We start from the raw sequence: 57,671 nt of genomic DNA on the forward strand, positions 1-57,671 counted from the left end.
CCCTGGATGAACTCGGCTTCATTGCTGAAGATACGTATCCTGTCATCTCACTTGCGACGAGTGACCCGATGAAGACAGAGGCGGAGATTTTGGAAATCAACGAAGCGGGTATCGACATCTCGAATGTCTTCCAACGGCGCCAGCAAGAAGAACAACTCGTCTTGCTCATGCAAGTGTTTACGTATGGATTCATCACGTTGATCTCGCTCATTTCCATCGCGAACATTTTCAACACCATCTCGACCAGCATCCAATTACGCAAACGGGAATTCGCCATGCTGCGCTCAGTCGGCATGACCCCAAAAGGCTTCAATAAAATGATCCGCTACGAAAGCCTGTTCTACGGCGTCAAAGCCCTCGCATACGGCTTGCCGATCAGTTTCGCGGCGATGCTCGCGATGCATTTCGCACTCAACCAGACCTTCAGTTACGGGTTTTCGGTCCCTTGGGGCAGTGTCGCCTTTGTCATCGTCGTGATCTTCTTGATTGTCGGTGTGGCGATGTTGTACTCGATCGCCAAAATCAAGAATGACAATATCATTGAAAGCTTGAAACAGGAAAATGCATAAGAAAAACGCGCTCTGCCGGTTGGCGGAGCGCGTTTTTTGTATAGAACATCAAATTCTGCGAACGGCGTCTTTCTTGCGGAAAACCCCCATCAGCAACAACACCAAGCCGATGATAAACGTGCTGGGGTACAGAATGGCGAGCATCGCCACGGCAGCCCAACCACTTCGCTCGTAATGGGCATAGCCCATACTGACGAGCCAAGAGAACAACGGGCAAATAACAAACATCGTCGTAATGCCCCAAATGATGTATTTGCCTTTTCGCGAATAGCCTTTACTGAACTGAAAGGCGAGAAGCAGCGAGACGAGCAAGATGCCACTGGCTGCAATGTATTCCAAATCGAATAGCCTCCTTGTGGTGGATGCCAATCTAAGATGAGTTTCTGTTTTATTGTTCACAGTTTAACACAAATTCCCAATTGCTGAAGTTCTTCTTGAAAATCAGTCTACTATCTTATTGGAAAGGTTTCCAGGTATTCCCTGAGGGTAACAGGGAAGTAGAGCTAGGAGGAGAAAAAATGAATAACCGATTGAAAAATGCTTTATTGGTGATCCCCACTTATGGCGTAGTCGCCTTTATTATGGGTTACATTATAGAAGGAAAACCGGTTTGGAATCTGGTGCTCAGTTCCGTCATTGCTGGATTTCTTCTTGTTGTATTCATTTTACCGCGCATGGAGAAGAAGCGGCTAGCAAAAGAAAAGAAGGCACAAACCAGCTTGGAGGATAACTGAAATGACTAACTATGCAGTAAAGACCATTTCATGGGCAGTGGCATACGCGGCCATCGCGTTTTTGACGAGTTACATATTTGGAAGCGAGCCGGATTGGTTTTTCTTCATCGGCTCATTAATTGCCGGATTCATTCTATTCGGTGTGCTGCGGCCCATCGTCCAGAACAAGCGCCGCAAGAAACAACAGAGAGCAGGTGAACGCATTTGAGCTGGCCTGAAATCAAAGAACATCTAACAGAGCCGATTTTTTCGAAGAAGAAAGACCCGATACTCTTTTTCCCCTTAGTATTTCTCGTCACGTGGCTTGGGACAGTCGTTTATCAAAGAACCGGCATTTCTTATGTTGAATACATATTATGGCTGATTCCGATCGCCCTCGTTCTTTCTGCCTTGTACATTTTACTGATTGCCTGGTTGAAAAAGAAACGGGCGAAACGCACCAATGAATCATAAAGAAAGCGCGTGTCTTCTAAGAGACTCGCGCTTTCTTTATGGTTTTATTCTTCAATCACTTGGTTCTCATTGTCGTAAAAAGTAAATGCGGCTGGAGCTGACGATTGAATGGCGTCTGGTAGCTTCGCGTATTCAATGAGGTAGGGGTCACTAGCTGTCGAAAAACTGTATTCCAATTGAGCGGCACCTAGAGTCTTCAGGTTAACTTGAGCGATTCGCAAGGAATCATTTGTGCCAACCAACACACCGTAAGTTCCATCATTTGTCGGGATATCCAGATACGTGAAGCCAGGCACAGTCCCGATCGTATTTATACGAAAGCGGTTGAGCCAATCAAGTTCATAATGCGCATACATCGTCGTCTCGTCACTCGCTTCCAATAAGGCGATCCAGCTTTCGGAAGCATCTATTTTCTTGATTTCTCTCAATGAAAAGCGCTTGTCGTCTGAGTTGCTGCGGTAAAGTTCATCAAATGCTGCTTGCGCATGTTCCTCTAAATTGGCATGAAGATTATTGGCGTTGGCTGAAATGCTCAGCCCGTAGAATAAAACCGAAACGAGTATTAAAGATGCAAGAAACCACACAATTTTCCTGTTCAAGCCAATGCCTCCCTCACCAGTCAATTGCCTCTATTTATTCCATTCATTATACATCAAATTAGAAGAAATAGAAGATAGTCTTGAAACAATTCAGCAGACCAGCCGTCTTCTGAATAGCTGTTAATCAGTCGGCAACATCTCCGTATTGATCAGCGAAACCACTTGAATCATCATTTTTTAATCTTAACAAAAAAATTTACAAATCGCGTGAAAATTCTATTCTATAAATGAGCAGTAAGTGCTATTATATGTAAGATATTCCAAATCGAGAGGGAGAAAATGATGAGTAAGACGAACATTCAATCAGATAGAGAGAGCATTTATTTTATTCTTAGCGTAATTTTTAGTGTGTTAATTTATGTATTGGTAGCCATCTCCATTGTTGGTATCGGCATTGCCTTGGCGATTTTCGCATTTTTGCTGTTCACCAATGCGGTGATGCTTGGGTCGATCCGTGGAAACGGCGTGCGCATCCACGAGCGCCAATTTCCGGATGTCTACGAACGCGTGCAGACATTGTCTGCGCAAATGGAATTAAAGAAAGTCCCTGACGTCTTCGTCATCCAATCAGAAGGCGCGCTCAACGCTTTTGCGACACGCTTCTTCGGACGCGACATGGTCGTGTTATATTCCGAAGTATTTGAACTGGCGCGCGAGCAAGGCCAGGCGGAACTGGACTTTATCATCGCCCATGAACTGGCTCACGTGAAACGTCGCCACGTCTGGAAAAACCTGTTGATCATGCCGGCTGGGTTCATCCCGTTCTTGAGTTCGGCATATAGCCGCTCATGTGAATACACATGCGACCGCCACGCGGCCTACGAAATCCAAGATGCTGCTGCCGCGAAACGCGCATTGACGCTGCTTGGCATCGGAAAGAAAGCATATGCAGAAGTGAACGAAGATGCGTACCGCGAACAAATCACGACGGAATCGAATGCATTCGTTTGGCTGGCCGAAGTATTGTCGACGCATCCGCGTTTGCCGAAACGCATCCAATCGATCGACTGGTTCAGTAAGGCCGACGTCAAATTCTACCAGCCGAAACACGGCCGCATCGCTCTTGGGGCAGTCGCTATCGCTCTTGTCTTGAGCTTGGCGTACGCTGGAGTTGTTGGCGTGTTCGCCACCACCTCAGCTATTGCCAATTCGTTCTTACCCGAATTTGACGATGCGTTCTACGATGAAATGTATAGCATCGAAGGTGAGACTCCGCTCATGGCAGCCGCAGCAGCAGGTGATGTCGCTGGTGTCGAACAAGCACTCGCTGACGGTGAGGACATTCATGCGAAAGACTCGGAAGGCTCTGACGCCTTGATGTACGCCGTCCACTGGGGCGACCCTGAGGTGATCCAAACATTGGTAGACGCAGGGGCCAAGGTGAACACATCCGACTATTACACAACGGCCTTAGCAGTTGCCGTCATGTACGAAGATTACGAGAGCGCCAAACTGCTTATCGAAAATGGCGCCGACCCAACATTTGAAGGACCCGACGGCTTAAGCGCTATTGATGAAATGGGCGTAGATTCCGAGGAAGAGTTCATGGAAATGCTCGAACAAGGTTATTAATAAACTTCATCAAACAAGCGTCGATCGCTAACAGATCGACGCTTGTTTCATTTCTACGCTGCCATTATCACCATCGACATGATCGATGCCCCATTCGCAATTCCCTTCATTTTCCCATTCCACTTCATAACGGCCCCAATTGTATTCAATAGAGAAGACCTCTGCGTCTCCAAACGAATTCGTGTGAAAATCTTCGATGATCGCGATGGCCTCGGATTCACTAATCTGCGGTTCTTGCATGCAGCCGAATAATAGAGAGCTTAAGAACAATACGAGCAAACTCAAGCGTTTCATGGCTTCACCCCTTTGGCAGATAGACGGAATTGAACCAACAAAAGTTACTGGAATTTCGGCTGAATATGTTATGTGTCTGCAATAGGCGGGTAGGCAGGGAGTAACACCCATTTATTTGGCAACTAGCAACAGCTTGGTGAATGGCAGCAAATGTCCCGGATAGTTGGCACGGAGGAATAAACTTCAAAATCCTTACTAGAGAGGAATGGTTGAAATGAAAAAATTTGCAGCAATCATCTTCGCCAGCGGATTGGCATTGTCCGCATGCTCAGGCGACAGCGAACCGGAAACAGAACCGCTCGAAGAAAACGACGGCGCCGATGATACGATGACGGATACAGATGATGGTGAAGAGGAAGAAGAGGATTGATGGGACACCACTATTGGTGAAAGGATCTGCAGAAAATAAAATATGATTTGAAATGAGAGCCTGTGTAATCACAGGCTTTTTTTGGTGCGTTAAAACCTACCTTTTACTGAGATTGTTATCTCTTCGTGAGGAATAGGTAATATTTTTGAAATAATCCATTTAATTGGTAATCATATATTTCATCTAGTATAATTTGGCATTAACAACTTAACATTTATTAGTCATTCCGATGAACGATAGATGACACTATATGACATCTTGATTCACCGGACACCAAAGAAATGAGGAGGACGAGAAGAATGATTAAAAAATGGTTTGCAGCAGGAACGATCGGTGCAGCATTAACGCTCAGCGCCTGCGGTTCGGATACGACCGAGGTCAATGAGGAATCGGAAACGACAGCTTCTGAAGGCGTGGATGAAACAGAAGAAACGACTGAAACAGAACAAGCGGAAGAAGAGGAACCGCTCGAAGACGTTGAGGAGATTGAAGAAGACTCCGGAGACGGTGAGGATGTCCAAGAAGACGATAGCTTGAAGGCGACCAACACCTATACGAACAAAGAACTCGGGATAACAGGAGAAGCCGGACCAATCCAATATGAAATTCCAGGTATCCAATTAAAGATTTTAGAACCGAAAGATCAAGCGACAGCCGACCTCTTCGAAGTGGAAGTGGGCGATGAAGTCCATGCCTTTACTATTCAACTTGCAGGGGAGAATACTTCGGATGAAGATATGAATTTTTATCTCGGACAAGCAACAGCCATCACCAACACTAAAGAACAGCTAGAACCGGACATGCTTATGTCAGAGCACATTAACGGGGAATATCTGGGCCAAGTACGGCACGAAGGACATAACGTATACATCCTGGAAAATTCGACTGTCGATGAACTGGAAACAATTGAGTTGAGAATATCCGCTCCGACAGATGAGAATTTCGAAAGCCAAGGAGAAGATATTTCTCACACGATTGAAGTGAACCAATAAACGAGAAGCAAGTTCTGACACGACTACCGAGTGAATAAACTAACGATCATTGAGAAACAGAAAGGGATTTTTATGAAGAAATTTGCAGTAATACTAGCGGCTAGTGGACTTACACTGGCTGCTTGTTCGAGTGACAGCGAACCCGAAACCGAAGCAGTTGAAGAAGCGGGTAGCGCAGGAGAAGCAATGACCGATACACAAGATACAGAAGAAGCTGAATCAAATGAAGAAGGTGGAAGCGTCAGCGTCGATGAAGGAATCTTCAATGTCGAAGTGACCATCCCAGCATCGTTCTTTAACGAAGAAGAAGACTTGGAACAAGTCGCAGCAGACGCAGAAGCCGAAGATGTGAAAGAAGCAACCGTCAATGACGACGGATCGATCACGTATAAAATGTCTAAATCACAGCACGCAGACATGCTCCAGGAATTCTCAAACAATATCAATGAACTGACAAACGATATCCCTGAATCCGGGGACTATCCGTCGATCCAAGCGGTAGAAGCTTCAAACAATTACGATCACTTCACCGTTCAAGTGGACCAGGAAGCCTATGAAAATAGCTTCGACGGAATCGCTACCATGACTCTCGGTATTTCCGGCTCGTATTATCAAGTGTTGGATGGCGTCGACGTAGATGATTATGAAGTCACTATAGATATTGAAGATGCAGAAACCGGGGAAGTATTTGATACGATTGTTTATCCGGAAGCACTGGATGAGATGGGTGAAGAGTAGAATAATGGTATTCAAAAAAGCTCGCAGCGATGCGAGCTTTTTGCCGTTCACAACGATGAACTATTCAACATCGAACAACTCATTATCGGCTATCTCATCTGGATCCATAGCCAAAATCCGTGCATAAGCTTGTTCTCCAATTGCTTCTCTCAACGACACCAATTTTTCAGGAGTGGCATGTAGTTCCGAAATGCGATTGCTGATTTCAAACTTCCAAAACAGCTCCTTATAATACTCGAGCTCCTGATACAATCTCTCATATTCTCTGTAATCCAACATCACAGAATCGATTCGGCCATGAACGGAAATATATTGTGGTTTATCTTTAGCCGCTTTGCATAAATAGGAAAAATTCTTCGAAGCCTTAGAGACTGGGATGGTTTGGTCGGAAGTAATAGAAGGCTTTTGTCCCGATTCAGGAAGCACAAAAATCAACTCCTTATAATCTCTTTGTCTAAATATGCTCTCAAGCTAATAATCTGTCAATAATTGTAGTAATATTGCGAAAAGTATCCTCAGATTAGTTAAATAATGCTAAACTGAGATTAAGTAACAGACAGGATTTTACAACTAGAGAAGATAGGGGACGGCCACATGATTATCTATAACGAAAGTTCTTCTAAATTCATTAGCCACGTACTGGAGCAGCGCATCGAATCCGTTCTTTTGGAGCGGGTGCAGGAGAAAATGAACCATTCGGTCTCGCCAAGTGAGATCCGTTCGTGGACCAACTCATTACCTCAAATGGCGAAGATTTTGCGTGATGCGGATTTAAAAGACGGCACGCATGTCTTACTCGAATACAAACTGCCATCAACCGAAAAGCGCATTGATTTCCTCATTACCGGCGAAGACAAGAGCGGCAAACAAAACGCAGTCATCGTGGAGCTGAAGCAATGGCAGAAATCCCAACTGGCGGAAGGCGACGGCATCGTCAAAACTTATCTCGGCGGGCGCAACCGCGAAACGGTGCATCCGTCCTACCAGTCCTTATCCTATAAGCGCTTTCTCGAGAACTTCAACGAATCCTTATATGAAGGCACATCAATCAATTTAAGCTCTTGTGCGTATTTGCATAATTACATACCCAAACGTGAATCAGAGCCCTTGCTCGACGAACGCTACCAAAGCTATATCGAACAGTCTCCGGTCTATTTCCAATTTGATGACCTGTTGTTGCGAAAACGTATTAATGACGCGGTCTCGGAAGGAAAAGGCGACGAAATCGCACGGAGAATTGAAGAAGGACGTATCCGACCCTCAAAAAAACTGGTCGAAGCCGTTAATTCATTGTTCGAAGGCAACGAGGAATTCATCCTGCTCGACGAACAGAAAGTCGCCTACGAAAAAGTGCTATCCATTTACAATGGCTTAGATCTCGAAACCGACCAAAAGCACACAATCCTCATCAAGGGCGGACCAGGCACCGGTAAATCTGTCATCGGCTTGAACCTGATGAATTTCCTGTTGGGTGAGGAAGCAACAATTGAATACATCACGCCGAATCAATCGTTCCGTGAAATCCTGCGCAAGAAACTGATTGGTCGGAGCGGCTTCGTGGAAATACGGAGCCTGTTCAAAGGGTCCGCAGCATATGTGGAAACACCAAACAATTACTACGACGTCCTAGTCTGTGACGAAGCGCACCGCCTGAAAAATCAGGGTCATATGAAGCCGAAAATCGAAGGCGAAAACCAGGCAACACAAATCATCCGCTCCAGCAGGTTGAGCGTTTTCTTTATCGATGACGAACAAGTCATCTCCAATAAAGACATCGGCCGCTTCGAGCTGTTAAAAGAAGAAGCCGAAAAACAAAACGCCAACGTCCATGTCGTCGAACTCGACTCACAGTTCCGCTGCGCAGGATCTGGCAATTATCTGGAATGGCTCGATAATTTGTTATACGACAAGAAACAAGACATCCAGCTTGATGGAGACTTTGATTTCCAAGTCGTCGACTCTCCGCAAGAACTGTACGAAAAAGTCGTCAAAGAAAAAGGTGGACGGCTGCTTGCTGGCTACGCCTGGGATTGGAATAAGAATCCGGTGAACGGGGAGTTGCCAAAAGACGTTGTAATAGAAGCACACGACTTCGCGATGCCATGGAACGACCCGAACCGCATCGACTGGGCGATCCATCCGGAAGGCTCCGAACAGATTGGCTGCATCCATACAGTACAAGGGCTCGAGATGGAATACGTTGGCGTCATTATCGGTAATGACTTGACCTATAATCCAGAAACACAGTCGTTGGAAGTAAAGCGAGAGAATTTTAAAGACAAAGGGGCAAGACCTGCGAAGCCTAAAGGGAAATATGCAGTAGATCCATTAGATCAGTTGGTGAGGAATACGTATAAGACATTGATGACTCGTGGGATGAAGGGTTGTTATGTTTATTGTGTAGATAAAGAAACTGAGGACTATATTGATTATTTATAGTTTCAATGAAAAGAGGAGATTACTTGAACCTAAAAGACCAAATAACGAAAGAGTTATTAAAAAAAGATAATAAAGACGCAGAAAGGCAATACTTATTGAATTCAAAAATAATAAATAGAAGTAGTAAAGAAATTGCATCATTTTTAACAAGTGTAGGTCCAAGTGAAACTGGAGGAATAACAGCAATCTCGGGTTTTTATTATCAATTTTTAGTTACTATACAATACGTTTTAGAAATGTTAGAAGGAGAATGGGACTTTGTTATGATGGAACACCACGATGATATCGTGGTAGGGAAAGGAAATAAAATTCGGTATATTCAAGTTAAAACAAGTGAGAAAGTAGTCATGAAAACTACTGAGAGTCCAGCAAATGGATTATATACAAGAAAAAATAAAACAATAAATGAAAAGACTTATAAGAAAAATAATAGTTGGATAGATAAACTTTTAGCAAACTCAAAAATTACTCCGCAATCCCAGGGGTATTCTACCGAGTTTGAACTTTATACAAGTTACCACTTTGTGAAGACTCCCACTCTAGATGTCGATATTTATACAGGAAATCTGGAATTTAACGAGACAATTCTAGAAGATGATAAGTTTCTTAATAAAATCAAAGGTGAAGTAATAGATAATGAAGGAAATATATTTGAGTTTGAAGAGAGTTTCGATGAAAATCTGAAGGATCTTTTGAGTAGATTTTGTATTAAAAACGGTATCGCCTTAAAAGAGATTCAATTTATGAAAGATTACTTATGTAGAAGGTTAAATAATTGGATATTTGAGGATATAGGAAATAGTTTTACCATGACTGATGAAGATTTGCATATGTTAATAGGGTATTTATGTGAAAAGTGCATATATAAAAATAATGCAGAAATTTTATTAATTGAAAAAGATGTAATAAAAGATATTTTGAAAAAAATTAAAAACTCCAGATTAGTTGAAGCAGACGGAGAGATGAAAAAAAATAGTAGTTTAGGAATTACTGATGAAGTTGCAAAAGAGCTGGCAGAAGATTTAGATGAATCAAAGTATAATGAGTTTTTGATAAGAGAGTTATATAAGTATAAAGATTATATGGACAAATGGATAAAAGAAGAAGATGGGGATATTCAAGAATTAATGGAACGTTATATTGCTGGAACTACAAATACGAACCTATATTCTAAAATGACACATGGTAATCGAAATACAAGATTAAAGGAATTTTTTAATATAGTAATTTTGTTGAATTTGGGAAAAGGTGATATTTTTCGTTTCAAAAGTAAAAAAGGATTGCTTTCAAAAGAGTGTTTAAGCACCAACGAAGCTTTCTTTTTTCTAAGCTTAGATAAAAAGAAAAATTTAGATTATGCAAAAAATAAAATAAAAGATATTACAAATAACGAAGATATAGATTCTCAATTAAAGCACTTAGGGGAAAATATTAATATTGTCCTTCAAAATTATGTCGATAGAAAATTTACAGGACTAATTAATTGGACTTTAGGAGATGAGGAATCGAAAGTAATCGAAGGACTATATGATGGATTTACTTTAAAGGATGTTCCAGTTGTTATTAACTTATATCCAGGAAACGGATTAGTAGAAGATTTCATAGATGTAAGAAATACGGACGAAGAATTAGACTTGAGAAGTAAAATACAAGAAATATGGAATGAATGTGGAGGTATGGAATGAATTGGACATTTATAATTTAATATTAAATAGGTTAGAAGATAAAGAATTTGAAATTGTAGAAAATTTAGATGTCGAAAAAATTGGAGCTACATTATTAAAATCCTCTGTATACCATGTGGTAATAAAAAAATTACACTATAGAGTTCAAATGGATATACTCAATTCATTCTTATTCGATATTAAAAGTGTATTAATGGAAAATCAAATTAACATCAATAACTCTTATTTACTTCTTTGTTTTGATACCAAAATAGACTATGAAACGTTTTTCATAATAGAAAGAGATACAAAGGCGTTAAGAAAGTATGTAATAGTTAATGAAAACGATTTAAATAGAATACCATTTTTGGATAATTTGAATGAAGATAAAGTAAGTTTAAATATTGATTATATTGCTGAAGAGAATATTTATCTCACTGAACTAAGTAGTTTTATGAATGAAAAACAAGGGCAGCAGTACAAACTAAAACCCAGCGAAATTAGTGAAGGAGTAGAAAGAATTTTACATATTATGGAGGGCGAATATGGAGATTAAAAAATTAGAGATTTGTAATTTCAAAAACTATCAAGGCCGGGTAACTTTCGACTTAACAAAACCTATTACTATTCTCTACGGAGATAATGGTTATGGAAAGAGTTCTTTTTTTGATGCCATTGAATGGTGCTTAACTAACTCTATTAGTCGTTTTGATGGAAAGGAAACGGAAATAAAAAAAGATATTATAAATAAGCAGTGTATGGAAGAAGAATTTTCGGTTTCCGTAAAAATAGAGTTTGATAAAAAAGTTTTAGAAAGATCTTTTAACGTTTTTAGAGGGGAAGCAAAAAATACTCAAACTAAAATTATCTTAGATAACAAAACTGTGATTAGTGGTAAGGAAAATGTTGAAAATTATTTTAAAAAGAACTCCTTTAAGGGGGATAATGCAGACGTAAATAACTACAGTCACTTAATTAAAAGTACAAATATACTTTCTCAGGATCAAATTTCTGATTTTGTAACAAGTGAAAATGCCGCTAGTCGTTATCGAGCATTAGTTAATATTATGGGATTAAGAGCATTATTAAACGAAACAGATAATTATAAAAAAATACTATTAGGTTTGCAAAAAGAAAAAGAAGAAATTTCTAAAGAAATTAATGTATACGAAAACTCAATAAAAAGTAAGGAAGAAATTAAGAATAAAATAGTGGATATCGAGTTGATTGAGAAAGAAGCATTTCTAAATGTTTCGAGAGATGAACAAAAAACAATTAATTACAGGGAATTAATTAAAGAATATAGAGAACAAAAAAACAAAGAAGAAAGTTTTATTTCTTTTTATAATGATTTGAAAGAGTACAATAAAGAATCAGTAAAATCAGTTGAGCAAAAAATTCACTTGGGAGAAATAAAAGAAATCCAGTATAGAAGTAAAATAAGTAGAAGAGAAAAGTTGTTAAAAAATTTAAATAAACAAAATGAAATAATCACAAATGAGAATAATAATAATAAAAGACTTAGTATATTAAAAAAAGATATCATGTCTATTGAAGAAAATTTAAAGTTAAATAATATAAAAGAGAGTGTTGAAGAACTTGAAAAAAAAGTTTCTAAAAACGATCTACTTATAAGAAAGTATGAACACCATATTTTCAATTGCGATTCTATTGCATTAGGTCTAAGCGTAGTTAAGGAAAAAGAAAACGAAAATAAAAATACATCTTATAAAAATATTCGTCTTAACCAACAGTTCAATAAATACAATTTATTACTAAAAAAATTAAAAGAAATTAGTGATAAAAAAGAATCGAAAATTATGGTTCAGTTAATAAATAATGTTAAAGGTATAGAGAAATACGTCAATGAAAATAACCTAAAGAAATGCCCTGTATGTTCTTCAACTCCAGAAGGAAGTCTAAATCATAACATTCAAGAGAACATAATAATTTTAAATGAAAAAATAAAAGAAGATACTTACGAAATGGAAAAGTTATTAAAATTAATAAATAAATTAGAAGAAAAATTAGAATTTATAAATATATCGTTAAAAAAGAATTTCACGTTAATAGAGAAGAACGAAGCTTTAATCGAACGCCTTAATAAAGAAGAACAAGAGTACAAAGAAAATTTGTTGTATGACTCAAATATTGCAAGTTACTCTAAAGACAAGCTAAATCTTGAATTAAATTTGATAACAGAGTACACACAGAAAATAAAAAAAGGGATTATAGATAAAATAAATCTACATAAAAAATCAAATGAATTTAAAGAATTAACAGGTATAAGTCAGCATATTTCTTACAATATTGTAAAAGAAAAATCAGAAATCGATAAAAATAAGTTGAATAAAAAAATCTCAATACTAATAATTAATGTAGCCAAAAGTATTGATGTGAATAAAAAAAAGCTCGAGTTTTATATAAAAAGCTTGAAGAGTTTGTACCGCGTCAAATCGAAAAGTGAAGATATTGTAACTCCCATCAACTATAATAAAAGATTCAATGACATATACTTAATTTCTTTAAAAAAAGCTGAAAAATTAGAATCTAAAATACTGCTTGTAGAAGATATCTTGGAGATAAAGCGTAAAAAGGAAATGAATAAAAAAATTGAGAAACAGATAACAGATATATATATAAGTGTTAAAAAAGCTCAAAAGAGAATTGATAAATTAAATGAAGTGATTAAATTACTTAATGAATATATAATGCTGCGCTCCAGTTTCTTTGGTACTGAAACTAAGACGTTCTTTAATCAAGATAGATCACCTATACAAAAGTATTTTAGATATCTAAATCCAATTCCATCTGATAGTAAACTTGTTTTTGATGGAGAAGCCGAAGAAATTAATATTAAGATATCATTTAAGTCTTTAGAGTATACGAAAGACTCTATGAGAAATGCTAAAAATTTCCTAAGCTCGGGTCAACTTAATGTATTAGCGATTTCAATATTTTTAGCGATTAACGAAAAACAAAAAACAAACTTCATAGATTTTTTAGCCATTGATGATCCTATTCAAAACATGGATGATATAAATCAATATTCTATTTGCGACGTCTTAGGAAACATACAAAAACAATTGATTTTCTCAACTCATGACCTAGACTTTTTAAAATTATTTATTAATAAAAATGATTCTAAAAAACAAGATTTACAAGTTTATACTTTTACTAGTCCTTATATTGAGCAGAAAAAAGTAAAAAGATTGATTTTTGATTGAGTACGTATATATTAAAGTTATTTTTTTATTACACACATAGATATCGGCGTCTTAATTATTGATTAATACGTATTATCAGCAATGATAATTATAGTCCGAAAAAATATGAAACGTCGAAAAAATGAGGGGAAGTTCCGATAATAAAAGAATACAAACGACTCGTCAGAAAGTTCATTGCAAAGCAGAAGCTCTTACCATTCAAAGTGCAGTTAATTGAAGAATGTTACGGGCTGTATCTCCGGAAGATTTGAAACTACAAGGAAGCGGATGTGAAATCGCAAAATTTGACACAGGTCTTGGTGGAAACCACTCCTTGACTGAGGCCGTAGAAAAGAGAAAGAAAAGCATAGAAAAGAACTATCAAGTGGAGATGAAATTTGGCGCCAAGGGTGCGAAATATTGTAATCTAGAGAGTTCGAAAGAATTGGAACCATAGAAAATCACCCAGCAGAAAATTACAGATCATGTAGTTCAGAAGTATCGGTAGAAGTGACAGAAGATAATCTGGCGTATTTGTATGTCCATCGGGAAATGAATAGTGAAAACTACATCAAAATATCTTCTACAGAAACGCCAGTACTCAAATACTGGCCGCTCAGTAGAAGATATTTCGGATTTTGCTACATTAGGAATTCATTAAACTCGTCCAGCTCTGGCGAAAATATTTGAAAAGTTTTGATGAAGTATATGAAAAAGATGCTTCCTTATTTTATATAGTTACTATTAATCTTTTCTCATCATTATTAAGCCTTTTTTTGTGCACTTAAAAACATTTCGTAAACAGACTTTAATTCATCCGCATTTAGTTCGATATCATGTTCATGCATGTACTTAACTGCGTATCCAAGCGCTACAGTAGTTGCCGCAGCAACACTGCCACCAACAACAGAACCGGCACCAGGAACTACTTTTACAATTTGACGAAATACAGTTTTTCCGATGTTTCCAATGACAGTTGCGATGATTAATTCTTTAGCGTTTTCTTTCGAGACGGGCTTATTGTAGAGAGTGGACAACTTTATTAATAACCCTACTTGAATACTGACTAAGGGAACAAAATCAGCTCCTGGCATTGGAAGAGCCCCAACCGCGGCCGAAGAAGCGCCTGCGCCTAGTATCCAGCGATTTGCGATTGAGGCCTGGTCCTTTAAATTTGCGCCCAGTAAAACATCTTTAGATTTTCTTTCGAGAATATCCAACAATTTATTTTGAAGTAGTGAGATGTTCTCGCCAGTTCTGGACGAGATAGGAGTGACCGGATAACTATAGTCAGTATGATCTTGTATATATTTAATAAGTTCAGGTATTTCATCAGCTGCATCAATTTTATTTAAGACTATAATGATATCTTGATTCACTTTCTCAATTTCTTTCAAGTTTTTTAGCTCATTTCCAGAGAGAACAGTACCTGCCGCATTTAAGAAAAATAAAATTACATCAGAGTTTTTGTAATACTTCAAAGTGATGTCCGAATTAGTTGTAATAACATCATCTAGACCCGGAGTATCGACAAAAATAATATTTTCCTTGTAAGGTATCTCTTCAATTTTTTTCGTTTCCCCCGGCTTAGCACCAACACTTACTATGTCTTCCTTCATAAGTCTATTTATTGTGGAAGATTTACCACAGTTCACATCACCCACCATAGAAATTAGCAACTTATGATCCAATTGCGAACTAATCTCTTCGCTTTTTTGATCAAATAGATCATCAAAAATATTATCGAAATTCTCAAAACCTGAAACCATTCCAATCACTCCTTTTTAAGTATTATATCATTTGAATGTTATTTTTTTCCTAATATTTAAATAATGGCATTAAAGTGTTCTAAAGTGAGATTCTAGCCGGTTTCGAAACCGCATTACTGTTTATAATAGATACATCGTTACACCTAATTTATTAGTTTATGGAAGAAGCGCATTCAAAGAAGCAGAACAGAAAGAAGGTTCAATCGATGAAGTACTTCACGAAAGATTGGTACGAAGAAATGCAGGTTGCTGGTTTTCTTGTATTACATGAGTCGGAAGAGGACTGGGAAGAGGAGATGGACTATTACCGTGAGGAAGGAAAAGATTTGCGAGAGATAAACTTAAGCAATCTGGACGATATGAGGGAAAGTTTAATGCGCTACTTGCCAGAGACGTTTCATCCATATATTCACGATGGCACACTGGTGACAGAATATCCGACACAAGAGTTGCGTATGCTCGTCAATCGATGGGAACGGGATTACGAGCGGCGGATGGATGATCTGAATGAGCGATATCAGCAGCATTTCGAATCGATCAAATCGGAGCTTCCGCCAAATGCAGTGGAGGTGGTGGAGAATGGGCTGCATGATGCGGTGGTGCTTTCGGTTGAAAGACCGGCTGAAGATCAGCTTGTCCTGACGCTCGACTGCAGTGGAGGTTTCCATTATTTCACCGATGTCCGATTCACTTTTGAAGGAGTCACTTATTCAAATATCCCACTTAATTTCGAAGGTGCCTGGTGGCTGTATGACGAGATTTATAAAACAGAAGATGGCTTCGAGCTTCATACATTGTTTGATTCCCCAATGACCGAAACAGTGATCCGTGCACGCGATGTGAAAATCGAGACGCTGAAGTTGCCGCTGATGCACAGGTTGAAGAAGTGGTATAAAAGAAGGTAGCTAACTTTAATTTTTTAAACTGAGATTAGGGGTCATATCAATGGATAGTTATAAAGAATACTTGCTCTTATTATCCAAGAGTTATGAAGGAGCAATCGAAGTGTTGCTTCAAAAATACGGTCCTGCCCAAGACGATTATTTTAGGGAGTCTTCATACCTGAGGTTTATGAACGGAGAAATAAAGAACATTACAAAAGGTAAATTCTCGAGAACAAAGGAAGGTCTATATTGCCATCATATAGATGAAATCAAATGGTTAAAGATATCTGATCAAGATTTTGTAAAAGAATATAGTATCCCCTTTGAGTCTCAAAGAAAACACAGATTAGTATATTGTGACTTAGCCGAGCATACGATTTTGCACGTATTGATAACAAAGGAAACTTCTTTTGAATATGGCTATCCGGGATATGAAGTGTTTTTAAAAAGTCTAATGGAAGAATGGTACCTTGATGAAAGAAAACCCAATCCGGACTGGATGACACGATGTTATATGAAGTCGTTTCTGAAGCCTCAACAAGCATTTGAATTGATAAAAGAAATGCAAAGAGTATTGGGAGAAAGTTATTTTAATACCCTAGAGGATTATTTTGATGAAAAGAAGAAAAGGGAAGAACAAATACAACAGTGGAAAGAACAGCGAAAGCAAAGACGAATAGACGAGAGGGCACGTTGGATTGAAGTTGCAAAGCAATTACATCATAAGAGTCCTAGATATGACATTGTCACTGCCAGCTATTTTATTCGCGTAGAATATAGAGATGTAATGGATTTATCAAAACAAGCCACTACTTTTAAAGAGTATGATCGCGAGATGAAAAAATATAGAAAAGAGGAAATATTGGATGAGCTTTTGATGTATATAGAAAGTCTTCCTGAAAGCCACAATATTTTAGAGTGAGCCACATCCGTCTGCCGCCGTAAACTTTGCGGGCTTTGTCTTTACCCAAGAAACTGCTGCGGTAATTGATATGGATTTGAGATAACACTTTAAATGCATTTCTTGAAACGCAAAAACCCGATCCAGTGGGACGTTCCCACATAGGATCGGGCTTTTCATTTAAACAGTAATTCTCGATTTTTGGACGGTGAAATCGATGTCCGGGTAGTAGGCGTCTTTCACCAATAAATTTGGTCCGAGGCATTTGGCTGCTGGGCAGTGGCAGGCGATCGTTTTGGCTAATGGCCGCTCCAGCCAGCGGTCAAGCATTGCTGGCAGTGAATCGTGCTGGATGTTGCCCATCGCGGGTGTGTCGCCGAAATCCGTGACGATGACTTCGCCGGTGAAGATGTTCACATTGAGCCGTGAGCGTCCGTCCGGGTCGTTACGGACGGTGACGTTCTTGCTTGAATGGATGCGGTCCAGGAGTTGAATGTCTTCGTCGTTTTGGCTGCACGGGTAAAACGGCAATGTACCAAAGAGCATCCAGACATTTTCATCGCGGGCATCCAGTAATTCGTGGATCGCTGTTCTCGTTTCATCGAGCGACAGCACTTCCAATTGGCTGGCGAAATCGCTTGGGTACATCGGATGTACTTCGTGGCGCGCGCATTTCATTTCTTCGATGATTTGCTTATGTATGTTCTTCAGGTGAGGCAATGTCCGCTTGTTCAGCATCGTTTCCGCCGAGACCATAACGCCTGCTTCTGCGAGTGCGCGGCTGTTGTCGATCATGCGCTGGAACTGTTCAGCCCGCCGCTCACAAGACGGCTTGCGTTCCATATTGGCAAATCCGCCGTCGACAAAATCATCGATGGTACCCCAGTTATGGGAAATGTGCAGGACATCCAAATAAGGGGCGATTTCCATATAGCGGTCCAGCGGCATCGTCAGGTTTGAATTCATCTGGGTGCGGATGCCGCGTGCATGGGCGTATTTCAGGAGGGGCAAGACGTAATTGGCGACCGATTTTTTCGAAAACATCGGCTCTCCGCCCGTCAAACTGATGGTCCGCAAATGAGTGATTTCATCGAGTCGCGAAAACAGCAGCTCGATCGGCAGCGCGTCCGGATCTTTGTGCTCAAGCATATAGCCAACCGCACAATGTTCACAGCGCATATTGCATAAATAAGTCGTGGTGAATTCGATGCTGGAAAGCGTCAGTTTGCCGTGGTCTTCGATATCCATATACGCTTCCCATGGATCATATTGAGGGGTGATTTGTTTAAGTGTTGTTGCCTGGTTTTCCATATGTATCGTACTCCTAATCATTTTTTCGACTCTTAAGTATGCGCTTTTCATGTGGCTTGCGCAAGAGCTTGTTGTAACGTGCCGTGAAGGATGTGAACTATCTTCATTTGTTCTTTTATCATTTTTTTAACTAAATATTCTATTTTTTTGTTCTTTTTACTAGTAATCAAACGTTTGTTCTGGTATATTAAAAGCATATCACTATGGGATGAGGTGGATTTCGATGGTGCTAGCGATCAAAGAAGTGAACGGATTCGAAAAAGGAATGGAATATACGAGGGATCTTGAGTTTTTGTCATGTTTTACAAACGACGAACATCGGGTAGTCTCTTTAATAGATACAGATGGCAATGTTTTTTACTGGACGACTACGGAAGGTTCGCCTGAATATCGAAACTTCCGGTTAAAAGCTACTTATACATTTAAAGTTAGTTATATATCGACCATACTGGGCCCTTCAAGCCCGAAGGTCATTATTGCTGAATTGAAGGACCTATCAGCCAGAAAAAGCATGTATGGCAAGGCAAAGCGCTTCAAATTAAATGCTTGATTCAAATACATCATCGTTCTGTGTCGAAAATGATTCAGGATGTGAGTTGCAATTGCATGCAAAATAAGCCGTATCCGGAAACCTCTGTGGTGAATGGATGCGGCTTTTTGTGTGTGATTTGAATGAGTTGGATATCCGGGGCGATACTGAAAAAACACCTTCCGCTGAACGACTCGCACTTTTATGCGGGTAATTCAGGAAAGGTGATTTCATTGCTTTATCGATTTTACTTCGCTCCGAAAGCCACAATAAAAGAGTGGTATGGAACCACTCCAGTAGAGGATATTTATTCAGGTTCTTGCCAAAACAAGTCATCCAGCGTTCGGCTAAGTGTATGACAGATAGCTAAGCAAAGAGTCAGCGTCGGATTATACTTGCCTAATTCAATGAGGCCGATTGTTTGGCGGGACACACCGATTCGGTCTGCAAGTTCAGCCTGAGATAAATCATGTTCGATCCGGGCCATTTTGAGCTTAATGTTTTTCATCGTTATCACCAGATTCATCATGGAGCATTCTGTCTATGGATTTCTCACTGTTTCTCTTGAGGAGTTCATTTCCACCTACCATGAAAATAAGGAAAAAGGGCAAGTAAATCATTAATGAGACGAGGGCAGTCAGAAGGAAATAATAGATGCTTTGAAGCGGTCCATCTGCGTATTGAACGGCGCTGTTTGTGCCAAAGACAAGAGCGATAACGACACCAAGCGTGATACTTGCGACCAAGTTTTTCTTTCGTTGAGGCCATTTGCTTTCGCGATCATGCATTTCAATTTCAGCGGATAATACACCTAGTCTTGTTGATCGATAAACAAAGTAAACACCGCTTAAGAAGAGAATTAATAATTCTGTAGTGACGCTTTCGATGCCAAGGTTATTGATGAAATATTTGAAGAAAATTGAAACCACTGCGATCACCATAACCAAAATATAAATTTCTGCATAAATTTTATTTTTAGTATTTGTGATCCGTTCATCCTTAATACCTGATTTTTTAAAGAGCCCCATGATGTACGCCTCCTTTACTATTTATAGTAAGTGTAATCAACTATAAACTGAAAAGCAATGTATATATGTCTTTTTGTAATTTAAATTATTCTTTTAGTCATATATATTGTTGTAAAGGGATGATTAAAAGTCTCAAAGTTAAAGGTGAGTTTCTTTAATACAGTAGAAAGAGGCTAGAGAAATGATCCATTATGGATTCATTCCTCTAGCCTCTTTTACTATTTCTACCTCACTTCGCTCCAAATGCTACAATCCCAAAAGCCTCTAGATACATATTCAACACACGCAGCCATTGCTTTTCAGTCGCAAGCGCCACGTGGCCATCTGGCCGGATCAGGTAGAGCGCATCTTGCTTGAATCCGACGTCTTTCATTTTAGCTGCCCAAGGGAACTCGTGGAGTTCAATCGAGTGCGAGCGGGCAAAGTCGATGAGCTCAGGAGTCGCTTTGCCGTAGACATGGATTTGCCAATCGACGGAGCGCAGCGGGGCGAAATTATCGCCGTTTGTGGTTTCCACCCACGGTAAGCGCATGCCGGCGAACACTTTGCCGGCTTTGCCTTTACTCAACAGGCTGCTTCGGTAATTGATGTGGATTTGAGACAAGACCTTGAATGCATTTTTGGAAGGGAAAGCAAATTTGAATACGGACGGCAAGACGTAAGGGACGGCGTACTCTCTGAGCAAGGTCCCAGGCAGTTTTTGATTGACGATGGTCTGAAATGCTTTATCGGTCGTTGAAATCAGGCGGCGCGCAAAGGCGATGCGCTCTTGTTCGTAGGTACCGAGTATTTTGGCGTCGGCTTTTTCCAGAACGACCGCTGCGAGTTTCCAGCCGAGATTGATGGCGTCCCCGATGCCGGTATTCATGCCTTGTCCGCCGGTCGGGCTGTGCAAATGGCCTGCGTCGCCCAGGATGAAAATATGTCCTTTGGCGAAGCGCTCGCTGACGCGGTTATGGACGCGGTAGGTGGAAAACCAATTGACCTTGGCGGCTGTCACGCGGATTTTGTTTTCGATGTAGTTGTTGACTTCGCTGTACTCGACATCGGTGCGATCATTGAATTCTTCGGGCACGATGCCGAGGATGCGTTTCGTGTAGGCGTTGCGGACATTCATATAAAGCATAAAGCCGTCATTGTCCATGTACATGTCCATCTTTTCCATATCTTCTACGGGCTTTGCGGTTTCGATATCGGCGACAAAGAATAATTGCTTGTATGTGCCGCCAGGAAAGTCGAGTTCGAGTCCTTTTCGGACCATGCTGCCGGCACCATCGCATCCGCATAAATAGGTGAATTTCGTCGTTTCTTCTGGCTGCCCTTGTTGCCGCAAGACAGTCTTCACGCCGTCTCCTGAATCTTCAAATGACAGCAGGGACGTGTTCCATTCGACTTCAACGCCGATCTTGCTTAATTCGTCGACGAGAATTTTTTCGTGCTCGTCTTGCGGCAAGCTGAGGATAAACGGAAACGGGCTTAATCCTTTTCCGAGCTCATGGAATTTCAATTGGGCCCGTACTTTTTTGCCGTCGCTGACATCGAGCGACAAAATCGGATGCCCACAGTTGATGTTGCGTTCGGCAAGTCCGAGTTGGTCGTATTGTTCCAATATGCGCGCATGCACGGCGAGTGCCCGGGATGCGGTGCCGGTTCCTGCGTTTCTGTCGATGATACGAAACGGCACGCCTTGACGCGCCAGGCTATAGGCCAAAGCCAAGCCAGTGGGGCCTGCTCCGACGATTAAAATTTGTGGGTTCATAAGATAGACCTCCTAATGAGTATCACGCCTGTGGATGGATTTTGTTTCAAGTATCGGGTGTAGCTGAATAATCGAATATAAGAAAAAATGAAAGCACGTGATACCGAACAAAAAAACCTTGTACAGCTACTATATCCTTAATTGAAGGGTTTCAAGCATCAGCGTGCGCAATTAACGAAATGCCAGAAAAGCGTATGCGGATTTCCTCGGAAGGAGACCGCATACGCTTCTTTTCATTGGCTGGAATAGGTTTCAGTTCAAACTTTTTATTTATCGAAATCAAACGTGACGCCAGTCAGCTTTTCAGACACGTCCCACAGTTTCTCGCGGGTTGCTTCGTCATTCACTGCCGGGTCGGGTTTCTCTAAGGTCGGATAGCCTTTTCGTTGGCCTTTGCCATCCGGCCCGATGTACTCGCCGCCTGTGATGCTAGGATCGGTTGCGGCATAGACAGTCGGCAGTGCTCCCATCGTGGCAGGCTGCAAATAACGGTTCATGAGCCCTTTGAAAATGCGCGGCATTTCCCGGCCGCCGATTTTAAATAGATTGGTCGACGAAATCCCAGGGTGGCAGGCGACGCTCACTGTCGATAAGCCGTGTTGCTTGAGGCGCTTATCGAGCTCTGTCGCGAACATTAAATTCGCCAGCTTGCTTTGGCCGTAAAACTTCATCGCTTTATAGCCTTTTGAGCCGCCGAGGTTATCAAAGTGAATTGCCGAGTTCCGGTGGGCTAAGCTGCTCAGTGTGACCACACGCGAATTCTCGGTGCGGAGCAGCAAAGGCAGGAGCAGGCCGGTCAAGGCAAAATGCCCAAGATGGTTACTGCCGAACTGCAGCTCAAAGCCGTCTTTCGTCTTCGCATAAGGCGGCGTCATCACGCCGGCATTGTTGATCAGCAAATCGAGCGAATCGAAGCGGCTGATGAACGTTTCGGCAAAAGTCCGTACGCTCTCCAAATCAGACAAATCGAGTTGCATGACCTCAATTGTTGCCTCGGGAGATTCTTCTCTAATTTCTTGTTCAGCGGCTTGTCCTTTTTCAAGATCGCGGACAGCCAAGATGACGCGTTCGCCTAAACGGGCAAAATGTTTCGCGGTTTCCAGTCCGAGACCGCTATTGGCCCCCGTAATAACGACCCTCTTTTTTGTTAGTGTAGTGGATTCCACAAGCTCAGCTCCTAATGTGATCGATTCTAGTTACCTGTACCCTAATGTAGCTTTTGATATGTCCCTGTGCACGAAACAATTCTAAACGATTCTGACAATACGCTACAATTCATGCTTCATGCACGAAAAGTACAGTGTGTAGTTTTTTGTGTTTTTGATTGGCGAAGCTACAGGAAAAAGAGCAGCACCTAGTTTTTAGGCGCTGCTCTTTTTGGATTTGGTTAATTCCTTACAATGATAAAGACCAAATAAACAATATAGATGGCGGTCAACAGCCCGCCTTCGATTCTCGAAACCGTGTACTTGGTTCTGGAGAGAACCATCAGCAAAATGGTCACCGCGATCATCAAAAAGATGTCCGTAAAGATTTTCGAGTCGACGGTTAACGGGTGGATCACGGCTGAAGTGCCGAGCACGAAGAAGATGTTGAAGATATTGCTGCCGATGATGTTCCCTAACGCGATGTCGACTTGCCTTTTCAGTGCGGCCGTTATCGAAGTGACGAGTTCGGGTAGCGAGGTGCCAACCGCGACAATCGTCAAGCCGACCAAGGTTTCGCTCATCCCGAGGGATAGGGCGATCTGGACACTGTTCTCGACAACGAGGCTGCCGCCGAAGATAATGCCGGCAAGCCCGCCAACCGTTAATAGCGAATTTCTGACCCAATGTTTTTTCGCGGCGTCAGCGTGCGTATCTTCATTACTCCGGCGGTCTTTGCGTGCCACTTCAAAGATGTAATACAGGAAGATGGCGAAGAACAGCAATAGCACAATGCCTTCGGTTCTAGTAATGAGGTTGCTGTCTAAAGACTGAAGCTGCTGGTCGCTAATCAACACGAGCAATGCCACAGCACTGAGCAAAGCGAACGGGATTTCTTTGCGGATCGTATCGCTCTGGACCATCAACGGGAAAACGAGCGCAGTGGCCCCTAAAATAAGCGTGATATTGAAGATATTGCTCCCGACGACGTTCCCGATCGCGACTTCACTGCTTCCTTCCAAGGCGGCAATAAAACTGACGGACGCTTCCGGCGCGCTGGTACCGAACGCAACAACCGTCAAGCCGATCAATAACGGCGACACCCTCAAACTTTGCGCTATTTTTGATGCTCCTTCTACAAAATAATCGGCGCCTTTGATCAACAGCGCGAAACCGACCAATAATAAAACATAAGTCATCTGGCCATCATGTCCTTTCTGTGTAAATGTATTTCAAGAAACAGTGTGTGTTCTTTTCTATGAACATACCCTGTAACTGATTTTAAAATTCCTAAAAGCGGGCACTTTCAAGGAGAGCTTAGAAATAAACTTTACATATAAGACTAGCAAAGCGCGTGATAGAATAACAGATAGTGAAATAGAAAATAAACGGCGCTGCCTTATAGTGTAGGTTGTGCAGCAGTCATAAACAATAGATGACTTGAAAGGATGGGTAGCGAAATGAACAAAATGGTTGAACAAAAAATGAACGAAATGACAGACGTCTTTAACAGCCTGCCAAATTGCCGGGTTGAAACGAGTGAGGACGGCAGGATATTGATCTTGAGCGAGACCCCGGTTCCGTGGAGCGATACGATTGAGAAGAGAGACGCACACTCCGCGTATAAAATCGGCTCCATCACGCCTCACAAATCCGCGCTCGGCCTCTACATCGATTTCCCACATAATTTGCTGGACATCGACCGTGTAGAAGACATCGTCGACCCGGAAATCACCTTGACGTATTTTGAGCCAGGCACGAAAACGTCCACAGCAAAAAGCTGGTGGCGCTTCCGCTCGGACGAGAAATTCGACAGCGTCCATATGGTTTTGAGAAAAACGGAGTTGGAGTTGTATGATTTCAAACGGGACGACTGGGTCGGCTTGATGGAAGAGATCACCGCTGTTCATAAATAAATCGTCAGATGCAAAAGTCGTATCCAAAATATCGGATACGGCTTTTGTGTTTTCATTAAAAAGAGCCCCCATTGATATGGGGACTTTTTCTATGGCGATTGGCCTGTTCCACATCGATTTCTCTCAAGCAGCAACTGGAAATTTACGAAGCAGAGACGTTTTTCTTATGTTTGACAGGATTGCCTTTTTGCATGGCTTTCATATCTTTTTGCAAAGAGTAAATCTTGGCAAGCGCCACCGATCCACTTAACAGGAATCCCATCAATGCAGAAACTAAGATGACAAGGATGAGCGGCCAATCCGCAGTGCCGAAAACAAAATTGACAGACACCGTGTCCACATTAATAACTGCGAAAATAGTGATCAAGACAGCGAACGCAAACGCGATCAACACGAGCGACTGGAGTTTCATATGCGTACCCTCCTTTTAAACGAATGTGATAAAAGGGAACAGGCTTTCAACGATTATGTAATTTGTCGGCTCGCGATGACAGCGTCTAGCTGCGATAACCCAGGTTCGCTAAAATATAGCTATATTGTACACCTTGCCAACGTGTAAACATATCAAAAAGATCTCGTATTATCCAATTAATGATAAAAGTGTTTTCGATCGGAACTCACTTGTGTTTGCATACAAATTCACACCAACTGATTCACCCGTTATCTCTTGTTCCCGCTTGTCCAGCAAACGACGCAGCATAAAGAAATACTGTATAAGGAATGGAGTATATTTGCCCCTAATTGCTTCAATATTTATGGAATTAATTGGCATCCTTCGTTTTATTAAAGAAAATGATCAGGCGTCTGCGTATATAGTAGCATCATCTGTGGTATAGAATAGGAAGAAATTAATCTGCTAAACGCATCGGAGGATGAAAAATGAACGAGTTTATTGAGTTTAGAAATCGTGTGTACGATCAAGACAGCAAATATGGCTATCCTCTCCAGTTTTTAGACGAGTACATACATAACAGCAAGGCCATAAACTCCGATGAAGCCAAAGTGATCGAGCAAATTCGGACGATCAAGCAGCTGGAGCTGAAAAAACAGCTAAGCGAAACAGAAATAGAGCAGTGGATCACCTTTTTGGGAGAGCATCCCACTACAGACCGATTTATCGTAGATGCTCTGTTGAACGCATTGGATGATGACACCAAGCCAATACTTGAGCGGAAAATAAAAGACCTACTGGCAAGCCAAGGCTACGGTAGCCAAAAGCTCTATCATGTTGTGGATATATGTATTGAATGCGGCATCGATAGTGTAAGCGATGACGACCTGTCATTTATGCTCGAGACATATAAAGAGGATTTGGAGATCACTTCTCTTTTGCTCGACTATCTAGAGCGTTTCAGCAGAACAGGATTTCAAGATGCTATCTATAATGTATTGGCCTCGGATTACCCGAATAGCATCAAAATCCAAGGAATCAATGTATTAAGGAATGTGTACCCAACGGAAGTTTTGGATCCATCCGTTATGCAGAATAATGTAATGAATGATCACAACAAAGTGTTTATGGAAAGTTACCTGGACTTTCTTGAGAGCGATTTTGCATTCGACAAGCAGGGCATTTCCATTTTGCAGTCAATGTTTTACGGTGATTTTGAAGACAGCGGAAAAGGGAATAATGGCGGCTTAGCCGTCTTATTAAAGAGTTTGGGCGAAGAGGTATCGAAAGACAGCCGGATCTCCCACGTGTTTACGATTACGATCACGCAAGAATCCAATAAGCCGTTTATCAGCTTCCACGGGGATAAACACATCTTCATCCGGTTACCGATCTATTTGGACCAGTCCAGGTCGGACAAATTCATCAAACGAGAGCTATTTATCAAACGGCAGATCGCCAATTTTTTAAAGAGCTCCAACATCAAGCCCGATGTGTTTCATATCCGGTTTTTGGACAACGCCTCAAAAGCGGTGGCTCATCTAAGCAAGGAGTTGAACAGCAAACTGGTCTTCACGCTCACGCCGGACCCGCACCGAACGATGTTTGACGGGTCGGGGCAGTTAAAAGAACTGGCATTTAACGAGCTCATCGAAAAGCTCAACAAGATCAAAATCGGCGACGAATTGATCCGCACAAGCGATGGAATCGTCGGAATCGGGAATGGAGACGTGAAAACCGAACTTGCGGTTTATTTCCCTCAATTTCAAGAAAGTGATGTAGACGGGAAAATCAAAATGATCGGTGAAGGCATCCACACAGGCCAACCCATTGATACAGAAAATGACGCCGCCTATTCAACGCAATTAATGGAATGGAGCGAAACGAATCAAGCGTTTTTCGAAAAACCGATTATCTTAAACGTCGGGAGATTGGCTGTGTTAAAAGGGCAGATGGAATTGCTGCAAGCGTGGGCAAACTCCAAGCTTTCGGAAACCCATAACCTGCTCATCATCGGTGGAGACTTAGAGAAGCCGAGTCCAGAAGAAGCAATGGTCATCGATTTTTTCAAGGATTACGTGCAGCAGAATCCTCAATTCAACGGCCGGTTCATGCATCAAGGGGCCATGTCGAATTCGGATATCAGAGCGCTTGAGAGAAAGATTATCCAGCAGGACTTTGACTATCCGCATATCTACCTGTGCTCGAGTGCAAAAGAAGAATTTGGCATCGCGATTTTAGAAGCGATGTCGATCGGGTTCCTCACGCTTGGCCCGGTAAAAGGCGGCGTGAAAAGTTATATGAAGAATGGCGAAAATGGATTTTTGATCGACACGAGCAATTGGGAAACGATTGCGAAAGACACAGAAACCCATCTGTACGATTCGGTGGTCGATCAAGAGGCAATTCGAAAAATCCAAGCGGCGGGGCAAAAAACGGTCGAAGAAAACTTTTCGATTCAAAACATTTCCAATGAATTTGCGTCATTTTACGCGTCTGTAAAAGGAGAAAAAGCAAATGAAGTATAAAAAAATCTTTGTGATCAGCCCGCCTTTTTATTCGCATTTCAACCCCTTGCTCGTATTGGCCAAGAGTTTTCAAGAACACGGCGCCGAAGTGACAGTTGGCTGCAGCATCGAGTTTAAGGACAAAATCCTGGAAGAAAACTTGAATTTTTACGAGATCGACATCAGTGCTAATAAAAATACGGGGACAAGTGAAGACACCGCCCAACCGGATACGGAGAGAATGAGACTCGAAGAATTCTTCGAGTCGACCAAAAAAGGTGCCGTGGAAACACTGATCACGCAGTCCCACCATAGAAAAGCGGATATGCTGTATAACCCGCAAAAGTTGATCGACAATATTAAAGTCATCGATGATTCCATGGATGTGGATCTTTACGTCGTCGATATCCTGTCTTATTCGGTTACGCTGAGCTTGTATTTCTTGGGGCTGCCTTTTGTGACGTTCTGCCCGCCCCATCCGAACACCATTCCACGGGACGGGCGGTATTTCAATGTGCCGAAAAACTGGCCACAGGCGATCACGGTCGAGGAAGACGATTTGGCGAAGCTCAAGCAAGTGTCCACCCAAACGCAGCAAGAGTTTACGGAAGTGTTCAATAGCATCATCACGAAAAATAAATCAATTGACACCATCAGCAATGCGTTTAGCTTAGTCTCTGACATCGCGGTTATCTACAATTATTTTGATTTCAACAATATTGAAGAAACTGACGATAACCCGAAGGAATTATTCATCGGAAATTCATTCCAGGCGGTTGAGCTAGACAAACAATGGCTGGAAAAAATAGAGACAGACGAAAAAATCATCATGATCAGTTTGGGGACGTTTTTATCGAACCGAAAAGACGTGCTGGAAAAACTGATCCTGTCGGCGAGAGAAAGCCATCCGGATGCACTGTTGATCGTATCGGCAGGCAGCCATGCAGAGGAACTTAAAAAATACAGCTCGCACAATACAATCATCGAAGGATTTATCCCTCAAGTTGCGCTGATGCAGTATGTCGACACCGTGGTCTTCCACGGGGGATGCAATACCTTGACGGAAGCGATGTACCACGGGAAAGAGATGGTCATCCTGCCGTTTTCCAGTGATCAGTTTAATATCGCATATGATATTGAGAAGCATAATTTAGGGAAAGTGCTGGATCCGAATAATTTCAGCAAGGAACAATTGGGCACGGCATTGAATGAGTTAGAAGCGGTTTCTAAAGAAAATTTACTGTATTGGCGAAATGTCTCAAGAGACAGAGGCGCGGATTATGCGGTGAAGAAGATATTGGAGATTGAATAATAGCTAAAGAAAATGGAAAAGAGGTGTTGTATGAAGGAAGTAGTTGGAGCTGACACGAAGGCAAGGAATACCAATAAATACGATGTGGATGGTGTGCCTCCATTAAGAGAAGCCATCCCGTTAGGATTGCAGCATATTTTCGCAATGTTTTTAGGGAATGTGGCTGTCCCGATTATCATCGCGGGGGCGGTTGGCATCACCGGAGCGGATTTGACGATTTTGATTCAAAGCGCCATGGTCATGGCTGGAATTGCAACGATCATCCAATGTTACCCAATATGGCTGGTCGGGGCGCGCCTCCCGGTCGTGATGGGAACGAGTTTTGGATTTTTGCCGACTAATCTCGTTATCGCCGGTTCCTACGGCATAGGCGGATTATTGGGTGCCAGCCTGATCGGTGGTTTATTCGGCGGAGCCTTAGGGTTTTTCATCAGGAAAATAAGAAGATTCTTTCCGAAAATCGTCACCGGTACAGTCGTGCTGACAATCGGGTTGTCGCTATTGCCTACAGGGATTGTCTCGATGGCTGGAGGCAGCGGGTCTGAGAATTTCGGGTCAGCTAAAAACTGGTTGGTGGCGTTACTGGTACTTGCCATTGTGCTGTTTCTCAATCGATATGCAAAGGGCATGGCGAAAACATCCTCCATTTTAATCGGTATTATTATTGGATATTTAGTGGCTCTGCCGCTGGGGATGGTCGAATTTACCGCTATGAGAGAAGCTAGCTGGTTTTCAGTTCCACAACCCTTCTATTTCCCGATGGAATTTTACTGGGGCGCGATCCTTCCTATGATGATCATGTTTATCGTGACATCGGTTGAGACCGTTGGCGATGTAACCGCCATGACAACCGGCGGAGCGGGCAGAGAACCTACAGAAAAGGAACTCTCCGGTTCAGTCATCGCCAATGGCTTCACCTCATCTCTTGGCGCGATTTTTAATTCCTTGCCGAATACCTCATTTAGCCAAAATGTAGGGATGATCGCATTTACAAAAGTCATGAGCAGATATGTCGTAGCTCTGGGCGCTGGATTTTTAATATTGGCAGGCCTTATCCCTAAGATTGGAGCTTTAATCTCCACAATGCCCCCAGCAGTTATTGGCGGCGCGACAGTCATCATCTTTTCCCAGATTACCTTAACCGGGATAGACATCCTGACATCAGAACCTTTGAATGAAAGAGCCAAGATCATCATTGGCTTGTCTTTAGTATTCGGTCTCGGATTAAGCCAAGTACCCGATGCGATGAACGAATTTCCGGAAGTTATCAAGTTATTGTTCGGCGGATCGGGCATCACCATCGCCTGCTTTATGGCGATCGCCTTGAACCAGATCATTCCGGAAGAGCCGAAGAAAGAAGAAGCTTAGAGAGAATCACGCGTTTTGTTGAACGTGATTCCGTGTATTCTTAAGCGTAAACTGAAAAAAGACTATCACCTCTATGCTAACCAAGTTCATATCCGATACATTCAACACCCGCTGCAGCAATGTAGCGGGTGTTGTTTTATTTTTTGCATAGATTACTATTTTTATCCGAAAAGAACTTCCTGTTCATCCCAAATCCCTTCAGGTTATAATCAGCTCAGGGGGAATTCTCGTGAATTTAAAAAACCTGGAAATATATGTTCCGGCGAAGCTTTATAACCGGGGCGTGGATTATTTTGAGCAAGGTTTCGTAGAACAATTGACGGAAGATGGGCCGAATCGCTGGCATGCGTTGGTAGCGGGCACACACGATTACGAGGTGTCTATCAACTTGAATAAAGACGGGACGATTGCCGGTTCTTATTGCACTTGCCCGTTTGAATCGGATTCACTGTGCAAGCATGAAGTGGCGGTGTGCTTGGCGATCCGTGAGCATAAAGAAGTGAACGGTACGACTGCGGTAGATGTGCTGGCACAATTAAAGACACTAAAAAAAGCGGAGCTGCTGGACATCCTGGAGGAACTGGTGGAGAAACAGCCAGTAGTTCATCGTTATTTGACGGAGAAATTCGCGGAGACGAGCGAGATGGATGAAGAAAAAGCACGCCGGATGATTCAGCTGTCAGCTTACCGAGCTGTCCGCAATGGTTTTATCGAATGGGACCGGACAGGCTTGGCACTTGAAGGTGTTGAGGAAGTGCTCGAGTTTTCGGATGGCTTGGATTCGAAGGACGATGGCGAAAAGATCATCCGACTCAGTTTGGTCGTTATCAAGGAATGCACCGGCATGCTGCAAATCGCGGACGATTCATCCGGAGAGATCAGTTCAGTGATTGACGAAAGCTTGGAAAAGATTGACGAAGCACTGAGAGAGTGGCCGGGAGAAGTGGATGCAGAGACTGTGGATAGGATGCTCGAATTGCTGTATCCGCATATCCTATTTGGATTGGCTCAGGACATGACAGACGCACCGAATGATTTGGTGGAATCTATCTTGCGATGGAGTAAGAGTGGTAATTATGCAGACAAGTTTTATGGTTTTATTGAAAAACTAATTGCTAGTAACGAGACGCAAAGCAAGACGTACAATTATATAGAAGAGCGGTTCCGGGTGTACCAACTATGGGTGTTGCAAAGAGACGGCGGGCAGGATGCTGTTGAAGCGTTTTACGCAAAGCATCATAGCTATCCGGCTATCCGTAAAGCCCAAGTTCTGCAGGCGCTGAGAACCAGAGAATTCGAGAAAGCCCTTAAGCTATGTGAAGAGTCGGAGAGACTGGATGCGAATTTAGCCGGTCTTGTGTATGAATGGAAACAGCTGCGTTTTAAAGCCTACGAAAAAATGGGCAACACAGCGGAGATGATCGACCTCAGCTTTCAGTTTGCACTGGAAGGGGAGGAAGAATATTACTTTAAGCTGAAGAGTTTAATGAATCCCGAGCAATGGCCGAATAAGTTGGAGGCGCTTCTGGCTGAGATGAAAAACCGTCCGCGGAGCCGACCTTTGTATCTCGGGATTCTAATTGAAGAAAAGAGGATGGAAGAGCTGCTAGATTATTGCCGGAGGGATATCTCTGTAATCGAGCAGCTGTATCCGCACCTGTTGGCGGATTATCCGCATGAAGTGAATGAAATCTATACGGCTTACATTTACCAGCAAATCGATCGGGCTTCCAACCGAAAAGCCTATTGGACTGCCTGTCAAAAGATCAAGTCTTTCAAAGTTGCGCTCGGCCCTCAAGCGGCGTCTCAGTTGGTCGAAGAAATCAAGTTCATGTATCCAAAACGGCCAGCGCTATTGGATGAGTTGGGGAAGCTGGACTTGGGATAATGGTTTTGCTCGCTGGGAAGAGGGAACGAAGTCTTAGGGTGCCATAGTTCGACTATAAAAGAAGGCTGGGTGCGCTATCGCTCAGCTGATGCAGTCCGAGTGGTATAATTATGGTCAAGTTGAAGATGTTTCAGCAAACGGTAACCACCTACAATCCTGGCAGGGAGAAGGTGGTTGCTTTTTTGTGGATTGCGACTCCAGCGGTTAATGCTCAAAAGCTTCTTCCTATCCTTTATGGCAATTTTTTTAGTAAACTATGAATTACCAAAGAAATGAGGCATACGTATGGAATATATTTATTTACTGATTGCGGCAATCATAGTGATAGTAGTAGGTGTCTTTGTTTACTTCAAAAAGAATAAAGGCGCATCTATTCAAATAGAAGAAACGCCTAGTGAAAGCGTGGAAGAAGCGGTTGAAATTGAGGAGCCTGAGCCTGAGCCGGAAGACGACGACAGCCATTTGAACCCGGTCGTGACCGAAGTGGAGGATGCGGAACTCGTCAAGAGCGGCTATAAGCGAATCGAAATCCCTGCGAATATGATTCCGGTGATCGCTGAGACCTTAAAAGACGGAGCGATAATTTTCCACCAAAGCCGGACGTTCCGCGTGCAGTTCAGCCCGGAAGTGGTGAAAGGCTTGAAGGATAAGAGCATGACGCTCATTGAGCGGGTCAATGGCAAAGGCTATATGCCGGCGGTGAAAAAAGATGGCGTGAAAGGAATTTATGAGCAAGTGGTCTTGGTGAAACGAGTGAATCCTGGGCTTGTGGCTCATGCGAGCATGAGCTTGTTGACGACCGTGGTCGGCCAGCAGCAACTCATGGAAATTCAAAGTTCATTGAAGAGCATGGAGAAAAAACTCGAGACACTCATTCAACACCGGGAACACGATTTCGCGGGGAAGATCGATGCGCGGTTCGGCTATTTCAAAGAAGTCATCGAACGCTTCCGGAGAAATGGCATCACACTAGGCGGCGTGGAAGACGCGGAAATCGAAGGCTTTTACACGGCGACGCTGCAGGACTTGAAAGTGCTGACGAAAGATTTGAAAGCGATCGTCGCAGACGTCGAGAACTTGAAAGAGCATGAAACGCTGCGGAAATGGGGAGAAGCCCCGGTGAAAAAAGAGTACGAGCAACTTATCGGGCGCTTCAACGCCAAACAGGAATTATTGCTGTTAAATGTGCAGTTTATTCAGGAATGCTACGAGCCGTATTTGCGGACCATCCGCAATTACGAAGAAGCCGACGTAAAATCGCAGACTTTGGCAGAGATCGTGGCGGAGAATCATGCGTTGATTCAAGGCATTGAAGAGAAAGTGAAAAGCATTGAAGAAAATTATAAAGTGAAGATCAACTTCGGTCTGAAGGCGTTGAAGTATCGGAACTTGGAGAGCTTGAAAGAACTGGCTCCTGTGAAGATTAATGAGCAACAAGCTGCCGAGCAGGAGGTTCCTTCTGAAGTGTTGGTTGAAGTGACGGAAGATGAGAAAGCTTATGCGTATGTGCCGCGGAGAAAGTGAATGTCCCTGTGCACCACACAATTCTGCAGACAAAACCCTTGATGTATAGGGGTTTGTGTAGCGTGACGCCCCTGTGCAAGACACAATTCATGACAAAAACACCCTCCACTGAAACGTCGGCAAAACGCCAGGCGCTCAGTGTAGGGTGTTTTTTCGTGTCTATAAAATCACTGCAATTCCAGATCCGGTGCAACCCGTTTCTGCGTCGCCTGTTCATAAGAATAAGCCAGTTCAATTAACCGTGCTTCGCTGAATGCCTGAGCGCTGAACGTCACGCCAACCGGATGACCATCTTTTGTGTAGCCGGCTGGAACGGTAATGGACGGATAGCCCGCTTTGGCCGGCATTGCTGCGCCGCGGTTGTTTTGGAAGAGGAGCGCATTGAGTTTATGTTGTTGCATGACATGGTCGATGCCTTCTGTCGTAGAAGTGCGCCAATCAATTTCGCGGTGCTCCAAGTAAGTTGCATCGTTCAAATCGTCGCTCAAGCCTTGTGCTTTCTCCAGTTCCGCTTGGCCGAACTTCATGCGGCGCTCAGGGTCTTGCTTGTTGAATGCGATGACATCCGCAAGTGATTTGACCGGCACTTCGTCAGGTGTAGTGGCGAGATAGTCGTTGACGCCGCGCTTGAATTCGTACCATAAGACGTCCGATTCAAACTCCTGCTGGGGAATCGTCAATTCAACCACGGTGGCACCGAGTGCTTTTATTTGCTCGATCGCCGCGTCCATGATGGCGCGTTCTTCCGGTGCTTCGTTGTTCAAGAATGATAAGTCGACGCCGATGCGCGCGCCTTTCAAGCCGTCTGTTTTGAGGTGCGGCGTGTAATCGCTGAGTGCGCATGCTGTGCTCCCCAGTGTCGCCGGATCCTGTTCATCGACACCGGTCATGGCGCCAAGCAGAATCGCGGCATCCGCCACGGTGCGTGCCATCGGTCCGGCAGTATCTTGGCTCTCGGCGATCGGGATGATGCGCGAGCGGCTGATGAGCCCAACAGTCGGCTTGATGCCGACAATGGAGTTGGCGCTGGATGGACTGAGGATCGACCCTGACGTTTCGGTGCCGACTCCGACTACCGCGAAGTTCGATGCGATCGCAGCGCCCGTTCCGGAACTCGAGCCGCCGACGTCTTCTGGTTTGAAAACATCGATGCCGTACGGATTTTTCACTTGTCCGGCAAGTGAGCTATAGCCACTCGGCCCGTCTTGCGACATGAAATACGCCCATTCGCTCAAATTTACTTTGCCGAGAATGATGGCGCCGGCATCGCGCAGTTGCTTCGCGACGAACGCATCTTCTTTCGCGAAATTGTGTTCGAGCGCGATGGCACCGGCAGTGGTTGGCATCTTGTCTTTCGTTTCGATATTGTCTTTCAATAAAACTGGAATTCCGTAGAGCGGGCCTTGCTCAGTTTGTCCGCGCTTTTCGTCCAGCTCGGCTGCGATTGCCAACGCGTCTGGATTGATCGCCCGGACGGAATTGATTTTCGGTCCGTTTTGATCGAGTGCTTCGATCCGGTCGAGATAGGCTTGGACCAATTCGACGGAGGTCAGTTTTTGATCACGGAACGCTTGTTGGATATCTTCAATGGTCGCTTCGATTAGTTTAAATGTACTTGTTTCCATAGGTAGGCTCCTCGCTAATTTGCTGTACTTTCTTTAATTGTACATGAATTCCTAATTTTGCATTGGTCGATGTCCCTGTGCACGACACAATTCTCTGGGTGAAAATCCTATTGTAGCAGGGTTTATATGTTGAGACGTCCCTGTGCATCACACAATTAACTGGAATAAAGTCCTATTTTTAAGAATTAATCCTTTTGCCTACTTCGGATTACGAAATATTCTGTTACATTAAGAGCTGGTAATAAAAATTTCAAGGTGAAGGGATGTTATGTGGATGAAGAAAGTTTTTGCAGGATGGCTCTCGGTAATGCTGGTATTGTCAGCATTTGTGCCGACAATGGCCGCAAATGAAACGGGGGCTAGCGCGACTGAACAAGCGACTGCGCTTGAAGTGAGCCGTTCGGTCTTTTCATTGACCGAAGCGCGCACCGTCGAAGTATCGGCTGATCTAGGCGAAGGAGTCGACTTGGAAGATGTCGAATTCCAGTTTGGCGGAAAGCCATTGTCTGAATGGCAGCAATGGACAGAAGGCCAAAACTACAATGGCGATCCGTTCATCACGGTCGTGGAAGAGCCTTCTTTTGTGGAAGGCACGAACAAAATCACGGCAGTACTGGAATTCGGTTTGCTGTACGGAACGGCTGATTTGTCCAACCGGACCATCCGCACGCAATACCAGCAATTTATCGGCGACTATGAACTGGCGCTGATTGATTCGGCAAGCGGCGACAAAGCGGCAGCGACTGTCGAATTGAATGTCTATGATGAGTTCAAGTTTTACGATGAATTAAAACCAGCGATTGATGATATTTTTGAAGCCGCTGAAGAAGATGCGGACAATGATCGTTACCTCGAGTATCAGACCGTCGGCAAAACGGTGGAAGGGCGCGATATTCATTTCGTCATCTTGGCACGAGATGAAGCAGCGGTCAATCAGTATTTGAATGAAACTTTGCCGACTGCACTCGAAGATCCGGAAAGTTTGATTGAAAAACTCGAGAACGATACGATGGGCGATTACCAAGTGCCGATCTGGTTCAATAATATCCACCCGGACGAAGTGGAAGGCGTGGATGTGCAAGTCGAGTTGTTGGAGAAATTCGCTTTGGAAGATGAAGTGAAATTCATGAATACAGACGGCGACACGGAATTCGAAGAAAACTTGAACGTGGACGAAGTGCTGGACGATGCGATTTTCCTCTATATGTTCACGAGCAACCCGGACGGCAGAGCAGCCAACACGCGCGCGAACGCTGAGGGCTTTGACTTGAACCGTGACAATGCGTACCAGACGCAAGTGGAAACGCAGCAAGTGAATGAAGTGCTGTCGAAATGGACGCCACTATCGTTCGTGGATTTCCACGGCTATGTGGATGGGTTCTTAATCGAACCGGCAACACCGCCGCATAACCCGAACTTTGAATACGATTTATTGATCGACAATATGATGGAACAAGCGAATGCGATGGGGCAGGCAGGAATCGCCAATTCAGAGCTGACATCGTATTTCATTGCCAAAGACGGCTATGGTTCCGGCTGGGATGATATGACGCCAGCGTACACGGCGATTTACGCGATGCTCCACGGCGCGCTCGGCCATACAATCGAAGTGCCGACATTGAGCCAGGACGGCTATAATGCGTTGGTCGGCAGTGGCCTTGGTGCGGCAAATTATGTGCATGACAATAAAGACCAATTGTATAAAGAGCAATTGGAGATTTTCAAGCGCGGCGTGGACGGCGAAGATAACCGTGCCGTCGATGAATATTACGTCAATGCGGCAGGTGAAGTGATCGGCCGTGACCGCGGAGACAATGAAAACTTTTTCCCGGATTATTACGTGATTCCGACAGATGACAAGAACCAGAAGAATGCATTGGAAGCGTATAAGATGGCGGATTATTTGATCCGCAACGGCGTGGAAGTCGAAAAGACCGTGAAACCTGTCGAAGTGGACGGTGTCACGTATCCGAAAGGCACATTCATCGTGCCGATGGACCAGGCGAAACGCGGCTTGGCGAATGCCATGCTCTATGAAGGCGATAACGTTTCTGACTGGGACGCGATGTATGACCCAATCGTCGTCAACTTCTCTGATTTGAGAGGCTTTGATTTGGAAGAAGTTCGTGTTGAAAATGCATTTGACGGGAAAACGCAAGAGCTTGAAGAAGCGGTCATTCCGACAAGCACGGTAAAAGGCAACCCGCCGAAACAGATTCTCGAAAATTCTACGAACGATGCGATCCGTGTTGTCAACGCATTGCTTGCTGACGGCAAGACGGTGGAAGTGTTGACGGAAAGCAAAGGCAAAGCGGAAGCAGGCGATTTCGTCGTTGCGACGAACGACCTTCGCGCGTATGCCGATGACTATTATTTTGAAACGCAAGTATTCGGCAACGGCAAAAATGTCGAAACCGAAGTGCTGGAGCAGCCGAGTGTTGCGGCAACCGGTTCTGCGCAGCTGAACTTCTCGTTGCGCCAGCTTGGCTTTGAACTGACGGACGCTGCAGGAGCGGATGTCATCGTCAGCGATGGCGGTTCATTTAATGCAGCACAAGTGACCGGCAAAACCTTTGTCGGGATCGGTGCACCTGCTTTGAATGCTGTGAGTAAGAGCGGCTTGCTTCCAGGCTTTGCGTATACAAGCACCGGAAGCAGACACGAAGGACTCGTGAAAGCAGACGTCGCGGAGCATCCGCTGACTGCTGGGTACGAGCAGGAAGAAAATCTCTACGTCACAACCGGTTCATGGATTTCTGGCGTTCCTGAAGGCGCAGACGTACTCGCGAGCTTCCAGGACAGCGACGATTTCTACCTCGCCGGCTGGTGGCCTGGGTATGAACAAGCACAAGGCCAAACGATGGCGATCACGGCCGAGCAGGGAGAGACGACATTCAATTTGTTTGCCAACTCTCTCGCATTCCGTGCCCATACCGAGCACAGCTACCGTTTCATTGCGAATTCGATTTATGATGCGGTGAGTGTTGAGGCTGAGGTGGTTGAGAAGGGGAAAGGAAAAGGGAAGAAGCAGTAGGTGTCCCTGTGCACCACACAATTCTCTAGGTGAAAACCTTGAGATAGCGGTGTTTGCATGACGCGACGCCCCTGTGCACGACACAATTCGAGATCCGCTCCATTCGAAAATGGAGCGGATCTCTTTTTATTCGCCAGAGAAACTTCGGAAGCCGAATGATTTGAATTCATAGAGCTGTAAGAGTAATCTGAAAATAGATTTGAGAGGAGTGGAAGTAGATGGTAAAAGCAATTCCAGAAGTGACATTAAATGACGGCACTACTTTACCGGTAACAGGGCTCGGTACATATGGACTGTGGGGAAATGCCGGAGCAAACGCCGTCAGCAGCGGCATCAACGCAGGATACCGCTTGATCGACACGGCGTATAACTACGAAAATGAAGGCGCGGTCGGCGAAGGCATTCGGCGCAGCGGCATTCCCCGTGACGAGCTGTGGGTGACTTCCAAGCTTCCGGGGCGCTACCACACATACGAAAAAGCCTTGGTGACAATCCAGGAATCGCTATTCCGCGCGCAATTGGATTATTTCGACCTCTATCTGATTCACTGGCCTTTGCCAAATCAAGATACGTACGTGGAAGCTTGGCAAGCTTTGATCGACGCGCAGAAATGGGGGCTCGTCCGCTCGATCGGCGTCAGCAATTTCCTGCCCGAGCACTTGGAGCGCATAATCAAAGAAACGGGCGTGAAGCCGAGCGTGAACCAAGTGGAATTGCATCCATTCTTCAACCAGGCGCATCAGCGAAAAGTGCACACGGACCTCAATATCCAAACGCAGTCGTGGAGCCCAATCGCCAGAGCGAAGGATATCCTGACGAATGACACCATCAGCCAAATTGCCAAAGCCCATCATAAAACCATCGCGCAAGTCGTGTTGCGCTGGCAATATCAAATCGGCTCGGTGTCGATTCCGCGTTCCACCTCGCCTGAGCGCCAACGCGAAAACCTGGCCATTTTCGACTTTGAATTAAGCGACAGCGAAATGGCGGCGATTTCGGAATTGTCCCGTCCGGATGGAAGGTTGTTTGATATGGACCCGGCGACGCATGAGGAGTTTTAATGAAAAGCTAAGTAGCTTAAGCCATTTGAAAATGATTTGTGCTGAACTTCATTCTAAAAAATCAAGTTCTGCAACAAACTAGAAGACCCGCCAATCCGTTTAGGGATCGGCGGGTCTTTAGGCTTTTTTTGAAAATCAATATTCCCCGTACAACGCCGTCCACGTTTTGACCCCAACAATGCCATCGACGTGCAATCCCTTATCGGCCTGATATTGCCGAACGTTCCGATTGGTCTCGGGTCCGAAGATGCGATCGACTTCCGTTTTCAATCCGTAGTCGTTCAACGTCCATTGCAGAAATTCCACTTCGATGCGCTGACTGCCTTGGCGCAAGGTGTATTGGTGTTCCGGTGCGATCGCCATTACATTCTTCAGCCTGGCGGGCAATTTGGTGTCATCCGAAGGCTGTTGATGTTCGGCGTAAATGGCGACCCACGTATACATGCCGACGATGCCGTCGACTACGAGGCCTTTATCCTGCTGGTATTGCCGGACGTTCCGGTCGGTCTTTGGCCCGAAGATGCCATCGACTTCCGTTTTCAAACCGTAATCGTTCAAGGTCCACTGCAGCAGCTCGACTTCAATCCGTTTGCTTCCTTGGCGCAGTGTGAATTGATGCTCCGGGGCGATGTCCATCAGGTTCTCGAGGTTTTCGGGCAGCTGGTCTTCTGTTGCCGATCCGTGGCTTGCGGCAGCGGCTGAATCAAAAGACAAGGGAAGTGCAGCGAATAATCCGAATGCAAGAAGCAGTGGAAGCCAAATTTTCTTCATGGCGGATTCCTCCCGAATGATTAGTTGCTTCATGTATACCCGCTTCATTATCAAAAACAACGGAATGTCTGTGGTCTAAGGATTCTCGAGCGGTTCCGCAAGACCAACGAGAATCCCTTCAGGCCCTCGGATATAACAGAGCCGGTATGCGTTTTCGTATTGCACCACTTCGCCAACAAGCTTGGCGCCGTGTGTCGTGAGTCTAGCGACCATGTCGTCGATATTTTTGACCGCGAACATGACGCGTAAATACCCGAGTGAATTGACCGGGGCTGTCCGGTGATCGCTGGTAACAGACGGTGTGAGAAAGCGTGACAATTCTATCCGGCTGTGTCCGTCCGGCGTCACCATCATGGCGATTTCGACTTGCTGGTTGCCGAGCCCCGTGACGCGTCCTGTCCATTCGCCTTCAATCATGCCGCGGCCTTCGAGCTCCAAGCCGATTTCTTCGAAGAATGCGATGGCGTCGTCGAGTGACTCCACGACGATGCCGACGTTGTCCATACGGAGCAATTGGTTGTTCTCCATGGGATTGCCTCCTTCCTTTTGAATAGTGATGGTTCATATCCATTCTCTTTAAAGCGACGGATTCCTTCCGAATAAAAAACGGGAACGATGCCAGTAAAGCATCGTTCCCGTTTTCGTTTCCTAAACAGATGAACTCGGCTACGTAGCGTTTTCCTGTGTCGAATCGGGCTGGGCATTTGTTTTAATGAAGATAAACAGCAGGCCGATCGCTGCGAATGATAAAAAGGCAATCGGATAGGACATGCTGTCGATCAAGATGCCCGCTGCGATCGATCCAATCGATTGGCCGATGCCGAGCGAGAAGAATGACAAGCTTACGCCGACAGAAGGCGTATCCGGGAAATGGCGCGTGCCCCAGACGATGAATAAGCCGGTCATGAAAATGAATGAGATGCCGAACAGGATTGCCGACAGGAAAATCGAAGCAGGGTGCGGAATGGTCAGGGTGACAAGAGATGCGGTCGCGACCAACACGCCGAGACGGTAAGACCAGCCGAGCCCGATGCGCTGAATGATGGTCCCGGCGATGCCGCCGATGATGCCGGCGGCGCCCATGACGATCCAGAAGACCATGCTTCCGCTTGTCGAGAAATCGTGCGTTTCGGTCAAGTAGCTTCGTGAAAAGGTCCAATAAATGGAGGAGCTGAAACCGATGCCTATTGCTGCGAGAATCATAAAGCGCGCTTCGCTGAGCAGGCTTAGTTTAAACTTGCTGCCAGTGGATTGTTCCGGTTCTTGTTTCGCTCGCTTGATCGCGCGTGCATTCCACCACAGCGTCAAAAATGCCAGAATCGCGAACAGCACATAGCCCCAGCGCCATTGCTCGGCAAATACCAATGCGACAGGGCCGCTCGCGACGACCCCGACGCTCGTTCCTGTATTAATCCACGTATTGCCTTTGTCGCGTTCGCGGCTCTCAAGTGATTGTGCAACGACTTGGCTGAAGGCGGGGGAGACCCAGCCGCTACCGAGTCCTGCGACAAATGCGCTGATGGCAAGCGTATAGAAGCCTTGCGACATAGCCATTCCGAGCATGCCGATAAAAGCGGTGGCTCCTGAATATAATACGACGTGGCGCGCGCTCTGTTTATGGATGAATAGAGCGGCAGTCACCAAGGCCAGTGTATAGGCGGCATAAGCCACCGAACCGATCAGTCCCGACTGGCTTTCGGATAGGTTTAAGGTGCTGCTGATTTCCGGCAAGAACAAGCCGAAACTGTATCTGGCGAAGGCATACGTGACGCCGATCATGGCGATGCCGGGTAAAACAATTTTCCACATAATTATTCACTCCTTTTATTAGATAGAACGGTCACTATACTTTTGAGATAAAAAAATAACACGGTTTTGTGTATCATTCTTCATTCCTTAATATAGATAGAACGGTCACTATATTTTTAGGGTAAAAAAAGTAAGCATACCGCTTACTTATACATGTTGCACCATGGCCATCAAGGCATTTTCGACTTCCTCAATAGGGGAGATTTCGGCCAAAGAAACAGCCCCTTCAAAGAGCAAGGACAAGCGGGTCGCTTCAGTGGAGGTGAGCCCGTTCGACAGGAACATCTGCCTCGTGTCTTCTTTATGGGAGGTGACTAATTGGACAATCGGATGGTCGGGCTCGCTGACGAATTCTTCTTTCGCCCGCAAGAACATGCAGCCATTAGAAGCGGTATGCTTTAGCCAATTCAAATGGCCGATTGCCAGCCGTTCTGCGACCGATCCCGTCGCTTGTTGTTTCGCCTGTTCGAGATAATCCATATAGACCTGCGATCTGCGGGTCAAGATCTCCAAGATCAGTTCGTCTTTGGAATTAAAATGATTATACAGCGTCATCAGCGCCACGTCCGCTTCCTGGACAATCGCCTTCAAGCCAATGGCATGAAAGCCGTGCTGGTAAAACAGCTGTTCTGCAGCCACCAGCAAATCTTCTTTTTTGGTGCTCATGAGCCATTCCTCCATTGATTTATATATAACGGTCACTCTAAAATTAACAGCAATAGTGAATGAGTGCAAGCGATAACCGTTCAAGCTGAACGAGGCGTGAGGGTTTCGCTGTCCATGCGGAGGGTAAAGAATTGGACAAAGATGGTAAACGAAAAATAGAGATTGTTTTGCAGGAGTTTGATTGCCAATAGGGAAGTACGCATATATCAGGAAGCCAGATGAATTTAAAGATGTAGTGGAAGACGGGGAGCGGGAGGTGTACACGATGAAACGGATTTTAGCCATTAGCGATATTCACGGAGAGCTGGACTTGTTCAATGAGTTGCTGGAGAAAGTGGCGTATGACGCATCGAACGACCAGCTGATTTTACTCGGTGATTATGTGGACCGCGGCCCGGATTCCAAAGGCGTGCTGGAGCGGGTCGTCGAATTGAAGCAGCAAGGCGCGATTGTGCTGCGCGGCAATCACGACCAAATGATGCTGGAAGCAGCGAGGGGTGAAACCGGCGCAGCGGGAAACTGGGTGCGCAACGGGGCGCTTTCCACTTTGCAAAGTTACGATTCTTCCATAAAAGGCATGAAGCTTCCGGCGATGGAGCTGTTTTGGGAGCATATCGAGTTTTTGAAAGAGACGAAGTTTTACTACGAAGCAGATGGCTACTTATTCGTGCATGCAGGCGTTCAGCCGGGTGTTGCGGTTGAAGAGACAGATCCGTATTTATTAATGTGGATCCGCGATGAATTTCATCGAGGCTATGTAGGCGATAAGAAAGTCGTCTTCGGCCACACGCCGACATTTAAGCTGAGAGGGTCGGATGATACGAGCGTTTATTTTGGCGACAACCGCATCATCGGCATCGATGGGGGCGCGGTGTATGGCGGGCAGTTGAATTGTTTGGAGCTGCCGGGTGAACAGGTTTATTTTGTGAGGAAAGAAGTTTGATCGCAATGAAGTATGTCCTGCGCTTTTCATAGCCAGGGCATTTTTTAATTCATCAATAAAATGTGAGGACCTGTTCCTGAAGGTTGTTGAATTACCGAATTGCCGATCTGTGCTGTTTCAAGCCCCTTGCCAGCCAGCCGATCATAAGCAGCAATAACACTGTGCTCGCAATCAAAGCGACGAGATTCGGTGCGGTTTTGGTATACAGGTCGTTGACGCTAGTCACCGTCAGCCATTCCATAAACGAGGTGTCGGCGAAGGCTTGGTAGACGGCGAGTAGGTTGTTGGCGATGTGAAGCAAAATCGGTGCCAGCAAATTGCCGGTTTTGACATATAGGAGAGATGCGATGACCGCGAACAGGAAGGCGCCGAAAAAATTGAGGTGGAAGACAGCGAAGATCAAGCTTGTGATGCCGATGCCTTTCCACAAGCCGAATACGTCCATCAGCTGATTCAAGAGAACGCCGCGGAAGACGAATTCCTCCGCGATTGGCGCGATGATGGCGACAATGAAAGCGGTCGCCGCTATATACCAGAACACATCCGGGAGCGGCTGCGGCGTGAGGAAGAGGTTGACCAGGGCGGGAGCGATGGCCATAAGCCCGCGCAATAACAGCCAATAGATGCTCGTGGAGAAAATCATGATCAGCAAACTGAGCCCGGCAATCGGCAACAGCCAGCGTGCGATGCCTTGGACAAAGACGACTTGGCGCAGTGTCACGCCGCGCTTTTTGAAGTAATGGCTGCAGATCCATATCGGCAGGACGATGTAGAACACGAGCAGCATAATGATACTGTTGAGGAACGGGTTGCCAGTAACTTGCAGCAAAAAAGAAATCGAGACGATGGATGCGACTGTCATCAAACCGAGAACAAACCGTGGCTTCTTTTCCCCGACCATCCTCATCGCCGCCTTTCATTAAAGTGCAGAACGAATCGTATTTTGCTCTTATAGTAGCACGATTTTGCATTGCAGCAGAAAGAAATGGAACTTCCGGAATCATAGAACTTCTTTTGAATAAAATAGAGAATAACGCTTAGGCGTTTGCTGCTCTGGAAGCGTGTTAAAATGGAATTACTACTTTTTGGAAAGGGTATGCTATGAAGGTTTTGAAAATCAGTTTAGTCGGCTTGTTGGCGCTCGTGTTGAGTTACGGGGCTTTCAAAGTGAGCACGGACACCATCGCCAGCATCGATTCAGAGTACGTGGTAAAGAGCCCTGCGGTTGCCGAAGCACCGCCGCTCCCGGAAGTGACGGCGGATGTCGATAAAATTATGTCGCACCCGGTGCCAGGAACAAAGGAAGCGGTTTTGCCAGTCGACACGGAACAAGATTACGTGATTTATGAAACGGAACTTTTCGTCACGGTGAATGAAGGCGAAAGCTGGATTCCAGTGCCAGACGATCATGAATTGGGATACGCGCGCGTGAACGAGTATCTCGATGATATTTCACGAAGCAATACGTACATATCGCCCGGTAACATTGCCATTGTTTACGGAGGGCGCGGGCCGGAAAACATCAGCATCTTGAGAACCGATAGCCGGGGGCAAGGGTGGAGCGTCGGCAGCATTTCGCGAACCGCTACGCAAGACCTTGGAACTGGCTACGAAGAAATGCACATTGATTTCATTGATAGTGGGCAAACCGGTTATTTGGCAGCGGTTCGGGACGGCGAGAGCGGTGAGGCAGAAACACTTATTTTCCGGAGCGTGAATGCCGGTGTGACATGGGATCCGATTTCTTCGGGAGATGCACTTTACGAAGAAATCATGGCGCATTTTGATTTGCGAGGGATGCGAAATGAATAAAAAGAAGATACTCGGAATTTCATTGCTTGCCGCGGGGATGATACTGGCGATTTTTCAAGCCTTGCTTATCGGGATTGCCGAACCAAGAGGGTACTGGCTTATTCATGAATGGCAGTTTTATTTGATTAACTACGGCATTATCGGTTTCCTATTGAGCGGGGCCGCTTGGCTATTTTCGAATGCTTATGTGAAATGGGGATTCGCGCTAATCGCGATCGGTTTGTTTACGGCGAATACGACGTTCTTCTATTATATGGGCGATGCGAATGTGCTGATTGCGGAATCGGAAAATGGCGAGCATGAATTAATTTTGAAAGAATACCCGAAAATGAAGAAAGAGACGGCCCGGTTGAAGCGAAAGGGCCTCTTATTCGGCCGGGAAGTCGGTGTGCTAGAAGGCAGTTCGGCATATAAAGTGCTGGAAGATGAGGGCTATAAACTCCAATGGACCGCCGAAGATATTGCAGCTTTGACGTATAAAACGAGCGATTACGGCACCATCGACCATCAAATTTATAATTTCAGAAGCAGCGATTACGTCAGCTATCAAAATGTCGCGGTCAGCCTGATCGGCAAATGGGTAGAGCCAGGCAATCCGCAGAACTACTTCATGTCGGACAATAATGAATTGGTGTATGCAAATGACGATGAACTTTATTATTACAATATCCGAAACACCGAACAATTCGGGATCTACACGCTTGTGGTGAGAGGGGATCCAAGCAAACCGACCTTGACGATCACCTTGGAGCCGGGGACGGAATTTGGCGAGGATGGGTTGATTCAAGAGGGCGGCAGCATCACGATTACACCGGTGGAATTAGGAGCGACGGAAAGTGTGGAATATTATAAGGAATGATGGCGAGCAGATGGTGATTTTGCCGCAAGTTCGCGTATACCCAAGGCATGTTTACAAATGGAATCTCCATTGATATATTGAGCGTGAAGAGAGCGTTTTCTAAATGCGCTTGGAAAAGGGGTTAGACAAATGGATGTGCAATTTCCGATTGGGCAAATGCAAGTTCCGGAACAAGTAACGAATGAAGAAGTCAAAAAATGGCTTAACGAAATCAATAGCTACACGACGCGTCTTCGCGAGGTGGTGGACTCCTTGAGCGATGAGGAGTTGGCCAAGACTTACAGGGAAGGCAGCTGGACGGTGCGACAGCTCGTGCATCATATTGCGGATTCGCAACTGTCTTTGTATCAACGCCTGAAACTGGCGCTGACGGAATACCAACCGACCGTTTCTGAGTTTGACCAGGACAAATGGGCGTATCTGCCGGACAACCGATTGCCGGTGGAAAGTTCCATCCGGATGTTAGAAGGATTGAACGAACGGATCGTGGCGCTCGGGAATTATGTGACGGGCACGCAATTGGACCGAGTCTTCATCCACGAAACAGACGGCGAAGTTCGCGTTGCGGAAAATTTGGCGAAACTGTCGTGGCATGAAGAGCATCATTTGGCGCATATCCGGATTGCGCTGGGGATGGAGAACTAGTTTTAGTTGTCCCTGTGCATCACACAATTTCAGGGATGAGATTGTTGAAATAGCAGGGTTTCGGATGCCGGATGTCCCTGTGCGCCACACAATTCAATCAGCCGGAAGGAGTTGGAGCCATCATGGATGAGGAAAAATGTGATGTGGTGAAACCAAACGGTGTGAAGGAAAAGAAGCTTGAAGTGATTGATGGTTATACGATCAAGTACCATGCCAACGGGAAAACGATATGGTCCAAAGGCAAGATCGTTGATGGGGAGCCAGAGGGCTACTGGGAATGGTACAGAGCCGATGGAACCTTAAAACGCTCAGGCCATTTTGAACAAGGTGAACCGGTAGGCGAGTGGATCACTTACGACAGCAAGGGCGAGACGTATAAGGTGACGAATCGGGATAAGTAATGTCCCTGTGCAACACACAATTTCTGCAGTCAAAACCTTGCTGCAGTAAGATTTGCGTGTAGGGACGCCCCTGTGCGCCACACAATTCAACCGAAAAGGCCGTGCCAGAAACTGAAGAGTTTCCGGCACGGCCTTTTTTGTCTCTATGATTTTTCTGCTTGCTGCACAGCCTCTACGCTGTTCGGGTCGAAAAATTTATCGACCAAATCATAAATGGTAACAAGTTCATAGAGGATCCGGAATTCCGGGGGGAACAGTGTAGGGTGCGGGGCGTCATTTGACGGCACTTGTTTGCTGTTTTCCCAGAACAGGTCGGTGATGCTTTTTAATTGATCCTGATGCTTGTCGTGATTGTAATCGATGGAATGCTGCAAATCGTCGGCAAGCGCCGACACGGCATCCATAATGGTTTCCCGCTCGGCTTGTGTCCACTGGATATCTTGCACGGGGACGCGAAGCAATGCATTCAAATGGTACTCGAAATTGTCGAGAAACAGCAATTGCCTCTCCGCCATCTGAAGTTCGGCTTCCCGGTTACGCACCCATGGATACAAACTGGCTTCATCCCGTTGGTAATGAATCAATTGTTCGGTCTTGCGGATTTCCGTCGTTAGTTGCTTAACGATTTTCTTATCTTCCTGCAAGCCTGCATCCCGGTCGAAGAGGATTGTGCGGATCGTGTGCTCGAGCATGCCCCCGGCCCGACCGCTGATACTGTGGATGCTTTTTAGGATAGCGGTGCTGTAGTTTGGCGGGAACACAAGTATATTGACGGCGGTCGAGACGACCAGGCCGATCGTTGTCGTCCCTAAACGGATGAAGAACGAGAACAGGAAATTGTCATGGATGACTTCCACCATCGCGACAGAGGTTAACGTCGCCACCAGCAAGCCGGCATGGAGATTGAGCCTGAAACACACCAGGATCGTGGCGACCGCGGCAAGTGTATATGTAATCGGGGAATTCCCGAATAAGGTGATAAAGAACACGGCAAAGGCTGAACCAATAGCCGAAGCAGGAAAGCGGACCAGCCCTTTCTTGATCGAATCGCTGACGGTCGGCTCGATTGTCACGATAGCCGTTATGACCGCAAAGACTGGCGGCCAGTTGAACCAAAGGCAAATAGTGGCCGTCAAAAATATCGCTATGCCGGTTTTTACGATTCGGCTGCCGGCGAATTGAAAAGATCGCATCATGTCTAGCCACTGTCTCCTTTGCGTAGAATGTCTGTATTTTCAGTATATCATCCGTGTCGAGGGGAAAGGCCTTGTGTCCCTGTGCGCTACACAATTCGGAGGATCAGACCCTTGGTGTAACAGCATTTCGGTGAAAGAACGCCCCTGTGTACCACACAATTATTCGACGCATCCGCGCTGGCGGATGCGTCTTTTTCTATACTCTGATGAATTGTGTGGGAATTGTGCGGTGCACAGGGACAAACTGGTTGTGTGAACCACCTCGAAATAGGGAACGTTTCTATATAGTAGTGTAATCCACTGATCGGATTGGAAAAGGAGGATGTTAACATGCCAGAAAAACGAGATGAAATCATATTGCGAGGGCTTCGTGAAAACAATTTGAAGAATATCGATTTGAATATCCCGAAAGAAAAGATCAATGTGTTTACCGGCTTGTCGGGTTCGGGGAAAAGTTCGGTTGTGTTCGATACCTTGGCGACGGAAAGCAGAAGGCAGATGACCTTGAACTATCCGCTGTATATCCGGCACCAGATGCCGAGATACGAGCGGCCGCATGCCGATTTGATGCAGCATTTAAGCCCGGTAGTGGTTGTGGAACAAAAGCCGGTCAGGGGCAATTCGCGCTCGACGGTCGGCACGTATATGGATATCGACCCGCTGATCCGGCTGTTGTTCTCGAGAATTGGCAGTCCGCCGATCGGCTCGGCGACTGAGTTTTCGAGTGAAAGTTCGTTCGGCAACTGTCCGGAATGCAATGGCTTCGGCGAAGTCGTTACGCCGGATATCCACAAGCTAATCGATCACACGAAATCAATCCGGGAGTCCGCGGTGCGCTTCAAGCCGCTTGCGCCTCCTGGTTGGCAAGGCAGATGGATGAGGGACGGCGGATTGTTCGATCCCGATCTCCCCATCAAAGATTTCACGGAAGAAAAGTACAATCTGCTCGTATACGGGCCGCCGGAAGGAGAACGTGCATTTAGCACTTATTATTACAAAGAAGGCGATCGCGAAATCGAGTGGGACGGTCTGCTTCCGAGGTTTATTCGCTTGTACATCAACCGGGACCTGACGAAACTGAAAATCGTCTCCCAGGAAGACGTCTTGGCGCTGACTACGCGTACCCCGTGCCCGGTTTGTGAAGGTTCTGGACTCAATCCGAGAGTGCTGGAGTGCAAAATCAACGGCTTGAACATCGCCAATTATGCCCGTTTGGAATTGACGGAACTGCTTGGTGAACTGGAGAAAATCGACGACCCGATCGGCAAGTCGATTGCCCAGCAGGCGCATCCGAGCGTAAAGCAGCTGGTCGGTTTGGGGCTCAGCTATTTGAGCTTGTCGCGCAAAATGGGCACTTTGTCCGGCGGGGAAGCGCAACGCGTGAAAATCGCACGCCACCTCGGCAGCAGCCTAAACAACATCACGTATATTTTCGATGAGCCGAGTGCCGGTTTGCATCCGGAGGAAATCAATATGTTGACGCATATGCTGGAAAGCATACGGGACAACTATAATACCGTGGTCGTCATCGAGCACAATCTGGCGGTCATCAAGACGGCGGATGAAATCATCGAAATGGGACCGGGCGCAGGCAGAAGCGGCGGTGAAGTGGTGTATCAAGGCGGGCAGGAAGGCTTGAAGAAAGCTTCCGCCATCACGGATTTGGACCACACCGTAACGGTGAATGAACAGCCGAGAACAGCTGAAAAAACGTTTTCGATCAAACATGCTTCCGATAATAATTTGAAAAATGTCAGTGTGGAAATTCCACAGAATGCCCTCGTCTCGGTGTGTGGCGTTTCCGGTTCCGGAAAAAGCTCATTGATGTTCGGCGCATTTACCGGCAATTATCCTGAAACGATTGCGGTCGGCCAAGGTAGCATCGGCACGTCCAGCCGTTCAACGCTCGCGACCTATATGGGCATCATGAGCGACATCCGATCGATCCTGGCAAAACAAACCGGACAGCCGGCGGGCTTGTTCAGCTTTAATTCATTGGGCGCCTGCCCGGTATGTGAAGGCAAAGGCATCACCACGCCGAACGTCGCTTTTGCGGATCCCGTGACGGTGACTTGTGAAGCATGCAAGGGCACGAGGTATTCAGATGAAGCTTTGTCTTACCGATATAAAGGAAAAAACATTGTGGAAATTTTGGAGTTGACGATCGACGAAACGAATGAGTATTTGGAAATGCCGAAAATCGTCAAAAAAGTGGATACGTTAAAAGATGTCGGCTTAGGCTATCTGACACTTGGGCAAACGACGGGCTCGTTAAGCGGAGGCGAAGTGCAGCGTTTGAAGCTCGCGAGCCACCTGAAAAAAGAAGGGCAGATCTATTTATTGGACGAACCGTCACTCGGTTTGCATACCCGAGACAATGCCCATCTGTTGGACGTCTTTCAAGCACTCGTCGACAAAGGCAATTCGGTCATCCTCATCGAGCACAACCTGAACTTGATCGCAGCGAGCGACTGGGTCATCGAAATGGGCCCAAGCGGCGGCAAAAAAGGCGGCGAAGTGCTGTTTGAAGGCACGCCGCAAGAGATGCTCGAAGCGGATACATTGACGGCGAAATGGCTGAGAGATGGTGTGAAGGGATAGAGCGGCAGCGTTCTGTCTATCCCTGTGCAAGACACAATTCGAGCACAAGAAACCTTGATATAGCAGCGTTTTGTCACTAGCACGTCCCTGTGCATGACACAATTCATCCGATTCATTCCAGGAAACCGTTTCACCGGCTGGCAAAAACGGGAAGATAGAAAGAAAGAGGCGCATATTGCCAGTGACTATTATCTTTCGGGAGGATGAACGCATCATGGATGAACGCACATTGAAGAAAACCCAACTGTTTACGATCTTGAACCTGGTTGCTTATTTCACGACGCTTGGCGTCAATTACCTCGGTTCGTCGGGGTTCTTTAACGGCAATACGCAAAAAGACATTTCGGATAAATACATGACGCTCATATCGCCGGCGCCGTTTACGTTTTCGATTTGGGGTGTCATTTATACGCTTGTGCTGGTGACGCTCGTTTATTTATTCATTAAACGAAAAGACGATAAGGTCAGCCGGCTGGTGCTGCTGATCTCACCGTTATTCATCGCGAGTTCGCTGTTTAATATGGGCTGGATTGTGGCGTTTTCGTATGAGGCGCTTGGCATCTCGACTTTGTTGATCTTGGGGCTATTGTTCTCCTTGCTGTTCATCGTCGAACGGATCTACAAGCATCGCTCTGAGTTTCCATCGACATTGGCAGGGCTTGCGTTCACGTTATACGGCGGCTGGGTATTCATCGCGACAATCGTCAACATCTCGCTGTTGCTGGTGCAATTGGAATGGAACGGCCTCGGCATTTCAGATTCGGTGTGGACCATCGTCGTCCTTGGTATTGCCATCGCGTTTGTGCTGTTCTACTTGTCGCGCTTCAAAAACGCCGCGTTTCCAATTCCGCTCGCTTGGGCATTTTTCGGCATCTATAGCTCGTACGCGAACGGCCAGCTCGACCCGGTGATGGCTTCAGTCATCCAAGGCGTGTTAATTGCAGGCATCGTCATTTTCCTGGCGGCGGTCGTTTGGCGTTTCATTAAAAATGGCAATGCGCTGTTCTTGAAACAGCCAGCCCGTGAATAGAATAAGCACGGATTTGAGGGAATTGTAAGTTTGTTTAAATCCGAAAACATTCGGGAACAACTAGTGACAGAATGATTTTCAGAGGAGGAACTATCAATGGCTAAAGTATTAGCAGTGCTATCAAGTGGACATAAAGATACGGAGAACAATTACGAAACCGGCTGGTGGGCAGAAGAACTGTTCGCACCGATGGAAATTTTAAAGAACGCAGGACATCAAGTGGAGCTCGCTTCGCCAAAAGGCGGCAAACCGACGCTTGACGAAGTCAGCATCAGTGAAGAGTATGACCCAGAAGGCAAGTACAAGAAAATGTACGAATCCGGCCTTGCGGACAACACGAAAAAATTATCGGATGTGAACGCGAAAGAATATGACGCGATTTTCATCGTCGGCGGACACGGCGCGATGTATGACCTCGCGGAAGATGAAACGCTTCACGGCATCATCAACGCTGTATACGACAACGGCAAGATCGTGTCGGCAGTGTGCCATGGACCTGCACCGTTGATCTGGACGAAACGCCCAGACGGCCAAAGCATCATCGCTGGATTGGACGTTACTGGGTACCCGGAAGCTGTCGAACCTGAAGGTCTCCCGGAAATCCTGCCATTTAGCTTGGAAGGCAAAATGAACGAAGTGGCCAATTACACCGCAGACGAAAAAGTGGTGTGGGGCAATGAGCAAGTATTGACGGGCCGCGACCCATTTGCTTCTGAAGCATTGGCTGAGGAATTGGTCAAAGCATTGGATAACAAAAACAACTAAGTGATAGGCGACAACCGCCATCTCGATAAGCAAGGCTTTGCATCGTTCTCGTGCAAAGCCTTGTTTTTTTTATTTAAATGAAGATGCTCCTGCGCTAGCTTTTCGTGAAATCTTTTCTCAGTGCAAGATGAGCCGCAGCGAAGTTGTTTGAAGCAAGCAGGGGGAATTATTTAGGAGGCAGAGCAGGAATATTTAAACAAAAATTCAGAAAAATATATTGACAGCGCTTTCTTTTAAGTATAACTTATAGATAACAAGTTAAGAGTTGTGTTGGAGACCCGGAGATTCGCACATTAATGAGTACTTCTATCGAGGAGAACTTTCATTAATTGCGGATTTTTTTAATGGGCATTTGCACAGCTGTTGCTTTAAAAGGAAAGGAAGTGTTAAGCATGTCAGAGTTTTTAGCAGAATTGATCGGGACCATGATCTTGATTATTTTCGGCGGCGGTGTAGTGGCGGGAGTAGTCTTGAAAGATTCCAAGGCTGAAGGCAGCGGGTGGGTCGTCATCACGATTGCGTGGGGGCTGGCCGTTACGATGGCGGTGTACGCAGTGGGCAGTTTTTCAGGAGCCCACGTCAATCCGGCGGTGACGTTTGGATTGGCATCTGTAGGCGAGTTCCCGTGGTCGAAAGTTCCGATGTATATTCTCGCCCAAATGATCGGCGCGATTATCGGCGCAGTAATCGTCTTTTTGAATTACTTGCCGCATTGGAAGATTACGGAAGATCAAGGAGCGAAATTAGCTGTATTCTCCACGGGTCCCGCTGTTCGAAGCCCATTTTCGAATTTAGTCAGTGAGATTATTGGAACTGCTGTGTTGGTAATGGGGTTGCTATTCATTGGCGCCAATGACTTTACAGATGGCTTGAATCCTTTGATTGTTGGAGCTCTGATTATTGCAATCGGCATGTCGCTCGGCGGCACTACAGGCTACGCGATCAACCCGGCGCGTGACCTTGGCCCCCGCATTGCACATGCTTTACTTCCTATTCCTGGAAAAGGAAGTTCGGACTGGAGTTATGCTTGGGTTCCCGTCGTCGGACCGATTTTCGGCGGTATTTATGGAGCGGTTTTCTATAAAGCTTTCTTCACAAGTGATTACAGCCTGTTGTTCTGGGGCTTGAGCATAGTAATGGCCGGCATCTTGATTGGGGCAGCAAGCGCCGAATTGAAAAAAGGCCGTACTGTAGCGAATGAAATCGAAGACACGTTAGTGGATGACAAATAACGATTGATCAAAACACCATTCGAGGAGGAATAATTGATGACTAAAGATTACATTATGGCGATTGACCAAGGAACAACGAGTTCACGGGCGGTATTGTTCAACCACAAAGGAGAAATCGTAGGAACTGGCCAGCAGGAGTTTGAACAGTTTTTCCCGAAACCGGGCTGGGTAGAGCATGACGCGAATGAAATCTGGACCTCAGTTTTAGCTTGTATGGCAGGAGCCTTGCGCACGGCGGACATTGAAGCAAATCAAGTGGCAGGAATCGGCATCACCAACCAGCGCGAAACGGCTGTCGTTTGGGACCGCAACACGGGAAAACCGATCTACAAAGCGATTGTCTGGCAATCGAGACAGACGGCGGACATTTGCGGCGAGTTGAAAGCGCAAGGGCATGAAGAGCTGTTCCGCAAGAAAACGGGCTTGTTGATTGACGCTTATTTCTCAGGAACGAAAGTGAAATGGATTTTGGATAATGTCGAAGGCGCGCGGGAGAAAGCAGAAAACGGCGATTTGATGTTCGGAACGATCGATACGTGGCTCGTCTACAAACTATCTGGCGGCGCTGCGCATATTACCGATTACAGCAACGCTTCCCGTACGCTGATGTACAATATTTATGATTTGGAATGGGATCAGGAATTGCTGGATATTCTGACGGTGCCGAAAAGCATGCTGCCGGAAGTACGCCAATCGTCTGAAGTCTATGCCAATACAATCAATTATCATTTCTTTGGCAATGAAGTGCCGATCGCCGGCATCGCAGGTGACCAACAGGCTGCGTTATTCGGCCAAGCCTGCTTTGAAAAAGGGATGGCCAAAAACACATACGGAACAGGCTGTTTCATGCTGATGAACACGGGGGAAGAAGGCGTCGTTTCCGAACACGGCTTGTTGACGACATTGGCATGGGGCATCGACGGCAAAGTGGAATACGCGCTTGAAGGCAGTATCTTCGTTGCCGGTTCTGCGATTCAATGGCTGCGCGATGGCTTGAAGATTTTGGACACCGCACCGGAAAGTGAGCAATACGCCACTTCCGTCGAATCAACAGACGGCGTCTACATGGTGCCGGCATTTGTCGGGCTCGGCACGCCTTACTGGGATACGGACGCTCGCGGCGCCATTTTCGGCTTGACGCGCGGCACCACACGGGCGCATCTCATCCGCGCAACGCTTGAATCACTCGCTTACCAGACGAAAGATGTCGTGAACGTCATGATCGAAGACGCGGGCATCGAACTGAAAACTTTGCGTGTGGATGGCGGAGCGGTAGCGAACGATTTCCTCGTGCAATTCCAGAGCGACATTTTGGACGTGCCAGTTGAACGTCCGGTCATCCAGGAAACGACAGCGCTCGGCGCAGCTTACTTAGCTGGATTGGCAGTTGGTTTCTGGGAAAGCAAGGAAGAAATCGCGCAGCAATGGAAAGTCGATAAAACCTTCACCAGCGAAATGCCAGCTGAACAAAGTGAAAAACTGTACGATGGCTGGAAGCAAGCGGTGGCGGCAACTAGAGCATTTAAAAACTAATACTTTGACGGCAAAAAACACACGCGACTATCTGTCGCGTGTGTTTTTATGTGCGAATTGTGTGGTGCACAGGGACAACAAGCCGATCACAGAACACGAAAACCCTTGCTCTGCCTGACTTTCCAGCGAATCGAGGGTGCCGAAATTGTGTGGCGCACAGGGACACACCGGATGGTAGAATGAAAAGAGACAAGAAACAGAAAGGGATGAGCCCATGCCACTGCAAATCGTGCGCAACGATATTACCAAAATGACAACAGACGCCATTGTCAATGCCGCAAACTCCAGCCTGAAGATGGGCGGCGGCGTGTGCGGGGCGATTTTCCGGGCAGCGGGGCCGAAAGAGTTGCAGGAAGCGTGCGACCGGGTCGGCCATTGTGCGGTCGGGGAAGCGGTGCATACCAACGGCTTTGAACTCGAGTCAAAGTACATCATCCATACGGTTGGACCGGTATGGGAAGGCGGCGGGCGAAACGAGGAAATGTTGCTGCGCAATTGCTACCGCAACTCGCTGGAACTTGCCATCGAGCTTGGCTGTGAGTCGATCGCGTTTCCGCTTATCTCGACCGGTATCTTCGGTTATCCGAAAGAACCAGCGTTGCGAGTGGCGACGGAAGAAATCGATGAATTTCTGAACGAGCACGATATGGATGTCTATCTGGTCGTCTTGGACAAGCAGTCGTTCGGCATCAGCCAGAAGCTTTACGCATCGATTGAAACGTTCATCGAAGAACAAGAAGCGGCGGTTTTGGAAGAACGGGCTGTCCGTTACCGCGACCATCGGCCACTGGAAATTCCGATGTACGAACCGAAAGAAACGCTGGAACCGCAAGCAAGCCTCGAAGAGCTGCTGGAAGACTTGGACGAATCCTTCTCGCAGCGGCTGTTCAGGTTTATTGACGACCGAGGCATGACCGATGCCGAGACTTATAAAAAGGCGAATCTCGACAAAAAGCTGTTTTCCAAAATCAGGAATTCTCCTGGCTACACGCCGAAGAAAAAGACCATCCTGGCATTTGCGGTCGCGCTCGAACTGGATCTCGATGAGACGGAAGAACTGCTCGGGACAGCGGGCTACCGCTTGTCGAACAGCCACAAATTCGACTTGATCGTCCGCTATTTCATCGAGCGGGAACAATACAATATATTTGAAATCAACGAAGCCTTGTTTGCATTTGACGAAGCGCTTCTTGGTTCGTAAAAGGTCGCTTTCGAAGCGACCTTTTTTCTATGCAAAAATCGTATCCTTGGGGTAGCAAATAACCTAAAGGAGGAAACGAAGATGAAAAATGAAACGACGGAATTGGTGTTTATTCTTGATAAAAGCGGCTCGATGGCAGGTCTTGAAAAGGATACGATCGGTGGCTTTAATGCCTTGATCGACAAGCAGCGAAAGCTCCCGGGTGAGGTCCGCGTGACAACGGTGCTGTTCAATCACGAATACGAGCTGCTTCACGACCGGATTTCGCTCGAAGGCATTTCGCTGATGACCGATAGCGATTATCAAGTAGGCGGCATGACGGCTTTGCTCGATGCGGTCGGCTCGACAATCCAAAAGATCAGTAATGCGCAAAACGGGACATTGAAAAAGCATCAAGCCGACAGGGTAATGTTTGTCATTACAACAGATGGCCTGGAAAACTCCAGCTGTGAATACACGTACAAGAAAATCCATGAAATGATCTCCTCGAAAAAGACGGCAGGCTGGGAATTCATATTCCTCGGTGCAAATATCGACGCGGCCGCGACGGCAAAAAAATTCGGAGTCGACGAAGATTTTGCGGTGGATTACCATGCGGATGCGGAAGGGACGGAATTGAATTATC

General features: G+C 45.5%; 54 protein-coding genes (2 of these 54 running past the window's edge). 35 read left to right on the forward strand and 19 right to left on the reverse strand.

The window, feature by feature from the left end; translation table 11 throughout:
- Positions 1-569, forward strand: the final stretch of a protein-coding gene (locus tag M1Q06_RS03440; protein WP_434401585.1) for an ABC transporter permease. The gene continues 2,017 nt to the left of window position 1, outside the view; 569 of the gene's 2,586 nt are visible here — the last part of the coding sequence; its start codon lies off the left edge, out of view; it ends in the stop codon at positions 567-569.
- A 48-nt stretch (positions 570-617) separates the two neighbouring features.
- Here M1Q06_RS03440 and M1Q06_RS03445 read toward each other — a convergent pair whose 3' ends face one another.
- On the reverse strand, positions 618-908 hold the full coding sequence (locus tag M1Q06_RS03445) for a hypothetical protein (RefSeq protein WP_434401587.1): 291 nt from the start codon (positions 906-908) through the stop codon (positions 618-620).
- 179 nt (positions 909-1,087) lie between these two features.
- Here M1Q06_RS03445 and M1Q06_RS03450 point away from each other — a divergent pair, with 179 nt between their 5' ends.
- From M1Q06_RS03450 to M1Q06_RS03460, 3 genes are read left to right on the forward strand one after another with little or no spacing between them, the layout of a single operon-like run.
- Positions 1,088-1,303 carry a hypothetical protein gene (locus tag M1Q06_RS03450; RefSeq protein WP_434401589.1) on the forward strand — a complete coding sequence of 72 codons (216 nt, stop codon included), beginning with the start codon at positions 1,088-1,090 and terminating at the stop codon, positions 1,301-1,303.
- 1 nt (position 1,304) lies between these two features.
- On the forward strand, positions 1,305-1,511 hold the full coding sequence (locus tag M1Q06_RS03455) for a hypothetical protein (RefSeq protein ID WP_434401591.1): 207 nt from the start codon (positions 1,305-1,307) through the stop codon (positions 1,509-1,511).
- Positions 1,508-1,756: a hypothetical protein gene (locus tag M1Q06_RS03460; protein ID WP_434401593.1), complete on the forward strand. Its 249-nt coding sequence runs from the start codon at positions 1,508-1,510 to the stop codon at positions 1,754-1,756. Before M1Q06_RS03455 ends, M1Q06_RS03460 begins: the two co-directional genes overlap by 4 nt.
- Before the next feature lie 44 nt (positions 1,757-1,800).
- Here M1Q06_RS03460 and M1Q06_RS03465 read toward each other — a convergent pair whose 3' ends face one another.
- Positions 1,801-2,355, reverse strand: a complete 555-nt coding sequence (locus M1Q06_RS03465) for a hypothetical protein (RefSeq protein ID WP_434401594.1) — start codon at positions 2,353-2,355, stop codon at positions 1,801-1,803.
- A gap of 348 nt (positions 2,356-2,703) precedes the next feature.
- Between M1Q06_RS03465 and M1Q06_RS03470 the strand changes: the two genes are divergently transcribed.
- Positions 2,704-3,927: a M48 family metallopeptidase gene (locus M1Q06_RS03470; RefSeq protein ID WP_434401596.1), complete on the forward strand. Its 1,224-nt coding sequence runs from the start codon at positions 2,704-2,706 to the stop codon at positions 3,925-3,927.
- A 27-nt stretch (positions 3,928-3,954) separates the two neighbouring features.
- Here M1Q06_RS03470 and M1Q06_RS03475 read toward each other — a convergent pair whose 3' ends face one another.
- Positions 3,955-4,221 carry a hypothetical protein gene (locus M1Q06_RS03475; RefSeq protein WP_434401597.1) on the reverse strand — a complete coding sequence of 89 codons (267 nt, stop codon included), beginning with the start codon at positions 4,219-4,221 and terminating at the stop codon, positions 3,955-3,957.
- Positions 4,222-4,435: 214 nt separating this feature from the next.
- On the opposite strand from M1Q06_RS03475, the gene M1Q06_RS03480 reads away from it, so the two are divergent.
- The 3 genes from M1Q06_RS03480 (at position 4,436) to M1Q06_RS03490 (ending at position 6,321) form a co-directional block, all read left to right on the forward strand.
- Positions 4,436-4,591: a hypothetical protein gene (locus M1Q06_RS03480; protein ID WP_157073443.1), complete on the forward strand. Its 156-nt coding sequence runs from the start codon at positions 4,436-4,438 to the stop codon at positions 4,589-4,591.
- 299 nt (positions 4,592-4,890) lie between these two features.
- Complete coding sequence (locus M1Q06_RS03485; protein ID WP_434401599.1) at positions 4,891-5,583, forward strand: hypothetical protein; 693 nt, start codon at positions 4,891-4,893, stop codon at positions 5,581-5,583.
- Positions 5,584-5,655: 72 nt separating this feature from the next.
- On the forward strand, positions 5,656-6,321 hold the full coding sequence (locus M1Q06_RS03490; RefSeq protein ID WP_434401601.1) for a hypothetical protein: 666 nt from the start codon (positions 5,656-5,658) through the stop codon (positions 6,319-6,321).
- A 60-nt stretch (positions 6,322-6,381) separates the two neighbouring features.
- Here M1Q06_RS03490 and M1Q06_RS03495 read toward each other — a convergent pair whose 3' ends face one another.
- Positions 6,382-6,747 (reverse strand): type II toxin-antitoxin system prevent-host-death family antitoxin, encoded by a 366-nt coding sequence (locus tag M1Q06_RS03495; RefSeq protein ID WP_434401603.1) that lies wholly within the window; start codon positions 6,745-6,747, stop codon positions 6,382-6,384.
- A 168-nt stretch (positions 6,748-6,915) separates the two neighbouring features.
- On the opposite strand from M1Q06_RS03495, the gene M1Q06_RS03500 reads away from it, so the two are divergent.
- Genes M1Q06_RS03500 through M1Q06_RS03515 form a run of 4 tightly spaced genes read left to right on the forward strand, consistent with a single transcriptional unit; the run spans position 6,916 to position 13,651 of the window.
- Positions 6,916-8,760 (forward strand): DNA/RNA helicase domain-containing protein, encoded by a 1,845-nt coding sequence (locus M1Q06_RS03500; protein WP_434401605.1) that lies wholly within the window; start codon positions 6,916-6,918, stop codon positions 8,758-8,760.
- 23 nt (positions 8,761-8,783) lie between these two features.
- Complete coding sequence (locus M1Q06_RS03505; protein WP_434401607.1) at positions 8,784-10,445, forward strand: dsDNA nuclease domain-containing protein; 1,662 nt, start codon at positions 8,784-8,786, stop codon at positions 10,443-10,445.
- Between the two features lies 1 nt (position 10,446).
- Complete coding sequence (locus tag M1Q06_RS03510) at positions 10,447-10,980, forward strand: ABC-three component system middle component 1 (protein ID WP_434401609.1); 534 nt, start codon at positions 10,447-10,449, stop codon at positions 10,978-10,980.
- Positions 10,970-13,651 carry an AAA family ATPase gene (locus tag M1Q06_RS03515; protein ID WP_434401611.1) on the forward strand — a complete coding sequence of 894 codons (2,682 nt, stop codon included), beginning with the start codon at positions 10,970-10,972 and terminating at the stop codon, positions 13,649-13,651. Before M1Q06_RS03510 ends, M1Q06_RS03515 begins: the two co-directional genes overlap by 11 nt.
- A 743-nt stretch (positions 13,652-14,394) precedes the next feature.
- Here the strand turns inward: M1Q06_RS03515 and M1Q06_RS03520 are convergent.
- On the reverse strand, positions 14,395-15,399 hold the full coding sequence (locus M1Q06_RS03520) for a GTPase (protein WP_434401613.1): 1,005 nt from the start codon (positions 15,397-15,399) through the stop codon (positions 14,395-14,397).
- A 206-nt stretch (positions 15,400-15,605) separates the two neighbouring features.
- Between M1Q06_RS03520 and M1Q06_RS03525 the strand changes: the two genes are divergently transcribed.
- Positions 15,606-16,304: a DUF4085 family protein gene (locus tag M1Q06_RS03525; RefSeq protein WP_434401615.1), complete on the forward strand. Its 699-nt coding sequence runs from the start codon at positions 15,606-15,608 to the stop codon at positions 16,302-16,304.
- Positions 16,305-16,344: 40 nt separating this feature from the next.
- A complete protein-coding gene (locus tag M1Q06_RS03530; protein WP_434401617.1) occupies positions 16,345-17,205 on the forward strand; it encodes a hypothetical protein in 861 nt (286 codons plus the stop codon).
- Positions 17,206-17,364: 159 nt separating this feature from the next.
- Here M1Q06_RS03530 and yfkAB read toward each other — a convergent pair whose 3' ends face one another.
- On the reverse strand, positions 17,365-18,495 hold the full coding sequence (gene yfkAB, locus M1Q06_RS03535) for a radical SAM/CxCxxxxC motif protein YfkAB (RefSeq protein WP_434401619.1): 1,131 nt from the start codon (positions 18,493-18,495) through the stop codon (positions 17,365-17,367).
- Between the two features lie 223 nt (positions 18,496-18,718).
- Between yfkAB and M1Q06_RS03540 the strand changes: the two genes are divergently transcribed.
- Entirely contained in the window at positions 18,719-19,045 is a 327-nt protein-coding gene (locus tag M1Q06_RS03540) for a hypothetical protein (RefSeq protein WP_434401621.1), read from the forward strand.
- Between the two features lie 286 nt (positions 19,046-19,331).
- On the opposite strand, the gene M1Q06_RS03545 is transcribed toward M1Q06_RS03540, so the two are convergent.
- The 5 genes from M1Q06_RS03545 to M1Q06_RS03565 all read right to left on the reverse strand — a co-directional run bounded on the left by M1Q06_RS03545 (position 19,332) and on the right by M1Q06_RS03565 (position 24,155).
- Complete coding sequence (locus M1Q06_RS03545; RefSeq protein WP_434401623.1) at positions 19,332-19,532, reverse strand: helix-turn-helix transcriptional regulator; 201 nt, start codon at positions 19,530-19,532, stop codon at positions 19,332-19,334.
- Positions 19,519-20,052 carry a DUF6773 family protein gene (locus M1Q06_RS03550; protein WP_434401626.1) on the reverse strand — a complete coding sequence of 178 codons (534 nt, stop codon included), beginning with the start codon at positions 20,050-20,052 and terminating at the stop codon, positions 19,519-19,521. Before M1Q06_RS03550 ends, M1Q06_RS03545 begins: the two co-directional genes overlap by 14 nt.
- Positions 20,053-20,281: 229 nt before the next feature.
- Positions 20,282-21,811, reverse strand: a complete 1,530-nt coding sequence (locus M1Q06_RS03555; RefSeq protein WP_434401628.1) for an FAD-dependent monooxygenase — start codon at positions 21,809-21,811, stop codon at positions 20,282-20,284.
- 266 nt (positions 21,812-22,077) lie between these two features.
- Entirely contained in the window at positions 22,078-22,977 is a 900-nt protein-coding gene (locus tag M1Q06_RS03560) for an oxidoreductase (RefSeq protein WP_434401630.1), read from the reverse strand.
- 221 nt (positions 22,978-23,198) lie between these two features.
- The gene (locus M1Q06_RS03565; protein WP_434401632.1) at positions 23,199-24,155 is read right to left on the reverse strand and encodes a calcium/sodium antiporter; all 957 of its coding nucleotides are present in this window, start codon (positions 24,153-24,155) and stop codon (positions 23,199-23,201) included.
- 261 nt (positions 24,156-24,416) lie between these two features.
- On the opposite strand from M1Q06_RS03565, the gene M1Q06_RS03570 reads away from it, so the two are divergent.
- Positions 24,417-24,872, forward strand: a complete 456-nt coding sequence (locus M1Q06_RS03570) for a hypothetical protein (RefSeq protein WP_434401634.1) — start codon at positions 24,417-24,419, stop codon at positions 24,870-24,872.
- A gap of 142 nt (positions 24,873-25,014) precedes the next feature.
- Here M1Q06_RS03570 and M1Q06_RS03575 read toward each other — a convergent pair whose 3' ends face one another.
- Positions 25,015-25,284: a LapA family protein gene (locus M1Q06_RS03575; RefSeq protein ID WP_434401636.1), complete on the reverse strand. Its 270-nt coding sequence runs from the start codon at positions 25,282-25,284 to the stop codon at positions 25,015-25,017.
- Positions 25,285-25,751: 467 nt separating this feature from the next.
- Between M1Q06_RS03575 and M1Q06_RS03580 the strand changes: the two genes are divergently transcribed.
- From M1Q06_RS03580 to M1Q06_RS03600, 5 genes are all read left to right on the forward strand, one after another.
- The gene (locus M1Q06_RS03580; RefSeq protein ID WP_434401638.1) at positions 25,752-27,791 is read left to right on the forward strand and encodes a glycosyltransferase family 4 protein; all 2,040 of its coding nucleotides are present in this window, start codon (positions 25,752-25,754) and stop codon (positions 27,789-27,791) included.
- Positions 27,781-29,082, forward strand: coding sequence for a glycosyltransferase (locus M1Q06_RS03585; RefSeq protein WP_434401639.1), 1,302 nt, complete (start codon positions 27,781-27,783; stop codon positions 29,080-29,082). The genes M1Q06_RS03580 and M1Q06_RS03585 overlap by 11 nt, the downstream gene beginning before the upstream one ends.
- 30 nt (positions 29,083-29,112) lie before the next feature.
- Positions 29,113-30,450 (forward strand): uracil-xanthine permease family protein, encoded by a 1,338-nt coding sequence (locus tag M1Q06_RS03590; protein ID WP_434401641.1) that lies wholly within the window; start codon positions 29,113-29,115, stop codon positions 30,448-30,450.
- A 229-nt stretch (positions 30,451-30,679) separates the two neighbouring features.
- Positions 30,680-32,338 carry an SWIM zinc finger family protein gene (locus M1Q06_RS03595; protein ID WP_434401643.1) on the forward strand — a complete coding sequence of 553 codons (1,659 nt, stop codon included), beginning with the start codon at positions 30,680-30,682 and terminating at the stop codon, positions 32,336-32,338.
- 285 nt (positions 32,339-32,623) lie between these two features.
- The gene (locus tag M1Q06_RS03600) at positions 32,624-33,862 is read left to right on the forward strand and encodes a DUF1572 domain-containing protein (RefSeq protein WP_434401645.1); all 1,239 of its coding nucleotides are present in this window, start codon (positions 32,624-32,626) and stop codon (positions 33,860-33,862) included.
- Positions 33,863-34,029: 167 nt separating this feature from the next.
- Here M1Q06_RS03600 and M1Q06_RS03605 read toward each other — a convergent pair whose 3' ends face one another.
- Positions 34,030-35,487 carry an amidase family protein gene (locus M1Q06_RS03605; RefSeq protein WP_434401647.1) on the reverse strand — a complete coding sequence of 486 codons (1,458 nt, stop codon included), beginning with the start codon at positions 35,485-35,487 and terminating at the stop codon, positions 34,030-34,032.
- 274 nt (positions 35,488-35,761) lie between these two features.
- Here M1Q06_RS03605 and M1Q06_RS03610 point away from each other — a divergent pair, with 274 nt between their 5' ends.
- Together M1Q06_RS03610 and M1Q06_RS03615 are read left to right on the forward strand one after the other, a co-directional pair.
- Positions 35,762-38,521 (forward strand): M14 family metallopeptidase, encoded by a 2,760-nt coding sequence (locus M1Q06_RS03610; protein ID WP_434401649.1) that lies wholly within the window; start codon positions 35,762-35,764, stop codon positions 38,519-38,521.
- A 218-nt stretch (positions 38,522-38,739) separates the two neighbouring features.
- Positions 38,740-39,582 (forward strand): aldo/keto reductase, encoded by an 843-nt coding sequence (locus M1Q06_RS03615; RefSeq protein ID WP_434401651.1) that lies wholly within the window; start codon positions 38,740-38,742, stop codon positions 39,580-39,582.
- A 135-nt stretch (positions 39,583-39,717) separates the two neighbouring features.
- On the opposite strand, the gene M1Q06_RS03620 is transcribed toward M1Q06_RS03615, so the two are convergent.
- The 4 genes from M1Q06_RS03620 to M1Q06_RS03635 all read right to left on the reverse strand — a co-directional run bounded on the left by M1Q06_RS03620 (position 39,718) and on the right by M1Q06_RS03635 (position 42,828).
- Positions 39,718-40,353: a peptidoglycan-binding domain-containing protein gene (locus tag M1Q06_RS03620; protein WP_434401653.1), complete on the reverse strand. Its 636-nt coding sequence runs from the start codon at positions 40,351-40,353 to the stop codon at positions 39,718-39,720.
- A 75-nt stretch (positions 40,354-40,428) separates the two neighbouring features.
- A complete protein-coding gene (locus M1Q06_RS03625; protein ID WP_434401655.1) occupies positions 40,429-40,881 on the reverse strand; it encodes a VOC family protein in 453 nt (150 codons plus the stop codon).
- 138 nt (positions 40,882-41,019) lie between these two features.
- Entirely contained in the window at positions 41,020-42,162 is a 1,143-nt protein-coding gene (locus M1Q06_RS03630; RefSeq protein WP_434401656.1) for an MFS transporter, read from the reverse strand.
- A 147-nt stretch (positions 42,163-42,309) separates the two neighbouring features.
- Positions 42,310-42,828, reverse strand: a complete 519-nt coding sequence (locus M1Q06_RS03635) for a TetR/AcrR family transcriptional regulator (RefSeq protein WP_434401658.1) — start codon at positions 42,826-42,828, stop codon at positions 42,310-42,312.
- Positions 42,829-43,093: 265 nt separating this feature from the next.
- Between M1Q06_RS03635 and M1Q06_RS03640 the strand changes: the two genes are divergently transcribed.
- A complete protein-coding gene (locus tag M1Q06_RS03640) occupies positions 43,094-43,771 on the forward strand; it encodes a metallophosphoesterase family protein (RefSeq protein WP_434401660.1) in 678 nt (225 codons plus the stop codon).
- Positions 43,772-43,862: 91 nt separating this feature from the next.
- Here M1Q06_RS03640 and M1Q06_RS03645 read toward each other — a convergent pair whose 3' ends face one another.
- Positions 43,863-44,672, reverse strand: a complete 810-nt coding sequence (locus M1Q06_RS03645) for a lysostaphin resistance A-like protein (protein ID WP_434401662.1) — start codon at positions 44,670-44,672, stop codon at positions 43,863-43,865.
- A gap of 200 nt (positions 44,673-44,872) precedes the next feature.
- Here M1Q06_RS03645 and M1Q06_RS03650 point away from each other — a divergent pair, with 200 nt between their 5' ends.
- The 4 genes from M1Q06_RS03650 to M1Q06_RS03665 all read left to right on the forward strand — a co-directional run bounded on the left by M1Q06_RS03650 (position 44,873) and on the right by M1Q06_RS03665 (position 47,488).
- Entirely contained in the window at positions 44,873-45,583 is a 711-nt protein-coding gene (locus M1Q06_RS03650; protein WP_434401664.1) for a hypothetical protein, read from the forward strand.
- Entirely contained in the window at positions 45,576-46,442 is an 867-nt protein-coding gene (locus M1Q06_RS03655) for a hypothetical protein (RefSeq protein ID WP_434401666.1), read from the forward strand. The genes M1Q06_RS03650 and M1Q06_RS03655 overlap by 8 nt, the downstream gene beginning before the upstream one ends.
- Positions 46,443-46,571: 129 nt before the next feature.
- On the forward strand, positions 46,572-47,087 hold the full coding sequence (locus M1Q06_RS03660) for a YfiT family bacillithiol transferase (RefSeq protein ID WP_434401668.1): 516 nt from the start codon (positions 46,572-46,574) through the stop codon (positions 47,085-47,087).
- A gap of 122 nt (positions 47,088-47,209) precedes the next feature.
- Entirely contained in the window at positions 47,210-47,488 is a 279-nt protein-coding gene (locus M1Q06_RS03665; protein ID WP_434401670.1) for a hypothetical protein, read from the forward strand.
- 143 nt (positions 47,489-47,631) lie between these two features.
- Here the strand turns inward: M1Q06_RS03665 and M1Q06_RS03670 are convergent, their stop codons facing one another.
- Complete coding sequence (locus M1Q06_RS03670; protein ID WP_434402809.1) at positions 47,632-48,681, reverse strand: aromatic acid exporter family protein; 1,050 nt, start codon at positions 48,679-48,681, stop codon at positions 47,632-47,634.
- A gap of 333 nt (positions 48,682-49,014) precedes the next feature.
- Between M1Q06_RS03670 and M1Q06_RS03675 the strand changes: the two genes are divergently transcribed.
- The 7 genes from M1Q06_RS03675 to M1Q06_RS03705 form a co-directional block, all read left to right on the forward strand.
- Positions 49,015-51,285, forward strand: a complete 2,271-nt coding sequence (locus M1Q06_RS03675) for an excinuclease ABC subunit UvrA (RefSeq protein WP_434401671.1) — start codon at positions 49,015-49,017, stop codon at positions 51,283-51,285.
- A 214-nt stretch (positions 51,286-51,499) separates the two neighbouring features.
- Positions 51,500-52,315, forward strand: coding sequence for a tryptophan-rich sensory protein (locus M1Q06_RS03680; protein WP_434401673.1), 816 nt, complete (start codon positions 51,500-51,502; stop codon positions 52,313-52,315).
- A 96-nt stretch (positions 52,316-52,411) separates the two neighbouring features.
- Positions 52,412-53,080: a type 1 glutamine amidotransferase domain-containing protein gene (locus M1Q06_RS03685; protein WP_101189663.1), complete on the forward strand. Its 669-nt coding sequence runs from the start codon at positions 52,412-52,414 to the stop codon at positions 53,078-53,080.
- A 392-nt stretch (positions 53,081-53,472) separates the two neighbouring features.
- Positions 53,473-54,312: an MIP/aquaporin family protein gene (locus M1Q06_RS03690; protein ID WP_101192141.1), complete on the forward strand. Its 840-nt coding sequence runs from the start codon at positions 53,473-53,475 to the stop codon at positions 54,310-54,312.
- Positions 54,313-54,348: 36 nt separating this feature from the next.
- Positions 54,349-55,845, forward strand: coding sequence for a glycerol kinase GlpK (gene glpK, locus M1Q06_RS03695; RefSeq protein WP_434401676.1), 1,497 nt, complete (start codon positions 54,349-54,351; stop codon positions 55,843-55,845).
- A gap of 214 nt (positions 55,846-56,059) precedes the next feature.
- Positions 56,060-57,046: a macro domain-containing protein gene (locus M1Q06_RS03700; RefSeq protein WP_274842186.1), complete on the forward strand. Its 987-nt coding sequence runs from the start codon at positions 56,060-56,062 to the stop codon at positions 57,044-57,046.
- 81 nt (positions 57,047-57,127) lie between these two features.
- Positions 57,128-57,671: the 5' portion of a vWA domain-containing protein gene (locus M1Q06_RS03705; RefSeq protein ID WP_434401678.1), read on the forward strand. The gene runs 119 nt beyond the window's last position; 544 of the gene's 663 nt are visible here — the first part of the coding sequence; the start codon lies at positions 57,128-57,130; its stop codon lies beyond the right edge, outside the window.

Source organism: Planococcus sp. 11815, from assembly GCF_051096385.1.
GTDB classification, from domain to species: Bacteria; Bacillota; Bacilli; order Bacillales_A; family Planococcaceae; genus Planococcus; species Planococcus citreus.

Coding starts and splice junctions, on each gene's coding strand:
- M1Q06_RS03565 (WP_434401632.1), bottom strand. CDS start 24,155: ATGACTTATGTTTTATTATTGGTCGGTTTCGCGCTGTTGATCAAAGGC.
- M1Q06_RS03455 (WP_434401591.1), top strand. CDS start 1,305: ATGACTAACTATGCAGTAAAGACCATTTCATGGGCAGTGGCATACGCG.
- M1Q06_RS03605 (WP_434401647.1), bottom strand. CDS start 35,487: ATGGAAACAAGTACATTTAAACTAATCGAAGCGACCATTGAAGATATC.
- M1Q06_RS03450 (WP_434401589.1), top strand. CDS start 1,088: ATGAATAACCGATTGAAAAATGCTTTATTGGTGATCCCCACTTATGGC.
- M1Q06_RS03590 (WP_434401641.1), top strand. CDS start 29,113: ATGAAGGAAGTAGTTGGAGCTGACACGAAGGCAAGGAATACCAATAAA.
- M1Q06_RS03480 (WP_157073443.1), top strand. CDS start 4,436: ATGAAAAAATTTGCAGCAATCATCTTCGCCAGCGGATTGGCATTGTCC.
- M1Q06_RS03690 (WP_101192141.1), top strand. CDS start 53,473: ATGTCAGAGTTTTTAGCAGAATTGATCGGGACCATGATCTTGATTATT.
- M1Q06_RS03680 (WP_434401673.1), top strand. CDS start 51,500: ATGGATGAACGCACATTGAAGAAAACCCAACTGTTTACGATCTTGAAC.
- M1Q06_RS03515 (WP_434401611.1), top strand. CDS start 10,970: ATGGAGATTAAAAAATTAGAGATTTGTAATTTCAAAAACTATCAAGGC.
- M1Q06_RS03685 (WP_101189663.1), top strand. CDS start 52,412: ATGGCTAAAGTATTAGCAGTGCTATCAAGTGGACATAAAGATACGGAG.
- M1Q06_RS03700 (WP_274842186.1), top strand. CDS start 56,060: ATGCCACTGCAAATCGTGCGCAACGATATTACCAAAATGACAACAGAC.
- M1Q06_RS03550 (WP_434401626.1), bottom strand. CDS start 20,052: ATGGGGCTCTTTAAAAAATCAGGTATTAAGGATGAACGGATCACAAAT.
- M1Q06_RS03585 (WP_434401639.1), top strand. CDS start 27,781: ATGAAGTATAAAAAAATCTTTGTGATCAGCCCGCCTTTTTATTCGCAT.
- M1Q06_RS03530 (WP_434401617.1), top strand. CDS start 16,345: ATGGATAGTTATAAAGAATACTTGCTCTTATTATCCAAGAGTTATGAA.
- M1Q06_RS03670 (WP_434402809.1), bottom strand. CDS start 48,681: ATGCGATCTTTTCAATTCGCCGGCAGCCGAATCGTAAAAACCGGCATA.
- M1Q06_RS03490 (WP_434401601.1), top strand. CDS start 5,656: ATGAAGAAATTTGCAGTAATACTAGCGGCTAGTGGACTTACACTGGCT.
- M1Q06_RS03485 (WP_434401599.1), top strand. CDS start 4,891: ATGATTAAAAAATGGTTTGCAGCAGGAACGATCGGTGCAGCATTAACG.
- M1Q06_RS03545 (WP_434401623.1), bottom strand. CDS start 19,532: ATGAAAAACATTAAGCTCAAAATGGCCCGGATCGAACATGATTTATCT.
- M1Q06_RS03540 (WP_434401621.1), top strand. CDS start 18,719: ATGGTGCTAGCGATCAAAGAAGTGAACGGATTCGAAAAAGGAATGGAA.
- M1Q06_RS03580 (WP_434401638.1), top strand. CDS start 25,752: ATGAACGAGTTTATTGAGTTTAGAAATCGTGTGTACGATCAAGACAGC.
- M1Q06_RS03650 (WP_434401664.1), top strand. CDS start 44,873: ATGAAGGTTTTGAAAATCAGTTTAGTCGGCTTGTTGGCGCTCGTGTTG.
- yfkAB (WP_434401619.1), bottom strand. CDS start 18,495: ATGGAAAACCAGGCAACAACACTTAAACAAATCACCCCTCAATATGAT.
- M1Q06_RS03500 (WP_434401605.1), top strand. CDS start 6,916: ATGATTATCTATAACGAAAGTTCTTCTAAATTCATTAGCCACGTACTG.
- M1Q06_RS03600 (WP_434401645.1), top strand. CDS start 32,624: ATGGAATATATTTATTTACTGATTGCGGCAATCATAGTGATAGTAGTA.
- M1Q06_RS03570 (WP_434401634.1), top strand. CDS start 24,417: ATGAACAAAATGGTTGAACAAAAAATGAACGAAATGACAGACGTCTTT.
- M1Q06_RS03645 (WP_434401662.1), bottom strand. CDS start 44,672: ATGGTCGGGGAAAAGAAGCCACGGTTTGTTCTCGGTTTGATGACAGTC.
- M1Q06_RS03660 (WP_434401668.1), top strand. CDS start 46,572: ATGGATGTGCAATTTCCGATTGGGCAAATGCAAGTTCCGGAACAAGTA.
- M1Q06_RS03615 (WP_434401651.1), top strand. CDS start 38,740: ATGGTAAAAGCAATTCCAGAAGTGACATTAAATGACGGCACTACTTTA.
- M1Q06_RS03610 (WP_434401649.1), top strand. CDS start 35,762: ATGAAGAAAGTTTTTGCAGGATGGCTCTCGGTAATGCTGGTATTGTCA.
- M1Q06_RS03675 (WP_434401671.1), top strand. CDS start 49,015: ATGCCAGAAAAACGAGATGAAATCATATTGCGAGGGCTTCGTGAAAAC.
- M1Q06_RS03555 (WP_434401628.1), bottom strand. CDS start 21,811: ATGAACCCACAAATTTTAATCGTCGGAGCAGGCCCCACTGGCTTGGCT.
- M1Q06_RS03640 (WP_434401660.1), top strand. CDS start 43,094: ATGAAACGGATTTTAGCCATTAGCGATATTCACGGAGAGCTGGACTTG.
- M1Q06_RS03635 (WP_434401658.1), bottom strand. CDS start 42,828: ATGAGCACCAAAAAAGAAGATTTGCTGGTGGCTGCAGAACAGCTGTTT.
- M1Q06_RS03620 (WP_434401653.1), bottom strand. CDS start 40,353: ATGAAGAAAATTTGGCTTCCACTGCTTCTTGCATTCGGATTATTCGCT.
- M1Q06_RS03630 (WP_434401656.1), bottom strand. CDS start 42,162: ATGTGGAAAATTGTTTTACCCGGCATCGCCATGATCGGCGTCACGTAT.
- glpK (WP_434401676.1), top strand. CDS start 54,349: ATGACTAAAGATTACATTATGGCGATTGACCAAGGAACAACGAGTTCA.
- M1Q06_RS03575 (WP_434401636.1), bottom strand. CDS start 25,284: ATGAAACTCCAGTCGCTCGTGTTGATCGCGTTTGCGTTCGCTGTCTTG.
- M1Q06_RS03525 (WP_434401615.1), top strand. CDS start 15,606: ATGAAGTACTTCACGAAAGATTGGTACGAAGAAATGCAGGTTGCTGGT.
- M1Q06_RS03625 (WP_434401655.1), bottom strand. CDS start 40,881: ATGGAGAACAACCAATTGCTCCGTATGGACAACGTCGGCATCGTCGTG.
- M1Q06_RS03665 (WP_434401670.1), top strand. CDS start 47,210: ATGGATGAGGAAAAATGTGATGTGGTGAAACCAAACGGTGTGAAGGAA.
- M1Q06_RS03655 (WP_434401666.1), top strand. CDS start 45,576: ATGAATAAAAAGAAGATACTCGGAATTTCATTGCTTGCCGCGGGGATG.
- M1Q06_RS03520 (WP_434401613.1), bottom strand. CDS start 15,399: ATGGTTTCAGGTTTTGAGAATTTCGATAATATTTTTGATGATCTATTT.
- M1Q06_RS03475 (WP_434401597.1), bottom strand. CDS start 4,221: ATGAAACGCTTGAGTTTGCTCGTATTGTTCTTAAGCTCTCTATTATTC.